Source organism: Alphaproteobacteria bacterium, from assembly GCA_041396705.1.
Taxonomy (GTDB): domain Bacteria; phylum Pseudomonadota; class Alphaproteobacteria; order CALKHQ01; family CALKHQ01; genus CALKHQ01.
Genome location: JAWKYB010000009.1, coordinates 57,672 through 112,672 on the forward strand (window position 1 = coordinate 57,672; position 55,001 = coordinate 112,672).

59 protein-coding genes (2 of these 59 cut by a window edge) are annotated in these 55,001 nt (G+C 69.8%); 23 read left to right on the forward strand and 36 right to left on the reverse strand.

Annotated features, from left to right (window positions below):
- A protein-coding gene (locus R3F55_13875; protein MEZ5668500.1) for a hypothetical protein crosses the window boundary here: on the reverse strand, positions 1–958 show its 5' portion. The gene continues 827 nt to the left of window position 1, outside the view; the window shows 958 of its 1,785 coding nt (coding positions 1–958); the start codon lies at positions 956–958; its stop codon lies beyond the left edge, outside the window.
- A gap of 226 nt (positions 959–1,184) precedes the next feature.
- Between R3F55_13875 and R3F55_13880 the strand changes: the two genes are divergently transcribed.
- Complete coding sequence (locus R3F55_13880) at positions 1,185–1,766, forward strand: PAS domain-containing protein (GenBank protein MEZ5668501.1); 582 nt, start codon at positions 1,185–1,187, stop codon at positions 1,764–1,766.
- A 67-nt stretch (positions 1,767–1,833) separates the two neighbouring features.
- Positions 1,834–2,145, forward strand: coding sequence for a hypothetical protein (locus tag R3F55_13885; protein ID MEZ5668502.1), 312 nt, complete (start codon positions 1,834–1,836; stop codon positions 2,143–2,145).
- Between the two features lie 16 nt (positions 2,146–2,161).
- Here R3F55_13885 and R3F55_13890 read toward each other — a convergent pair whose 3' ends face one another.
- Positions 2,162–2,656 carry an Hsp20/alpha crystallin family protein gene (locus R3F55_13890; protein MEZ5668503.1) on the reverse strand — a complete coding sequence of 165 codons (495 nt, stop codon included), beginning with the start codon at positions 2,654–2,656 and terminating at the stop codon, positions 2,162–2,164.
- Between the two features lie 163 nt (positions 2,657–2,819).
- On the opposite strand from R3F55_13890, the gene R3F55_13895 reads away from it, so the two are divergent.
- On the forward strand, positions 2,820–3,413 hold the full coding sequence (locus R3F55_13895; protein MEZ5668504.1) for a PAS domain-containing protein: 594 nt from the start codon (positions 2,820–2,822) through the stop codon (positions 3,411–3,413).
- Positions 3,414–3,448: 35 nt separating this feature from the next.
- On the opposite strand, the gene R3F55_13900 is transcribed toward R3F55_13895, so the two are convergent.
- Together R3F55_13900 and R3F55_13905 are read right to left on the reverse strand one after the other, a co-directional pair.
- Complete coding sequence (locus tag R3F55_13900) at positions 3,449–4,177, reverse strand: copper homeostasis protein CutC (protein MEZ5668505.1); 729 nt, start codon at positions 4,175–4,177, stop codon at positions 3,449–3,451.
- 66 nt (positions 4,178–4,243) lie between these two features.
- Positions 4,244–4,696, reverse strand: coding sequence for a YaiI/YqxD family protein (locus tag R3F55_13905; protein MEZ5668506.1), 453 nt, complete (start codon positions 4,694–4,696; stop codon positions 4,244–4,246).
- A 140-nt stretch (positions 4,697–4,836) separates the two neighbouring features.
- Here R3F55_13905 and R3F55_13910 point away from each other — a divergent pair, with 140 nt between their 5' ends.
- The 4 genes from R3F55_13910 (at position 4,837) to R3F55_13925 (ending at position 8,274) form a co-directional block, all read left to right on the forward strand.
- On the forward strand, positions 4,837–5,175 hold the full coding sequence (locus R3F55_13910) for a DUF1491 family protein (GenBank protein ID MEZ5668507.1): 339 nt from the start codon (positions 4,837–4,839) through the stop codon (positions 5,173–5,175).
- Positions 5,176–5,393: 218 nt separating this feature from the next.
- The gene (locus R3F55_13915; GenBank protein ID MEZ5668508.1) at positions 5,394–5,870 is read left to right on the forward strand and encodes an oxidoreductase; all 477 of its coding nucleotides are present in this window, start codon (positions 5,394–5,396) and stop codon (positions 5,868–5,870) included.
- 19 nt (positions 5,871–5,889) lie between these two features.
- A complete protein-coding gene (locus tag R3F55_13920) occupies positions 5,890–7,368 on the forward strand; it encodes a HAMP domain-containing sensor histidine kinase (protein ID MEZ5668509.1) in 1,479 nt (492 codons plus the stop codon).
- Positions 7,369–7,449: 81 nt separating this feature from the next.
- On the forward strand, positions 7,450–8,274 hold the full coding sequence (locus R3F55_13925) for a formate/nitrite transporter family protein (protein ID MEZ5668510.1): 825 nt from the start codon (positions 7,450–7,452) through the stop codon (positions 8,272–8,274).
- Here the strand turns inward: R3F55_13925 and R3F55_13930 are convergent.
- The 16 genes from R3F55_13930 to R3F55_14005 form a co-directional block, all read right to left on the reverse strand.
- A complete protein-coding gene (locus tag R3F55_13930) occupies positions 8,271–8,459 on the reverse strand; it encodes a hypothetical protein (protein ID MEZ5668511.1) in 189 nt (62 codons plus the stop codon). The genes R3F55_13925 and R3F55_13930 overlap by 4 nt on opposite strands.
- A gap of 242 nt (positions 8,460–8,701) precedes the next feature.
- The gene (locus R3F55_13935; protein ID MEZ5668512.1) at positions 8,702–8,911 is read right to left on the reverse strand and encodes a cold-shock protein; all 210 of its coding nucleotides are present in this window, start codon (positions 8,909–8,911) and stop codon (positions 8,702–8,704) included.
- A 242-nt stretch (positions 8,912–9,153) separates the two neighbouring features.
- Complete coding sequence (locus R3F55_13940) at positions 9,154–10,191, reverse strand: fatty acid desaturase (protein MEZ5668513.1); 1,038 nt, start codon at positions 10,189–10,191, stop codon at positions 9,154–9,156.
- Between the two features lie 109 nt (positions 10,192–10,300).
- The gene (locus tag R3F55_13945; GenBank protein ID MEZ5668514.1) at positions 10,301–10,555 is read right to left on the reverse strand and encodes a hypothetical protein; all 255 of its coding nucleotides are present in this window, start codon (positions 10,553–10,555) and stop codon (positions 10,301–10,303) included.
- A 114-nt stretch (positions 10,556–10,669) separates the two neighbouring features.
- Positions 10,670–10,879 (reverse strand): cold-shock protein, encoded by a 210-nt coding sequence (locus R3F55_13950; GenBank protein ID MEZ5668515.1) that lies wholly within the window; start codon positions 10,877–10,879, stop codon positions 10,670–10,672.
- Positions 10,880–11,118: 239 nt separating this feature from the next.
- On the reverse strand, positions 11,119–11,298 hold the full coding sequence (ccoS, locus tag R3F55_13955) for a cbb3-type cytochrome oxidase assembly protein CcoS (GenBank protein MEZ5668516.1): 180 nt from the start codon (positions 11,296–11,298) through the stop codon (positions 11,119–11,121).
- Positions 11,286–13,487: a heavy metal translocating P-type ATPase gene (locus R3F55_13960; GenBank protein ID MEZ5668517.1), complete on the reverse strand. Its 2,202-nt coding sequence runs from the start codon at positions 13,485–13,487 to the stop codon at positions 11,286–11,288. The genes ccoS and R3F55_13960 overlap by 13 nt, the downstream gene beginning before the upstream one ends.
- Positions 13,484–14,017, reverse strand: coding sequence for a FixH family protein (locus R3F55_13965; protein ID MEZ5668518.1), 534 nt, complete (start codon positions 14,015–14,017; stop codon positions 13,484–13,486). The genes R3F55_13960 and R3F55_13965 overlap by 4 nt, the downstream gene beginning before the upstream one ends.
- On the reverse strand, positions 13,998–15,464 hold the full coding sequence (gene ccoG, locus R3F55_13970; protein ID MEZ5668519.1) for a cytochrome c oxidase accessory protein CcoG: 1,467 nt from the start codon (positions 15,462–15,464) through the stop codon (positions 13,998–14,000). The genes R3F55_13965 and ccoG overlap by 20 nt, the downstream gene beginning before the upstream one ends.
- Positions 15,465–15,579: 115 nt before the next feature.
- Complete coding sequence (gene ccoP, locus R3F55_13975) at positions 15,580–16,452, reverse strand: cytochrome-c oxidase, cbb3-type subunit III (GenBank protein ID MEZ5668520.1); 873 nt, start codon at positions 16,450–16,452, stop codon at positions 15,580–15,582.
- Complete coding sequence (locus R3F55_13980) at positions 16,452–16,667, reverse strand: cbb3-type cytochrome c oxidase subunit 3 (GenBank protein ID MEZ5668521.1); 216 nt, start codon at positions 16,665–16,667, stop codon at positions 16,452–16,454. Before R3F55_13980 ends, ccoP begins: the two co-directional genes overlap by 1 nt.
- 28 nt (positions 16,668–16,695) lie before the next feature.
- The gene (ccoO, locus tag R3F55_13985) at positions 16,696–17,424 is read right to left on the reverse strand and encodes a cytochrome-c oxidase, cbb3-type subunit II (GenBank protein ID MEZ5668522.1); all 729 of its coding nucleotides are present in this window, start codon (positions 17,422–17,424) and stop codon (positions 16,696–16,698) included.
- A 5-nt stretch (positions 17,425–17,429) separates the two neighbouring features.
- Entirely contained in the window at positions 17,430–18,857 is a 1,428-nt protein-coding gene (gene ccoN / locus R3F55_13990) for a cytochrome-c oxidase, cbb3-type subunit I (GenBank protein ID MEZ5668523.1), read from the reverse strand.
- 297 nt (positions 18,858–19,154) lie between these two features.
- Positions 19,155–19,370, reverse strand: coding sequence for a hypothetical protein (locus R3F55_13995; GenBank protein MEZ5668524.1), 216 nt, complete (start codon positions 19,368–19,370; stop codon positions 19,155–19,157).
- Positions 19,367–20,161 (reverse strand): DUF2189 domain-containing protein, encoded by a 795-nt coding sequence (locus tag R3F55_14000; GenBank protein MEZ5668525.1) that lies wholly within the window; start codon positions 20,159–20,161, stop codon positions 19,367–19,369. Before R3F55_14000 ends, R3F55_13995 begins: the two co-directional genes overlap by 4 nt.
- Positions 20,162–20,306: 145 nt before the next feature.
- Positions 20,307–20,687 carry a hypothetical protein gene (locus R3F55_14005; GenBank protein ID MEZ5668526.1) on the reverse strand — a complete coding sequence of 127 codons (381 nt, stop codon included), beginning with the start codon at positions 20,685–20,687 and terminating at the stop codon, positions 20,307–20,309.
- A 232-nt stretch (positions 20,688–20,919) separates the two neighbouring features.
- Between R3F55_14005 and R3F55_14010 the strand changes: the two genes are divergently transcribed.
- The 10 genes from R3F55_14010 to R3F55_14055 all read left to right on the forward strand — a co-directional run bounded on the left by R3F55_14010 (position 20,920) and on the right by R3F55_14055 (position 29,762).
- Positions 20,920–21,318, forward strand: a complete 399-nt coding sequence (locus R3F55_14010) for a hypothetical protein (protein MEZ5668527.1) — start codon at positions 20,920–20,922, stop codon at positions 21,316–21,318.
- Between the two features lie 94 nt (positions 21,319–21,412).
- Entirely contained in the window at positions 21,413–21,991 is a 579-nt protein-coding gene (locus R3F55_14015) for an XRE family transcriptional regulator (protein ID MEZ5668528.1), read from the forward strand.
- A 135-nt stretch (positions 21,992–22,126) separates the two neighbouring features.
- Positions 22,127–23,065: a substrate-binding domain-containing protein gene (locus R3F55_14020; GenBank protein MEZ5668529.1), complete on the forward strand. Its 939-nt coding sequence runs from the start codon at positions 22,127–22,129 to the stop codon at positions 23,063–23,065.
- Positions 23,066–23,141: 76 nt separating this feature from the next.
- Positions 23,142–23,909, forward strand: a complete 768-nt coding sequence (locus tag R3F55_14025) for an ATP-binding cassette domain-containing protein (GenBank protein ID MEZ5668530.1) — start codon at positions 23,142–23,144, stop codon at positions 23,907–23,909.
- A complete protein-coding gene (locus R3F55_14030; GenBank protein ID MEZ5668531.1) occupies positions 23,906–24,889 on the forward strand; it encodes an ABC transporter permease in 984 nt (327 codons plus the stop codon). The genes R3F55_14025 and R3F55_14030 overlap by 4 nt, the downstream gene beginning before the upstream one ends.
- Entirely contained in the window at positions 24,886–25,968 is a 1,083-nt protein-coding gene (locus R3F55_14035) for a phosphotriesterase-related protein (GenBank protein MEZ5668532.1), read from the forward strand. The genes R3F55_14030 and R3F55_14035 overlap by 4 nt, the downstream gene beginning before the upstream one ends.
- A 15-nt stretch (positions 25,969–25,983) precedes the next feature.
- Entirely contained in the window at positions 25,984–26,748 is a 765-nt protein-coding gene (locus R3F55_14040) for a glutamine amidotransferase (protein MEZ5668533.1), read from the forward strand.
- 7 nt (positions 26,749–26,755) lie between these two features.
- A complete protein-coding gene (locus tag R3F55_14045) occupies positions 26,756–27,667 on the forward strand; it encodes a PfkB family carbohydrate kinase (GenBank protein MEZ5668534.1) in 912 nt (303 codons plus the stop codon).
- Positions 27,668–27,681: 14 nt separating this feature from the next.
- Positions 27,682–28,521, forward strand: coding sequence for a BtpA/SgcQ family protein (locus R3F55_14050; GenBank protein MEZ5668535.1), 840 nt, complete (start codon positions 27,682–27,684; stop codon positions 28,519–28,521).
- Positions 28,518–29,762: a M20 family metallo-hydrolase gene (locus R3F55_14055; protein MEZ5668536.1), complete on the forward strand. Its 1,245-nt coding sequence runs from the start codon at positions 28,518–28,520 to the stop codon at positions 29,760–29,762. Before R3F55_14050 ends, R3F55_14055 begins: the two co-directional genes overlap by 4 nt.
- A gap of 18 nt (positions 29,763–29,780) precedes the next feature.
- Here R3F55_14055 and R3F55_14060 read toward each other — a convergent pair whose 3' ends face one another.
- The 4 genes from R3F55_14060 to R3F55_14075 all read right to left on the reverse strand — a co-directional run bounded on the left by R3F55_14060 (position 29,781) and on the right by R3F55_14075 (position 34,617).
- Positions 29,781–30,821 carry an ABC transporter permease gene (locus R3F55_14060; GenBank protein MEZ5668537.1) on the reverse strand — a complete coding sequence of 347 codons (1,041 nt, stop codon included), beginning with the start codon at positions 30,819–30,821 and terminating at the stop codon, positions 29,781–29,783.
- Positions 30,822–30,831: 10 nt separating this feature from the next.
- Complete coding sequence (locus R3F55_14065; GenBank protein MEZ5668538.1) at positions 30,832–32,334, reverse strand: sugar ABC transporter ATP-binding protein; 1,503 nt, start codon at positions 32,332–32,334, stop codon at positions 30,832–30,834.
- A gap of 25 nt (positions 32,335–32,359) precedes the next feature.
- The gene (locus R3F55_14070) at positions 32,360–33,397 is read right to left on the reverse strand and encodes a sugar ABC transporter substrate-binding protein (GenBank protein ID MEZ5668539.1); all 1,038 of its coding nucleotides are present in this window, start codon (positions 33,395–33,397) and stop codon (positions 32,360–32,362) included.
- 260 nt (positions 33,398–33,657) lie between these two features.
- Positions 33,658–34,617, reverse strand: coding sequence for a TIGR03557 family F420-dependent LLM class oxidoreductase (locus R3F55_14075; GenBank protein MEZ5668540.1), 960 nt, complete (start codon positions 34,615–34,617; stop codon positions 33,658–33,660).
- A gap of 195 nt (positions 34,618–34,812) precedes the next feature.
- On the opposite strand from R3F55_14075, the gene R3F55_14080 reads away from it, so the two are divergent.
- The 5 genes from R3F55_14080 (at position 34,813) to R3F55_14100 (ending at position 40,352) form a co-directional block, all read left to right on the forward strand.
- Positions 34,813–35,751 carry a substrate-binding domain-containing protein gene (locus tag R3F55_14080; protein ID MEZ5668541.1) on the forward strand — a complete coding sequence of 313 codons (939 nt, stop codon included), beginning with the start codon at positions 34,813–34,815 and terminating at the stop codon, positions 35,749–35,751.
- 156 nt (positions 35,752–35,907) lie between these two features.
- Complete coding sequence (locus R3F55_14085) at positions 35,908–37,962, forward strand: protein-L-isoaspartate(D-aspartate) O-methyltransferase (GenBank protein ID MEZ5668542.1); 2,055 nt, start codon at positions 35,908–35,910, stop codon at positions 37,960–37,962.
- Positions 37,963–37,997: 35 nt separating this feature from the next.
- Positions 37,998–38,585, forward strand: a complete 588-nt coding sequence (gene raiA / locus R3F55_14090; GenBank protein MEZ5668543.1) for a ribosome-associated translation inhibitor RaiA — start codon at positions 37,998–38,000, stop codon at positions 38,583–38,585.
- A 94-nt stretch (positions 38,586–38,679) separates the two neighbouring features.
- Positions 38,680–40,104 (forward strand): DUF2254 domain-containing protein, encoded by a 1,425-nt coding sequence (locus R3F55_14095; GenBank protein MEZ5668544.1) that lies wholly within the window; start codon positions 38,680–38,682, stop codon positions 40,102–40,104.
- Between the two features lie 53 nt (positions 40,105–40,157).
- Entirely contained in the window at positions 40,158–40,352 is a 195-nt protein-coding gene (locus R3F55_14100; protein MEZ5668545.1) for a hypothetical protein, read from the forward strand.
- Positions 40,353–40,912: 560 nt separating this feature from the next.
- Here R3F55_14100 and R3F55_14105 read toward each other — a convergent pair.
- From R3F55_14105 to R3F55_14155, 11 genes are all read right to left on the reverse strand, one after another.
- Positions 40,913–42,481 carry a glycerol-3-phosphate dehydrogenase gene (locus R3F55_14105; GenBank protein MEZ5668546.1) on the reverse strand — a complete coding sequence of 523 codons (1,569 nt, stop codon included), beginning with the start codon at positions 42,479–42,481 and terminating at the stop codon, positions 40,913–40,915.
- A gap of 25 nt (positions 42,482–42,506) precedes the next feature.
- On the reverse strand, positions 42,507–43,547 hold the full coding sequence (locus R3F55_14110) for a 2-hydroxyacid dehydrogenase (GenBank protein ID MEZ5668547.1): 1,041 nt from the start codon (positions 43,545–43,547) through the stop codon (positions 42,507–42,509).
- Positions 43,547–45,106 (reverse strand): FGGY-family carbohydrate kinase, encoded by a 1,560-nt coding sequence (locus tag R3F55_14115; protein MEZ5668548.1) that lies wholly within the window; start codon positions 45,104–45,106, stop codon positions 43,547–43,549. The genes R3F55_14110 and R3F55_14115 overlap by 1 nt, the downstream gene beginning before the upstream one ends.
- On the reverse strand, positions 45,103–46,242 hold the full coding sequence (locus R3F55_14120; GenBank protein ID MEZ5668549.1) for an ABC transporter ATP-binding protein: 1,140 nt from the start codon (positions 46,240–46,242) through the stop codon (positions 45,103–45,105). Before R3F55_14120 ends, R3F55_14115 begins: the two co-directional genes overlap by 4 nt.
- Positions 46,239–47,318 (reverse strand): ABC transporter ATP-binding protein, encoded by a 1,080-nt coding sequence (locus tag R3F55_14125; protein ID MEZ5668550.1) that lies wholly within the window; start codon positions 47,316–47,318, stop codon positions 46,239–46,241. The genes R3F55_14120 and R3F55_14125 overlap by 4 nt, the downstream gene beginning before the upstream one ends.
- Positions 47,319–47,326: 8 nt before the next feature.
- Positions 47,327–48,184, reverse strand: coding sequence for a carbohydrate ABC transporter permease (locus tag R3F55_14130; GenBank protein ID MEZ5668551.1), 858 nt, complete (start codon positions 48,182–48,184; stop codon positions 47,327–47,329).
- A gap of 9 nt (positions 48,185–48,193) precedes the next feature.
- Complete coding sequence (locus R3F55_14135) at positions 48,194–49,120, reverse strand: sugar ABC transporter permease (protein MEZ5668552.1); 927 nt, start codon at positions 49,118–49,120, stop codon at positions 48,194–48,196.
- A gap of 100 nt (positions 49,121–49,220) precedes the next feature.
- Entirely contained in the window at positions 49,221–50,660 is a 1,440-nt protein-coding gene (locus R3F55_14140) for an extracellular solute-binding protein (GenBank protein ID MEZ5668553.1), read from the reverse strand.
- Between the two features lie 50 nt (positions 50,661–50,710).
- Positions 50,711–51,706 carry a sugar-binding transcriptional regulator gene (locus R3F55_14145; GenBank protein MEZ5668554.1) on the reverse strand — a complete coding sequence of 332 codons (996 nt, stop codon included), beginning with the start codon at positions 51,704–51,706 and terminating at the stop codon, positions 50,711–50,713.
- Between the two features lie 348 nt (positions 51,707–52,054).
- Entirely contained in the window at positions 52,055–52,264 is a 210-nt protein-coding gene (locus R3F55_14150; GenBank protein ID MEZ5668555.1) for a cold-shock protein, read from the reverse strand.
- A 123-nt stretch (positions 52,265–52,387) separates the two neighbouring features.
- On the reverse strand, positions 52,388–53,644 hold the full coding sequence (locus R3F55_14155; protein ID MEZ5668556.1) for a DEAD/DEAH box helicase: 1,257 nt from the start codon (positions 53,642–53,644) through the stop codon (positions 52,388–52,390).
- A gap of 415 nt (positions 53,645–54,059) precedes the next feature.
- Between R3F55_14155 and R3F55_14160 the strand changes: the two genes are divergently transcribed.
- Entirely contained in the window at positions 54,060–54,521 is a 462-nt protein-coding gene (locus R3F55_14160; GenBank protein ID MEZ5668557.1) for an RpiB/LacA/LacB family sugar-phosphate isomerase, read from the forward strand.
- A 30-nt stretch (positions 54,522–54,551) separates the two neighbouring features.
- On the opposite strand, the gene R3F55_14165 is transcribed toward R3F55_14160, so the two are convergent.
- Positions 54,552–55,001, reverse strand: partial view of a glycerol-3-phosphate dehydrogenase gene (locus tag R3F55_14165; protein MEZ5668558.1) — the final stretch only. The gene runs 597 nt beyond the window's last position; 450 of the gene's 1,047 nt are visible here — the last part of the coding sequence; its start codon lies beyond the right edge, outside the window; the stop codon is at positions 54,552–54,554.

Sequence of the window (55,001 nt, forward strand, 5' to 3'; positions counted from 1 at the left end):
CGCTGTTCAGGTTGCGATACGCCGCCGCGCCGCCCGAGATCGGCGTCAGCAGCGGCCGCAGCACCCAGACCACCGGTCCGGCGCCGCGCCGGGTGGAGACCTCGACCCAGTCCTTGTCTTCGTCGTGCGCTGTTCGCGTGGTGCCCATCAGCTCGGTGCCCGGCGGAATCGGGGTCAGCACGATGCCGTAGCGGAACGACGAGAAGGCGGGCACCGGGCCCGCGCCGGTCGAATAGAGCGGGCCGGGCAGGGCGGTCGGCCCCTCGGCCGTCGCGGCGTCCGGCGAGGCGGTCAGGCTCGCCAGAGCGGGGCTGTCCGCCGGCGCCGCCGTCGGCTCGGTAGCGTCGTCGTCGGCTGGCGTTGCGCCGGTCGCGGCGGGACCGGTCGGTGGCGCGGCGGCGCCATCCTCGGTCGGCGTCTCGGCCGGTGCTGCCGGTGCGGCGGCGGCCGTTGCAGCCGGGGCGGCAGGCAGGGCGGCGCAGATGGCCAGATACCGGGCGATGACCGCCTTGCTGCCCGCCAGCGGCAGGGTCGCGACCGTGCCGTCGGTGACGTTGACCTGCGCCTCGCTGGCGTCGCTCAGGATCTGCCACAGCACGTCGTCGCGCGGCAGGACGCCGGCGACGTGCAGGCCGAAGGCGTCCTCGACCACGGTGGCGGAACGCCTTTCCTGGTCGCGTCGCGTGGTGAACAGCACGTCGACCTGGTCGCCTTCCCGATGCTGGGCGAGATCGAGATAGAGCGCATATTCGCTCTGCGCCGGGTTTGATGCATGGCAGGCGACATCGAGCACGATGGTGTCGGTGGCAACGGTACCGAAGGCGAGGCGGCCGGAGGGCAGGCCGTCCGCGCCCTGGCCTTGCCAGGCGGCCCAGGCCGGCTCGGCCCGCGCCATGCCGGGCGCCGGGCCGGCGAGGCACCAGGACAGGAAGATCAGCCCGATCCGCAATCGCCGCACCGGCCGGTCCCTTCGCATCGCGTTCGCCCGGTACGGGCCGGGCCGGGCGAACCCTGCCGCGGACCGCGGCGAAACTCAACCCGTTGCGTCGGGTGCTGCCGCGCCGCCGGTGCTCGACACTGTGAATGGTCTTGCAATCCTGAAAGGTTTAGCGCTTCACTAAACGCAATTTATTGGGGATGCGCGCGGCCGACTGGTGCCGGAACGCGCGCACCGTTGCCGGGTCATGCACAACCACGCGACGCAACGGGGGGAACCGCTCGGCGCCGAGGGCGCGCTGGACGGTTTCGTGCGCGTCGCGGGCGGCCTGCGCTCGGACATGACCCGTGGCCTGCTCGATTTCTGGACCGCGCTGCGTGGGCGCTGCGGCGGCCTGCCGACGCGGGCGATGGTGGAGCCGGCGGCGATCGGTTCCCGGATCCTTCCGCACATCTTCCTGTGCGAGTATCTCGACGACGGCGGCGTGCTGATCCGGCTGCAGGGCAGCTATCTCGGCTCGCGCGCCTATCAGGCGCTGACCGGCCAGCGCATCGGCCCGAAGTCGTTTGGCGGGAACTCGTCCGCCATCCTGTCGATCTACAACGCCGTGCGCGCGCTGGAGCGGCCGATCGGCACGCACGAGCGCTCGATGCGGCCGGATTGCCCGGTGATCGTCGCCGAGGTGCTGCACACGCCGCTCGCCGCCGAGCCCGGCGGGCCGGCGCGCTTCGTGCTGGGTGCGCTGGACCGGATCGACGAGGCCGACCCGGCCAGTGCCGAGGGCGCGCTGTGGGGCCGGTTCGCTGTGAAGCTGGTCGACCCGCTCTGACCCGGTTTCGCGCCGCCGGCAAAGGCGGTACCGTGCGCCAGCCCCGCAACCGCTGCACGGTGTCGTCATGAAGCCGGTCGCCGACAAGGCCGAAGTCTCGCTGGAATTCCCCGACAAGACCTACATGGGCTCGTTCACGCGCCATTCGTCGTTCCAGGCCCAAGCCGACGCCGAGGGCGTCGCCGTCAAGCTGGTGCGCGCGGGCGGCGACGGCCACCGCGTGGTGGGCATCCACCTGCACTGGTACTTGTTCGCCGACATCCTCGACGAGGTCGCCGCTGCGATCGAGACCGGCCATCCGGTCGACGCGGGGCATCGCGCGCCGCTGCACGACGCCGCGGCGCGGCTCGCCCGCGCCACCCGCACCGGGCCGCGCTGAGGCGAGGCGGCGCCGCTCAGGGCCGCTCGATCCGGATCTTCTTGGCCTCCGGCGCGGTCGGCACGCGCTTCGGAATCGTGACGGTCAGGACGCCGTCCTTGTGCACCGCCTGGATCCGGTCCGTATCGGCGTCGTCGGGCAGCCGGAACGTGCGGCGGAAGCTGCCATAGACCCGTTCTGAGAAGTAGAAATCCTTGCCCTTCTCCTCGCGGCTGGCCTTCTTCTCGCCGCTGATGGTCAGTCTGCCGTCGCGGATCTCGGCGTGAATGTCGGCGTCGCTGACGCCCGGCAGTTCGATCGACACCTCATAGGCCTCCGGCGTCGCGGCCGCTTCCGAACTGGGTGCGAAGAACTCCGCGACGCGCTCGCCGAACTGTCGCACCGGCGCAAAGAACTGCGACCACCAGTCCGGTGTATTGCGGGAAAGCTCCGACTTTTCGACCATGGCAGGCACCCTTCTCCAACGCGGCCGCACCGCAAACGCGATGGATGCTGGCGCGGCGGCCTGCACGGTTCCGTGATCTGGATCAACGCTGCGTGTCTTGGGAACCGGGGCCTCCGCACGGCGTTCTGCGCCGCCCTTGCCCGCCGCATCTCTCACGGCAGGCGGGTGGAGTTGCGCGGCCTCAGGGTCGTCGCTAGTCTTCGAACTACATTTGTTGCGAGGGGAATCCATGGAGACGGGCGCGCCTTCCGACGCGGACCAGCGACAGCCTGCTTCCGACCCGCTCGCCGCGCTGGCCACGATCGCCGGCGGGCTGGTCTCCCAGGTCACGCGCGACATGCTCGCCTATTGGGGCAGCCTGTGCGAACGCAACGGGTGCCGGGTTCCGGCGCGCAGCCAGCTCGACCCCGGCGAAATACCGCCCCGGCTGCTTCCGCATCTGTTTCTCTGCGAATTCACCCCCGACGGCGGCGTGCTGATCCGCCTGCAGGGTGGCTACCTGTCGGAGAGCGCCGGCCAGGCGCTGACTTGGCGGCGGATCGACCGGCAGACATTCGGCGACAATGCGGCCGCCGTGCTGCAGGTCTATGCGGCCGTGCGCGACACCGGCCGCCCGATCGCCACCCACCAGCGCGTGCTGACTACCCTTGGCGTGCCGATCGTCTCGGAGGTGCTGCACCTGCCGTTCTGCCGGGGCGACCGGCCGGACGGCCCGGTCGGCTTCGTGCTCGGCGCGCTGGACCGGATCGACAATGCAGTCGCCGGCGGGCGCGATGCGCGCGCCGCGGAGTGGACGTCGATCGAGGTGCTGCGCTCGGTCTGACCGGCGCCGCCCGGCGCAGGGCCGCGCCCGCGGACTCAGCCTGCGGCGACGACCGCCTGCTTGAGCGCACGCACCGTGGCGGCATCGGTCAGCATGCGGCCCTCCGGCGCGACGAAGCCGAAATCCGCCTCCTTGCCCGACGGCGGCGGGCCGGCGACCGCGGCCGAGGCATGGACAGCGCGCGCCCCGGTGCGGCGAATCAGACTGGCGATGCTGTCGGGTGCCAGGCCGCCGCCCGGCATCACCACCAGCCGTCCGGCCGCACGGCCGACCAGATCGGCGACCAGGCCGGCGCCGTCGACCACCGAGACCTCCTGGCCGGAGGTCAGGATATGGTCGCAGCCCAGCGCGGCCGCCTGGTCCAGCGCGGCGTGCGGATCAGGGACCAGATCGAAGGCCCGATGCAGGGTCGCGCCCAGGGCGCCGCGCGCGGCGAGGAGTTCGGCCAGACAGGCCGTATCCAGGCTGCCGTCGGCCAGGCTGGCGCCGACCACGACTCCCTCCAGCCCGGCAACACGCGCCTCGGCGACGTCGGCCTGCATCTGGCTGACCTCCGCCGCTGTCCACCGGAAATTGCCGTCGCGCGGGCGGATCATCATCCGCACCGGGACCGGTGCCTGGCGTGCCAGCGCGATCAGGGAGGATGGCGGGGTCAGCCCGCCGACCGCCAGGGCGGCGCACAGCTCGATCCGATCCGCGCCGCCGGCGATGGCGGCGGCGAGCCCGTCGGCGCTGTCGACGCAGATTTCCAGAATTGCCGGCATCGTCCGCTGCGCTCCTTCGCTCGCCGTTGCGACCCGCGGTCGCGACTCCGCGGTGGCGGCACCAGCTTAGCGCCGGGCGTGGATCGCCGCATCGAGGGCGTTCAGGAAGCGGCTGCGGTCCTGCTTCGAGAAGGTGCGCCCGCCGGCCGCGATCGCGCCCATGTCGCGCAGGTCGGCGTTGAGGGCGCGCATGGCGATGGCGGAGCCGATATTTGCCGTCGTGAACGGCCGGCCGGTGGGCGCGACAACCCGGGCGCCGCGTTCCAGGCAGCGCTTCGCCAGCAGGATGTCGGCGGTGACCACGATATCGCCGGACTGGACGCGCGCGGCGATCCAGTCGTCAGCCGCGTCGAAGCCATCGCCGGCAACCACGTGATGCACCCTGGCGTGCGGAGTAGGCCTCGTGCCCTGGCCGCTGACCATGTAGACGAGGATGCCGCAGCGTTCCGCCACGCGCAGGATCTCGGCCTTGACCGGGCAGGCGTCGGCGTCGACGTAGAGCGCAGGCGGCTCAGCCATCGCCGATCCCGCCCGCAGGCGGCCGCTTGCATTCGCGCACGGCATTGCTCCTTGTTGTGCAGGGATGCGTTTGCCGTGCAGGCGTGCGCGGCGCAAGCGTCGCGACTGGAACCTGCGAAGAATCGAGACGAGGGCCAGGGTTGCACGACGATCGGTTGCCGACGGAACTGTGGGTGATGGCCCATGTGCGGCGATGCAACGCCGCCGGCGTACCGGCGATGGTGGTCCGGCGCGGCGATGCCGGCCGGGGCACCGTGATCCTGAAGATCAACCAGCTCGAGCACGGGTGCCGCATTCTGTCGCAGACGCGCGACCTGGACGGGACGATGGGCTGGCTCGCGGCGTTGAAGGGCGCGCTGGTGCCGGAGGCGGAGGCCGATGCCTATGTGGCGCGTGCCGTCGACCGTGACCCAGATCTCTGGGTGATCGAAGTCGAGCATCGCGAAGGCTGGCACCCGTTCGAAGGCAAGGTTTTTTGAGCGATCTGACGCGGGTGTGAAGAATCGGCACAAATTGCGTAAAATGCGATACAAATTTTTCCGTAATTGCAAATGAATATCGGTTGTTGATTTGGAGTGTGTGCGCTTAGAGTTGAGCTGTTAACTACATTGTCTTTACGGAATGCGAAAGTTGGCGAAATTTTTACACGCATATCTGCATCTGTTGCGCAGAGAGATAGCGTGAATTGGAGGCTTTCATGACGTTGTGCGCAAGGCTTGCCCTGTTCGGCGCAGTCCTGCTCGGCGTTTCCGCCGCGGCGCAGGCCGAGTCCGACCGCGGCCTGGAGGTCGTTGGCCTGGCCGGCGGCACGGTCAGCCTCGACCTGGATCAGATCGAGAGCATGGGCTCGACCCGGCTGGAAACCACGACGGTGTGGACCGATGGCCAGCAGAGCTTCGTCGGCGTGACCGGCGCCGACTTCGTCGCGGCGATCGGCGCCAGCGGCGAGGCGGTGCTGACCCATGCGATCAACGACTACGAGGTGGTGATTCCCTTCGCGGTGTTCGCGGCCGAGACCACGCTGATCGCCTATCGGCGCAACGGCGAGCCGATGTCGGTGCGCGACAAGGGACCGCTGTGGATCGTCTTCCCGTTCGACGCGGACGCGATGTTCCAGAGCGACACCTATCGCTCCTACGCCATCTGGAACCTGGACCGGGTCGAGTTCCGCTAGGACGCGAGGCACCGCGATCATGGCTCTGGACAAGCCCTGGCGCGCCTTGGCGACCGTGGTGCTGACGCTGCTCTACGGCGGCTTCCTCGCCGCGCCGCTGGTGCTGCTTGTCAAAGAGGCATCGCTGCATCGCGAGATCGATGCGTTTCTCGGCGTCGAGGACAGCTTCGTCCTGCACCGCGCCCAGATCGAGGCCGACCGGGCCACGATCCTGCTGCAGCAGACGCTCTACGGCGACCCCGCCGCCCACAGCGACCGGGTGCGGACGGCGTTCGATGTGCTGTACGGACGGCGGGAGGCGCTGATCAACGTCGGCCGGCGCACCGCGCTCGGTTCCCTGCCGGCATTCGACGGCGCGATTGCGTCGATGGCCGCGGTGATCGACCAGGCCGACCGGCTGCTGGAGGCGCACGACGGCGATGGCTTGCCGGCCGAGCCGGTCTCGGCCCTGCTCGACCGCATCGACGCCCTGCATGGCCACCTGGCAACGTTGTCCGGCCAGGCGGTTGCGGCCGGCGCGATGGCGCGCGACGAGATCCGCGCGCGCACGGCGTCGCTCAACGAGCAGGTCGACGCTTCCCTGCTCGCGCTGCTGCTGGCCAGCCCGATCTATGTCGGCGGCCTGGTGGCGACCAACCTGCGGCTGCGGCGGGCGGCCCGGCGGATGGCGGCGCTGGCAAGCGAACTGGGCAGCAAGAACGTCGAGCTGATCCGCGCGCGCGACGAGGCCGAGGCCGCCGGGCGCGCCAAGACCAACTTCCTGGCCAACATGAGCCACGAGCTGCGCACGCCGCTCAACGCCGTGATCGGCTTCGCCGACGTGATGGACCAGGAGATGTTCGGGCCGCTCGGCAACGACCGCTATCGCGAATATGCCGGCGATATCTGCGGCAGCGCGCGGCACCTGCTCGGCCTGATCGGCCGAATCCTGGATTTCGCCAAGATCGACGGCGGCCATTGGCAGCTCGAGGAACGGGCCGAGCGACCAGCCGAGATCGTCGACACCGCCTTGCGCATGGTGCGCCCGTTGGCAGAGGCACGGCGGCTGCGGCTGACGCGGACGGACGGCGTCGACGCGCTGTTCGTCCGGCTCGACGAGCGCGCCATCATGCAGGCGGTGGTCAACCTGCTGTCCAACGCGATCAAGTTCTCGCACGACGGCGGGCGTATCGACGTGACGCTGGCGCGGAACGGTCTGGGCGGGCTGGACATCCGCGTCGCCGACCACGGCATCGGCATGACCGAGGCGGACGTGGCGCGCGTCGTGCTGCCGTTCACCCAGGTCGGCGACAGCTTCGCCCGCGCCAAGGAAGGCATCGGACTGGGGTTGGCGATCACCCGCGCGCTGGTCGACCTGCACGGCGGCGAGCTGCTGATCGAGAGCGCGCCGGCGGTCGGCACCGCCGTGACGATCCGGCTGCCGGCCGAGCGCATCGAGACGGCGGAAACCCGGCGCGGCGCGGCGCGGCGCGACGGAGCGCGGCGCCAGCTTGCCTGAGCCGCCTGCTTCCATTCGCACTCTTGACCGCCCCGTCCTGGCGTTGCATCGCTGCCTCGCGCCTGCAGCGGGGGGAACGCGATGTCCGAGGAGTATCACCCGACCGGCCTTGCCGCCTACAAGCCGGCCGAGATCGCCCGGCTGATCGAGGCTGCCGGCATCGCCAAGGCCCAGCTCGGCCTGCTGCCGCTATCGATGCTTGGCATGCTGGCCGGCGCGTTCATCGGCTTCGGCGGCATGTTCTACCTGGTGGTGATGACCGGCGCCGGCGACCTGTTCGGGCCGGCGCGCCTGCTCGGCGGCATCGCCTTCTCGCTTGGCCTGATCCTGGTGGTGGTCGGCGGGGCGGAGCTGTTCACCGGCAATGCGCTGATCGTGATGGCGCGGATCGACGGCCTGATTTCGACCGCGGCGCTGCTGCGCAACTGGGCGGTGGTCTATCCGGCCAACCTGGTCGGCTCGTTGGGCTTCGTCGCGATGATCTGGGCCGCAGGTACGATGGATCTTTCGGCCGGGGCGGTGGGCCAGACCGCTGCGAGGATCACCGAGGCGAAGCTGGCCTTGTCGCCGCTTGCCGCCTTCGCCCGCGGCGTCCTGTGCAACGCGCTGGTGTGCCTGGCGATCTGGCTGACCTTCGCGGCGCAGAGCGCGCTGGGCAAGATCGTTTGCATCCTGTGGCCGATCACCGCCTTCGTCGCCCTGGGCTTCGAACACTCGGTGGCCAACATGGTGCTGCTGCCGCTCGGCCTGCTGGCCGGCGCGGCCGGCACGGTGGGCGATGCGGTGCTGAACCTGGTCTATGTGACGCTGGGCAACATCGTCGGCGGCGCCGGGGGCGTCGCTTTCACCTACTGGGCGATCTATCTCCGCGGTCGTCCGCATCCGCCCAAGGCAGGGCCGGCCTAACGGCCGCGCTTCGCTTTCGGCGCCTTTGCACCTGTTGCCTCGGTGGCGAGGCGCAGCGCACGTAGTTTGGCGATCTTGTCCCGGGCGGCCTGCTCGACCGACGCGCGGTCGTCGACCCCGGGGCTGTCCTGCCGTGTCATCCTGGCGAATTTCTCCTCGGCCTTCGACCGAGCGGCGCTCATCATGGCGCAATTTCCCTTGTTGTGTCGTGGGGGTGCCGACCCGCCGGCCGATGGCGTCGCGCCGTCCCGGCGCACGCAAGCGGCCCCGTCGCGGGCCCGATAGTCGGCTCAAGACCCGCCAACCGCGGGTTCCCGGCCATGCCGCGCCGGTCGAATTGAGCCGGGCGGAGCGTCCGGGCCGCTTGCGGCCCGGTGCATTGGGGGCGGCTGCCCCGCACACGGATGTGCGGGGCAGCGCCTTCAGCTCAGCTGAGAACCTGCAGATTCTCGGCTGCGGTCTTGCCGTTGCGGCCAGGCTGAAGCTCGTACGACACCTTCTGGCCTTCGCGCAGGGTGGTCAGACCCGAGCGCTCGACGGCCGAGATGTGGACGAACGCGTCCCTCCCGCCGTCGTCGGGCACGATGAAACCGTAGCCCTTGGTGGCGTCGAAGAACTTCACGGTACCTTTCGTCATGGGTAGTTCCTGTGACAGTTGCAAGATGGCGGGTCCGACCTGCGATAGCCGTTTCCGCCGGGGGTAACGCTCACAATGTCAGGGATGACTGGACGGGCCCGCGCACGGGGAGCCGGAGGCAACACGAGAACAACTGCGAAACGTACGCTCTTCAAATAGCCGTTCCGCCGGCAAAATCAAGAGGCTTCAAGCGTCCGCCGGCTGCGTGCCGCGCGCCGAAGTTGCGAGTGCCGGCGGCCTGATCAGGCGGCGCGCCCGGCCTCGGCGAAACTGACCATGCGACTGCGGTCTTCGTCCCACAGCGCATAGCGGGAATGGCCCAGGCCGCGCCGCAGACCCAGCCTCGGCGCGGTCTGCAGTTCCGGATTGGCTTCGTGGCAGGCACGCAGCCTGTAATTGGGCAGTTTCGGATTCAGATGGTGGATGTGGTGAAATCCAATATTGCCGGTAAACCAGCGCAGGACCGGCGGCAGGTCCAAGTGCGACGAGCCGTGCATTGCGGCATCCTCGTGCGTCCAGTTCGGCTGACGTCGCCAGATCGTCGCCTCGAAGCGATGCTGCACGGAGAATAGCCAGACGCCGATGATCGACGCGGCCACAATGATCGGCACCTGGACCAGCAGCACCTTGTCGAAGCCGACCAACAGTCCGAGAACGACCACGGCGGCGCCGACGATGGCGTCGGTCAGGTAGACTGAGCGGCGCTCGCGCCATCTTGCCTTCGGCGTGTCGAAGGGAAAGCGGTAGAGCAGCAGGAAGATAAGTGGCGGCAGCAGCACGTTCGCGACGATCGGATGTCGGCTGGCGCGATAGGCAAACCGCCGCCGGCGGCCGAAATTGCGGTACTCGCGCACGGTGATGCATGAGGAATAGATGTCGACGCCGGACTGGCGGCGGTCGAGGTTGTTCCAGATCCCGTGGTGGCCGGCGTGCTGCCGTCGCCACGACTGGAACGGCGTCATCGTCAGCAGGCCGCAGACGAAGCCGACGGCCAGGTTGGCAGAGCGTGATCTGAAGAACGACTCGTGGCCGCAGTCATGCTGAATGATGAAGATGCGGACGAGGAAGCCAGCGGCGAGCAAAGCAAGAGCCAGGATGAGCCAGAGGGGCGGCTCGGGCAACGCATACATGGCCGCGCAAACTGCCAGGTAGCCGCCAAGCGAGGTGACGATCTGGGCGATACTCTCGCTGTCGGTCGGCGTCTGGTATGGCGCGGTCAGGTCGCGAAGGCGCGGTCGTGGTCTTGCCGGCGCTGCCGGCGCGTTGCTGGTCGACGTCACGATCTGCCGTTCCGATTCGGGTCGGCACCTGGCACGACCTGGAGTTGAAGATTCTTCTTTTCGCGGCGCAGACGCGCGCTCTGCCGATGGGGCGGGCGCGGACAGTCGCTCAGCCCGGCTTGTCGCCGCTCTTCGGACGCACCTTCTTGCGTGGTGCCGGTGTCTTGCTTGCGGCCAGCTTGGCGGCCGACTCCTGCTCGGCGGCCTGCCTGTCGGCCGCTTCCTTGGCAAGCCTCAAGGCGCGCAGCCGCTCTGTCTTTTCCTGTGCCGCCTTTTCGAGCTTCTGGCGCTCCTTGCGTGCCTCAATGTCGCGCTTGCTGACCTGGAGGAACTTCTCTTCGGCCTTTGATCGTGCCGATTGCATCAGGCTGATCCCTTCCGATCGAGGCGCTGCAGACCTGCCGCACGCTGCGGGTCCGCGCGCGACGGCCGGCAGCGGAAATGGCCCGCGCCGCATCGCGGCACGGGCCGAACAAGATCAGTCGCGCAGGACGATGTTCTCGGCAGAAGTCTTGCCGTTGCGGCCGGTCTGGAGCTCGTAGCTGACCTTCTGGCCCTCATGCAGGCCACTCAGCCCGGCCCGCTCGACGGCGGAGATGTGCACGAAGGCATCCTTGCTGCCATCGTCGGGCTGGATGAAGCCAAAGCCCTTGATCGAATTGAAGAACTTCACGGTTCCGTCAGTCATTTTCGTATCCTCTGACATGTGAGAACAATGGCGGTGACACACCGCGTGCCAACCCACCGGGTGCAACGTTCACAATGTCTAGGATCACTTTCGTTTCCCGCAGCCGGGATTTTTAAGCAACGCAAGAACGACTGCAAAACGTACGCGACGATAGATGGCCTTTTTCGGCCGAATTGCAAGATGTATTTCTGACCACTTGTCGGAATACGCCGATTTCCGACGCCGCCGCGCGCCGTCCGCTAGGAGCGGTCGTGCCTGCCGTCGGCGGCATCGCCGTCGTCGTCGTCGTCGAACAGCACCCGCCATGCGGCGCCCTCCAGGTCGTCGAACTGACCGGACTTCATTGCCCACAGGAAGGCACCAAGGCCGACCAGGCCGAGGAACAGGGCGATCGGGATCAGGTAGATCAGCTGGTCCATGTCATGCGCCCGCGCGCCGCACCCAGCCGCAGTGCGTTGCCGACCACCAGCAGCGAGGACGATGACATGGCGACGGCGGCGACCAGCGGCGTCACCAGCCCGGCCATCGCGATCGGTACCGCGATGGCGTTGTAGGCGATGGCCAGCGTCAGGTTCTGCCGGACCAGCCGGCCCGCCGCATGTGCGGTTTCCAGCGCCGCCAGCACCGGTGCCAGCCGCGCGCCCTGGAACACCAGGTCGGCGGCGGTCTGGGTGACGGCGGTGCCGCTGGCCGGTGCCATCGAGACGTGGGCGGCGGCCAGCGCCGGCGCGTCGTTGAGCCCGTCCCCGACCATCAGCACCCGCCGGCCGTCCGCGCGCAGGGCCTCGAGGGCGGCGGCCTTGTCGGCCGGCCGCATGCCGGCCTGCCAGCGCACGATGCCGAGTTCGCCGGCAAGAGCGGCGACCGGACCGGGTCGGTCGCCCGACATCAGGGCGATGTCCTTGCCGGCCGCGAGAAGCCTGGCAACGGTCTCGGTTGCGTCGGCGCGCGGGGTGTCGGCGAAGGCGAAGCGGACCGGCGGCAGCCCCGGCCGGACCAGCCAGATCTCGGTGCTGTCCGACGGGGCGTCGGCAAGCCCGCACCATTCCCGGCTGCCGAGCCGGATCTCGCCATCCGGGCCGTTCCAGGCCAGCCCCAGGCCGGGCGTCTCGGCGACGCCGCGGTACGGCGCCGGCCGCTCGGCGGCCTCCCACAGCGCCCGGGCCAGCGGGTGACGGCTGGCGGCCGCGAGCCCGCCGGCGCAGGCAAGCGCGTCGCCGTCGCCCTGCTCGATCGCCATCAGCCGCGGCTCGCCGAGCGTGAGCGTGCCGGTCTTGTCGAATACCACGGTGTCGACCGCCGCCAACCGTTCCAGCGCGGTGCCGGACTTGACCAGCACGCCCAGCCGCATCAGCCGGCCGTTGGCGATCACCTGGACCGCCGGCACCGCAAGGCCGAGCGCACAGGGACAGGTCACGATCAACACGGCAACCGCGATCATCAGCGCGGACTGCCAGGCGATACCGGCCGCGAGCCACCATGCCAGGAAGGCGACGAGAGCCAGGGTATGGACCGCCGGCGCATAGTACCGGGCGACACGGTCGGCCAGCGCGACGAAGCGCGACTTGCGCTGCTCGGCGGCCTCGAGCAAGCGGACGATGTCGCCCAGCAGCGTGTCGGGGCCGACGGCGGTGACGCGCACGCGCAGCGCGCCGGTGCGGCTGACCATGCCGGCGAAGACCTGGATGCCGGGTCCGGCGGCGGTCGGCGTGCTCTCGCCGGTGATGGCGCTGGTGTCGACGTCGCTGCGCCCGTCGGTCACCACGCCGTCGACGCCGATGCGCTCGCCCGCCGCCACCAGCGCGGTCATGCCGGGCGCGATATCGTCGGCGCGCAGGCTGACCGGGCTGCCGTCCGGGCCCAGCACGGTGACGGCGCGCGCCTGCATCGCCAGCAGCATCTCCGCCGCCGACCGGGCACGCCGGCGCGCCCGCCGGTCGAGGAAGCGGCCGACCAGCAGGAAGAACAGCAGCGTCACGGCGCTGTCGAAATAGGCGTGCTCGCCGCCGACCGCTGTCTCGTACAGACTCATCGCCGACGCGAGCGCGACGGCGAGGGTGATCGGCACGTCCATGTTGGTCCGGCCGACCCGCAGCGCCTGCCAGGCCGAACGGTAGAACGGGCCGGCGGCATAGGCCACGGCGGGCAGCGCCACCAGCGCGGAGAACCAGTGCATCAGGCCCCGCGTCTCGGCCGACATGCCCTGGCTGTGTCCGGCCCAGATCGCGATCGAGAACAGCATCACGTTCCCGGCGGCGAAACCGGCGACGGCCAGCGCGCGCAAGAGCGTCCGCTCCTCCGCCTGCGCCCGGGTGTCCGCCAGCGCGCTGTCGAACGGCGCCACGGCATAGCCGAGGTCGCGCACCTTCTGTGCCAGCGCGTCGCCGCGGGCGACCGGACCGTGCCAGCGCAGCGCCAGCCGCTTGGTGGTCAGGTTCAGCCGGGCCAGCTCGACGTCCGGCTCGGCCTTCAGCGCCCGCTCGATCTTGGCGATGCAGCCGCCGCAATGCGCGCCGTCGACCAGCAGCTCCAGCCGGTGCTGCGCACCGTCGGAGCGGACGAACCCGGCGACGGGCTGCCAGCCCGCTTCGGCCTGGACCGTCGTCATCGGACAACGATCCCCTTTTCCAGGACATAGCGGCCCTGCGGGTGGTCGATCGCGATGCCGATCGCCCAGTTGCCCGGCATCGGGAAATCCAGGTCCGTCGCATAGACGCCGATGCCGACCGGATCGAGGGTCACCGTCCGGGTGAACCCTTCCTGCAGCGGACGGTCGATGGTCGCGGTGACCGTGGCGCCGGTCAGGGCGGTGCCGTCGGCCTCGCGAACCGCGACGGTCAAGCGCCCCTGCAACGGGTCGATCGCGGCATAGCGGTCGGTGACCTGCCAGCCCAGCGCCTCCTGCGCCGCCAGTTTCTCCAGCGTGTCGTTGTAGGCGAGGCCGCGGTCGTAGGCATTGTCGGTGGCGAGCCCGTTGAAGGTGTCGATCGAAAAGCCGAGCAGGGCGCCGTTGGCGGCCAGCACCACGCCGAAGAAGGCGACGATGGCCCAGGGAATCCACCGGCTGCGCCGCGGGTCGGCCGGCGGCGCGGGCGTGAAATGCCCCTCCGGGTGGGGACTAGGGTCCGCGGAAGACATCGTCGATGCTCGTCGTCTCGCCGGTCTCGCTCTCGGTCAGCACGAAGGTGACCGGCACGGTGTCGCCGTCGATGCTGTCGGGCGCGACGCTGACATAGACCTGAAACTCCGCGACCGAATCCGCCGGCGCGGTCAACGTGACCGGCGCGCTCATCACGCCGTCCATCCCGACCACCTGGAAGCGCGGGTCGGCCAGCCCGGTCACGGTCAGCGTATAGGTACGCGGCTCATGGGTCTTGTTCAGCACCTTGATCTCGTAGCCGTTGCGCACGCTGCCGTCGGACAGGGTCACGAACAGCGGCGCCCGGTCGTGCAGCACGGTCATGTCTTCGCTCGACCGGCCGGACAACCCGACGGCCATGATAGCCGCTACGATCGCCAGCACCACAACGTAAACGATGGTGCGCGGGCGGACCGGGCGCGGACGCGGGCCGGCGCAGCTCGGATCGGCATGCTTTGCCTGCATGCGCTTCTCGGTGTCGAAGGCGATCAGGCCGCGCGGGCGCTCCACCCGGTCCATGATCTCGTCGCAGGCATCGATGCACAGGCCGCAGCCGATGCACTCCAGCTGGATGCCGTCGCGGATGTCGATGCCCATCGGGCATGCCGCCACGCACTGCTTGCAGTCGATGCAGTCGCCGCGGCCGTCCCAGCTCTGGCCCTTCTTGTGCGGCCCGCGCGGTTCGCCGCGCCAGTCGCGATAGGTGACGACCAGGCTTTCCTCGTCCAGCAGCGCCGACTGGATGCGCGGCCACGGGCACATGTAGGTGCACACCTGCTCGCGCGCCCAGCCGGCGAGCAGATAGGTGGTGGCGGTGAACAGCCCGACGAAGAAATAGACGGTGAAGCTGGACTGGCCGGTGAAGAACTCGGCGACGAAAGTGGGCGCGTCCTGGAAGTACATCATCCAGGCGCCGCCGGTCAGCAGCGCGATCAGCAGCCAGATGCCGTGCTTGACCGCGCGCTTGACCAGCTTGGCGCCGCTCATCGGCGACTTGTCGAGTCGGATGCGGGCGCTGCGGTCGCCCTCGACCAAGCGCTCCACCCACATGAACAGGTCGGTCCACGCCGTCTGCGGGCAGGCATAGCCGCACCAGATCCGCCCGAACAGGCTGGTCGCCAGGAACAGCCCGACCGCCGCCAGGATCAGGATGCCGGTCAGGTAGTAGACCTCCTGCGGCCAGATCTCGATGAAGAAGTAGTACGCCCGCCGGTTGCCGAGATCGATCAGCACCGCCTGGTCCGGCACGCCCGGCCCGCGGTCCCAGCGCAGCCAGGGCGTCACGTAATAGACCGTCAGCAGCAGGATCAGCGCCGCCCACTTGATCTGGCGCCAGCGGCCCGATACGGCCTTCGGGAAGACCTTGACCCGGTCCGCATACAGCGGGGTCTTCTTCTGTTCGGCGCGCGACAGGATCTCGTCGTGCTTGTCCGTCGCCTCGGTCATGCTCGCTTCCAACGGCACGGCGCGGGTGCGAAACGCCGCACCCGCCGGTTCAGGTCAACTGGGAATGCCGCTCGCTTCGGGGAGCGGGCTTATTGGCCGCCGCCGCGGCTGGCTCTCACTGCCCGCCGCCGCTGTTGTGCACGTAGACGGTCAGCATCTTGATCGTGGCGTCGTCCAGGCGTCCCTGCCAGGTCGGCATCACGCCCAGGCGGGGATTGTCGATCTGGGCCATGATCGACGCACGATCGCTGCCGTACAGCCAGATCTGGTCGCGCAGCGACGGCGCACCGACCGACTGCATGCCGGCGCCGTCCGCCCCGTGGCAGGCGGCACACTGCTCCGCGAAGATGCCGGCGCCGCGTTCCGCCGCCGCGGTGTCGTGGGCTTGGCCGGACAGGCTGAGCACATAGTCGGCGACGTCGCCGATCTGGGCGCCGTCGAGCATGCCGAGCTGGCCGAATGCAGGCATCACCGACGTCCGCGTCTGCGCATCGGTGCCGCGGATGCCGACGCGGATGGTGTGCTCGATGTCCGCCATCGTGCCGCCCCACAGCCAGTCGTCGTCGACCAGGACGGGATAGCCGCCCTGCTGGCCGCCGCCGCCCAGCCCGTGGCACGGCGCGCAGTTGTCGGCGAAGGCGGTGCGGCCGCCCACCATGGCGAATTCGCGCAGCTGCGGGTCGGCGTTGATCTCGGTCGGCGTCGACGCGGCGATGGCGCTCAGATTTCCGGCCTGCCGTTCCGCCGCGCGGGCCAGGGTCTCGTCGAGGACGGACCGCTCCTGCCGGCCGAGCACGCCCTCGTAGTAGCCGCTGATGCCCGGTACCGACGGGTACAGCACGAACATCGCGATGGCGACCACGATGGTCACGTAGAACACGTAGACCCACCATTTCGGCAGCGGCGTGTCGTACTCGCGGATGCCGTCCCACTCATGGCCGGTCGTCTGCTTGGCGATCGCGGCGTCCTGTTCGGCTTTGGTCGACATCAGGCCTTGCCTCCGGCATGGGTGCCTGCGCCGCGGCGGCGGGTGCCCGCCGTCTCGCCGCGCTGGGGTTCGTCGTCGTCGAGGGGGATTCGCGAGGCGTGCTCGAACCGGGCCTTGTTGCTCGGCCACAGCGCCCACGCCACGATCCCGATGAACAGCAGTCCCAGCCACACCACCCACAGCGACCGGAACAGCTCGGCGATCTCCTGAATCATGCGGCCTCTTCGCCCCGTGTCCGGACCGTCACTGGATCAGGTCCTCAGTGGTGTAGTTGCTGAAGTCGACCATGCGGCCCAGCACCTGCAGATAGGCGACCAGCGCATCCATGGCGGTGATCCGGTTCGGGTCGCCGTCGAAGTCGCCGACCGCAGCGCGCGGATAGCGCGCCAACAGGCCGCTGGTGTCGGATTGCGGCGTGGCCTGTGCGACCACGTCGGCCACGGCCTGCGCCAGCATCTCCTCGTCGTAGGGCACGCCGACCGCGCTGAGCGCGGCGAGGTGGTCGGCGACGTCGGCGTAGTCCAGATCCTCGTCGAGCAGGAACGCATAGGGCGGCATGATCGACTGCGGCACCACGGCGCGCGGATCGGCCAGGTGCAGCACGTGCCAGTCGTTGGAATACTTGCCGCCGACGCGGGCGAGGTCCGGCCCCGTGCGCTTCGACCCCCACTGGAACGGGTGGTCGAACATGCTCTCCGCCGCCAGGCTGTAGTGGCCGTAGCGCTCGACCTCGTCGCGGAACGGCCGCACCATCTGGCTGTGGCAGTTGTAGCAGCCCTCGCGGACATAGATGTTCCGGCCGAGCTGCTCCAGCGGCGAGTATTGCCGCACGCCGTCGACCGGCTCGATGGTCGACTTGATGGTGTGCAGCGGCACGATCTCGACGATGCCGCCGATCGCCACCGTGATCAGCACCAGCACGATCAGCAGGATGACGTTCTTCTCGGCGCGTTGGTGAAGTCCCAAAGCCATCGCCCTTACTCCGCCGGCGCCAGACCCGCGGGCCGGACGAGGGCCGGGTGCCCGGCCTCCTCGCGCACGTCGCCGCGGATCGTACGGTAGATGTTGTAGACCATGACCAGGGCGCCGGTGAGGAACAGCAGCCCGCCCAGCGCGCGGATCAGGTAGAACGGGTGCATCGCGTCGACCGTCTCGACGAAGGCGTATTGCAGGAAGCCGAGGCTGTCGTACGACCGCCACATCAGGCCCTGCATGATGCCCGAGACCCACATCGCGGTGATGTAGAGCACGATGCCGATGGTCGCGATCCAGAAGTGCAGGCTGACCAGCTTCAGCGAATAGAGCTCGCGCCGGCCCCACAGCCGCGGCACCAGGTAGTAGATCGCGCCGAACGAGACGAAGGCGACCCAGCCGAGCGCGCCGGAATGCACGTGGCCGATGGTCCAGTCGGTGTAGTGGCTGAGCGCGTTGACCTGGCGCACCGACATCAGCGGGCCCTCGAAGGTGCTCATGCCGTAGAAGGCGACCGAGACCACCAGGATGCGCAGCACCGGATCGGTCCGGAGCTTGTCCCACGCGCCCGACAGCGTCATCAGGCCGTTGATCATCCCGCCCCAGGACGGCATCCACAGCATGATCGAGAAGGCGGCGCCCAGCGTCTGCGCCCAGTCGGGCAGGGCGGTGTAGTGCAGGTGATGCGGGCCGGCCCAGATGTACAGGAAGATCAGCGCCCAGAAGTGGATGATCGACAGCCGGTAGGAATAGATCGGCCGCTCTGCCCGCTTCGGCACGAAGTAGTACATGATGGCCAGGAAGCCGGCGGTGAGGAAGAAGCCGACCGCGTTGTGGCCGTACCACCACTGGGTCAGCGCGTCCTGCACGCCGGCGAACAGCGTGTAGCTCTTGGCGCCGAAGATGCTGACCGGCACCACCAGATTGTTGCCCAGGTGCAGCATGGCGATGGTGACGATGAAGGCCAGGTAGAACCAGTTGGCGACGTAGATGTGGGGCTCGCGGCGCTTCATGATCGTGCCGACGAACACGACCAGATAGACCACCCAGACGATCGTCAGCCACAGGTCCGCGTACCACTCCGGCTCGGCATATTCCTTGCCCTGGGTCACGCCCATGATGTAGCCGACCGCGGCCATCACGATGAAGATCTGGTAGCCCCAGAACAGGAACATGCCGGCCGCCCAGCCGCCGAACAGCCGGGCGCGGCAGGTGCGCTGCACCACGTAGAGCGAGGTGGCGAACAGGACGCTGCCGCCGAAGGCGAAGATGGCCGCCGAGGTGTGCAGCGGCCGCAGCCGGCCGAAGGTGGTGTACTCCAGATCCAGGTTCAGGATCGGAAAGGCGAGCTGGAGCGCGATGAACACGCCGGCGAGGAACGCGGCGACGCCCCAGAACACGGCCGCGATGGTGAACATCCGCACCGCGTCCATCTCGTAGACCGGGGCGGCGCTGTTCTCGGCGTGGGCGGGATCGCGCGGGGCTGCTGCGGCATCGGTCATTCAGCGGTTCCCATGCTGGCGTAGCGGCGGCGTACGCATGTATTCGCGACTGGGTTCGACTCGAAACTTCGGCCCCGAACAGAAAATCGGTAGCGCGTCGAAACAAACGGTGCCGACGCCACAGTCATCGCAGGCACCCTGGCGTCATGTCGGCTGTTGATAGCGCAGTTCTGCTGACCGATTTGGAGGGAAATTGTCGCACCGGCACGGCCGCGCCGGTCGGGCGGTTCAGTGCTGCGGCCGGTGCCGGCCGACGAAACGGGCGATCAGCACGAAGATCGAGACGGCGTTGATCAGGAAAAGGATCAGGCCGATGACGTAGATGCCGTCGTCATGCGCGCCGCTGGCCATGATCAGCCCGAACAGGCCGAGCACGCCCATCAGGAAGCCCAGGATCCACGGGCCGATGCCGGCGTTCTCGAGGCGCTGGGTATCGTCGCTCATTCGCTGTCGCTCCATTCGACGCTGTCTTTGTAGGCGGCCCAGGTGGCATGGCCGATCAGGGGCAGGGTGACGATCAGGCCGACGAATGCCGTGGCCAGGCCGACGCCGATGAACAGCACGATCAGCCAGGCCCACAGCGCCATGGTGCCCTTGTTGCGCCACGCCACCATCCAGCTGGTGGTGACCGCGGTGAACACCGTGGCCTCGGGCCGGTCGACCAGCAGCGGGATCGCGATCACGCTGAGACCGAACACGATCGCCGCGAACACCGCGCCGATGCCGCAGCCGACGATCAGGAACGGCAGCGATTCGATCGACACCACCATCTCCAGGAATCCGATCGGGTTGACCGGCGGCGGCTCGTCGCTGAAGAACATCATGAACAGCAGCGCGGCGAAACGCACCCAGGCGATGTTGACCAGCAGCAGCACCACGCCCATCAGGCCGATCTGCACCGGGTTGCGCCCGACCGCACGCAGCGCGGTGCCCAGCGTGGTGCTCTGTCCCAACAGTCGCCGACGGCTGACCTCGTAGAGGCCGGCAGCGGCGATCGGCCCGACCAGCAGGAAGCCGGCCATCAGCGGGAAGGTCAGGTAGTAGACCTCGCGGTCGAGCACGACCCAGGTCAGCGCCGCGCCGATCACGGCGAAGAACAGGCCATAGGCGAGGCCGACGCTCGGCGCGGCCCACAGGTCGCGCCAGCCCTGGGCCAGCCACGACCACGGCTTGTCCATGTCGATCTTGCGCAGCCGCGGGGTCGCGGCGGCAGGGGCGGTATCCACGGCGCTCATCGAGTCACGCGTCCTCTGTGCCGATGCGGATCAATGTTTCGGATGTTCGCGCGAATACTTGCCGGGCGCAACGGCATCGTCCGCGACGAAACGCCCGGGGGCGTGGCGCCCCCGGGAGCCCGGCCGGGCGGGCGCCGGTGGCGACTCAGAAGGACGAGATGCCGGGCAGGCTCAAGCCGTCGCGCGTATAGACCTGCCGCGTGAAGCATTCCTCGGTCAGGTCGACCACCAGCAGGCCGGGCTGACCCACCATGCGCACGTTGGCGTCGAAGCCCACTTCCTGAAGTTCGTTGCGGATCACCTGCTGCTGCGCCAGGTAGGAAATGCTCTCCACGCTGGCCGGCTGCACGCCCGCCGTCTGCAGCTGGCGGGACACCTCGCCGTCGCAGCGGTTGCCGGCGGAGAACGGGTAGCCGGCGGTCACCGCGGCGTTGTTGGCGGCGGTGCGGCCGGACAGGTCCGATTGGCAGGCCGCGAGCAGGGCGCCGGCGGCGGCGAGGGCGATGGCGGGTTTGCCGTGATGCATGACGTGTGACTCCCGTTCTTCGTTGCGCGCGGCCCGTCGCCGCACCCGATCGTCCGCCCTGTCCGGCGACAGCGGCGGACGCCGCCGCATCGTCGCGCGATATGGCGCAAGCGGCAAGTCCGTCGCCCGTCTCGGCCGCGCCGGGCGGAGTTGCACGGCCGGCGGCCGCGACAAATATCACTGCGCAGACAAGGCCGGCGTGTGCGCGGCCTGGGCCCGAAGGAGCGATGCGATGGGACGGCAGGATGGGGGAACGGGACGGCGCGGTGCCACCCGGGCGGTGATGCTGGCGGCCGGCGCGGTCGCGCTGGCCGGCTGCGTCGGCGGGCAGGGCCGGGCGACGGGCGAGCGGGCGGCCGCATTCCCGTTCGAAACGGCGCACGAATGCAACACCGCCGTCGCCGCCGCGCTGGACCGGGTCGGCGTCGGCCCCGACCGGATCGCCAAGCTGTGGTACGACGACCAGATCGGCCGCGACGTCGACGGCGACAGCCGCATCGTCGGCTACACCGTCTGGGCGCGGGTGGCGGAGGGGCCGGGCTATCTGATCGTCGATCTGACGCCGCAGTGCTTCGTGCGCCAGGTCTATACCCGCGGCGGTCTGGAGCTGCCGGGCCTGCCCGCCTTCTGAGTGCGCGGCCGCCGGCTGCGCTTGAAAGCCACTTGCACGGCCTTCAACTTTCCCGCATTGCTTGGCGGTCTCGAAGGGCCGTCGAACGGTGGCGATGGACAGCGAAAGGCAGATGATCGGCAAGATCGGCGGCCGGCTGCGGCTGGCGCGCCGGCTGCGCGGGCTGAAGATGAAGGCGCTTGCCGACATGGTCGGCTGCTCGGAAAGCCTGCTGTCGAAATACGAGAACGGCAAGGCCACGCCGTCGCTGCCGATGCTGCATCGGCTGGCGCACGAACTGGGCTTCAACATCGGCTGGATGTTCGACGAGGACGCCGCCGGCTCCGGCATCGTGTTCCGCGCCGGCGAGCGGCCGATCATCGCGCTCGACCCGCTGCGCCAGGGCGAAGGCATCTCGCTGGAACGGGTCGTGCCTTACGATCCCAGCCACCTCGTCCAATGCAACATCCACCATATCGCTGCCGGCGGGCGCAGCGACGCACCGATCAGCCACGACGGCGAGGAGGTCGGCTACGTCATCGACGGGCGGGTCGAGCTGGAGGTCGACGGCCAGGTCTACCGGCTCAGCGCCGGCGACGCGTTCGTGTTCCGCTCCACCCTGCCGCACGCCTATCGCAACCCCTGGGACGCGCCGGCAAGCATCTTCTGGGTCAACACGCCGCCCACCTTCTGAACGCGGCGCGGACCGCGGCCATGTGCATTCAAGTCACTTGACGAATAATCCCGTCCGCTTGAAGAATATGCCGCCGCGGGGCCGGGCGTGCCGACCTGCGGGTCGAGGGGGACCCAGTTGAGAGGGAGAGACGAGATGAAGTTCCGGACACTGGCCGCCGCCGCGCTGGCCGCGACCGCGCTGAGCGGCGGTCTGGCCGCCCAGGCGTCGGCCGAGACGATTGCGCTGGTGACGATCAACCAGCAGGCGCTGTTCTTCAACCAGATCAATGACGGCGCCACCAAGGCGGCCGAGGCGGCCGGCGTCGAGCTGGTCATCTTCAACGCCAACAACGAGCCGTCGGCCCAGAACGACGCGATGGAGACCTATATCAGCCAGGGAGTCGACGCGATCATCATCGTGGCGATCGACGTCAACGGCGTGAAGCCGGCGATCACCCAGGCCAAGGAGGCCGGCATCCCGGTCATCGCCATCGACGCGCAGATCCCCGAAGGCGACAACGACAGCTTCATCGGCGTCGACAACATGCAGGCCGGCCGCGATATCGGCCAGCACTTCGTCGACTACGTCGCCGCGAACATGGGCGGCTCGGCCACCGTCGGCATCGTCGGTGCGCTCAACTCGTTCATCCAGAACCAGCGGCTCGACGGATTCGTCGAGGTGGTCGAGGCCTCCGGCGCCGACATCACCTTCCTCGACACGGTCGACGGCCAGAACAAGCAGGACGTTGCGCTGACCGCCGCGGAGAACCTGATGACCGCCAACCCCGCGATGAACGCGATCTACGCGACCGGCGAGCCGGCGCTGATCGGGGCGATCGCGGCGGTGGAGAGCCAGGGCATGACCGACCAGGTCAAGGTCTTCGGCTGGGACCTGACCGCCCAGGCGGTGAAGGGCATCGACGAGGGCTGGGTGGCCGCCGTCGTGCAGCAGAGCCCCTATGGCGAGGGCGAAGCGGCGGTCGAGGCCGCGATGACCCTGATCGGCGGCGGCACGGTCGAGCCGATCGTGTTCATCCCGATCGACATCGTCACCAAGGACAACGTGGACCAGTTCCGCGGCATGTTCGAATAGCGCGCGGCCCCGGCCCGCGTCTTCCCGCCATCGCCGTGCCCGGCAAGGCCCGGGCACGGCGCTTCGTTCAGGCCCGATGAGCGACGACACCGTCCGCGTCCGCATGACCGGCATCAGCAAGCGCTATGGCGCGATCCAGTCGCTGGACCGGGTCGACCTGGAATTGCGCGCGGGCGAGGTGCTGGGCCTGGTCGGCGACAACGGCGCCGGCAAGTCGACGCTGAGCAAGGTGCTGTCCGGCGCGGTGATCCCCGACGCCGGCACCATCGAGATCGACGGCCGCCAGGTCCGCTTCGCCTCGCCCGCCGACGCCCGCCGCCAGCGGGTGGAGATGGTCTACCAGGACCTGTCGCTGTGCGACACCGTTGATGTCGCCGGCAACCTGTTCCTCGGCCGCGAGCCGCGCAACGCGCTCGGCCTGCTCGACAAGCGGCGCATGCACCAGGACGCCCGGCGCATGCTCGAGGGGCTCGGCATCTCGATCCCCGACACGCGGCTGCTGGTCGAGAACCTCAGCGGCGGCCAGCGGCAGAGCATCGCCATCGGCCGCGCTGCCTCGTTCGAGCCGGCGGTGCTGATCATGGACGAGCCGACGGCGGCCCTCGCGGTGGCCGAGGTCGAGGCTGTGCTCGACCTGATCCGTCGGGTCAGCGCCAAGGGCGTCAGCGTCATCCTGATCACCCACCGGCTGCAGGACCTGTTCCTGGTCTGCGACCGGCTGATGGTCATGTACGAGGGACGCAACGTCGCCGAGCGCCAGGTGGCGGAAACGAACATCGAGGAAGTGGTCAGCCTGATCGTCGGCCGCAAGTTCACCGCGCGCTCCGCGGGCATGGCGCGATGACCCTGCGCGACCGCCTGGCGGCCAACGGCGGCGTGGCGTCGATCGCCGGCTTCTTCCTGGTGGTCTGCGTGTATTTCGCCGTCGGCACCGACGGCTTCCTCAGCGAAAACAACCTGCTGAACATCCTGCGCCAGAGCGCGCCGCTGCTGATCGTCGCCGCGGCGATGACCTTCGTCATCACCACCGCCGGCATCGACCTGTCGGTCGGCTCGATCGTGGCGCTGATCGGCTCGATGACGGCGCTGCTGATGCAGTCCGGCGAGGAGGCGTGGTTCGAGCAGGGGCTGGACTGGCCGGTCGTCTTCGTAGGCATGCTGGCGCTGGGCGGCCTGCTCGGCGCGCTGCAGGGTTTCTTCATCGCCTACGAAGGCATACCGGCGTTCATCGTCACGCTCGCCGGGCTCAGCGTGTTCCGCGGTGTCGCGCTGCTGATGACCGGCGGCTACTCGGTGCCGGTCGACTCCGAGAGCGGTTTCGTCTTTCTCGGCCGCGGCTGGTTCCAGGGCGTGCCGATGCCGGCGTTGATCGCCATCGCGGTGCTCGCCGTCGCCGCGCTGGTGTTCAATCAGACCCGGTTCGGCCGCTATGTCACCGGGATCGGCGCCAATGCCGAGGCGGTGCGCCGGGCCGGCGTCGACATCCGCCGGGTCACGCTGGCCTGCTATGTTCTTGCCGGCATCGCCGCCGCGCTGGCCGGGCTGCTGCTGACCGCGCGGCTGGGCAGCGGCTCGTCCAACGCCGGGCTCGGCTTCGAGCTGGAGGTGATCGCCGCGGTCGTGCTGGGCTCGACCAGCCTGTTCGGCGGCCGCGGCACCATCGTCGGCACCATCCTGGGCGCGCTGACCGTCGCGGTGATCGGCAACGGGCTGATCCTGTCGCACCTGTCGCCGTTTCTCACCCCGATCGTCACCGGCGCCATCATCCTGATCGCGATCTGGCTCAACTTCCGGCTATTCTCGGGCCGAGGGAGGCGGCGATGACCATGGTGGACCCGGACGGCAAGGTCGGCGTCGGCTCCGGCCACGTGATGACCGTGCTCGGCCCGTTGCCGGTGGCGCGCATGGGCGTCACGCTTGTGCACGAACACATCCTGCTCGACGCGGCCACGTCGTGGCGCCGGCCCTGCTGCGCCGGCCACCTCGCGCTGGCCGAGCGCCCGGTTTCGGTCGAATTCCTCGGCGAGTTGCGGATGAATCCGTTTCTCAACCGCGACAACTGCGTGTTGTCCGACGTCGACGCCGCGATCGAGGAGCTGATGGCCTTTGCCGATCAGGGCGGCGCGACGGTGATCGATCCGACCAACCGCGGCATCGGCCGCGACGGTCCGACGCTGCAGCGGATCAGCCGGCGCACCGGGCTGAACATCGTGATGGGCGCCGGCTTCTACCTGGAGCGGTCGCACCCCGACTATTTCGCGGCGATGAGCGAGGACGACATCGCCGACCAGATCGTGGCCGACGTCGGCGCCGGCCCGGACCTGCCGGAGGTGCCGGCCGGCCTGATCGGCGAGATTGGCGTCAGCAAGGATTTCACCGCTGCCGAGGAGAAGTCGCTGCGCGGCGCCGCCCAGGCGGCCCGGCGCAGCGGCGTGCCGCTGTCGATCCACCTGCCGGGGTGGGAGCGGCTGGCCCACCGTGTCCTCGACGTGGTGGAGGCGGTCGGCGCCGACCTCGACCATACCATCCTCTGCCACATGAACCCGAGTTGCGCCGACCCGGCCTACCAGAAGAGCCTGGCCGACCGCGGCGCATGGCTGGAATACGACATGATCGGCATGGACTACTACTATGCCGACCAGGACGCCCAGTGCCCCAGCGACGAGGACAACGCCCGCGCCATCCGGGCGCTGATCGACGATGGCTATCTGCGCCGGCTGCTGATCTCGCAGGACGTGTTCCTGAAGATGATGCTCACCCGCCATGGCGGCTTCGGCTATGGCTACATCCTGCGCCACTTCGTGCCGCGGCTGCGGCGCCATGGCGTCGACCGGCAGGCGATCGACGCCCTGCTCACCGGCAACCCGCGCCGGGTGTTTTCCGCCGACCCCGACGCCGATTGAAAAGGGAGGACCGCGATGGCCGCGAAGAAGAAGATCCTGCTGGCCGGCGAGAGCTGGGTGACCACGGCGACCCACATCAAGGGTTTCGACCAGTTCCCGACCGTCACCTTCCACCGCGGCGCCGACGGCTTCCTCGACGCGCTGAAGAAGCTGCCGGTCGAGTTCACCTATATGCCCTGCCATGAGGCGCAGACCGACTTCCCGGCGACCGTGAAGGGGCTGAAGGCCTATGACGCGATCATCCTGTCGGACATCGGCGCCAACACCCTGCTGCTGCACCCCGACACCTGGATCCGCAGCCAGAAGACGCCGAACCGGCTGTTCGCGCTGGAGCGCTATGTGGCGCAGGGCGGCGGGCTGGCGATGATCGGCGGCTATCTCAGCTTCCAGGGCATCAACGGCGCCGCGCGCTTCCGCGGCACGCCGGTCGAGGCCGCGCTGCCGGTCACGATCCATCCCTTCGACGACCGCGTCGAGGCGCCGGAGGGCATGCGGCCGGAAGCGGTCGGCGACCATCCGATCCTCGCCGGCGTCAGTGGCGAATGGCCGGAGATCCTGGGCTTCAACGAGGTCGAGGCGAAACCGGACGCGACCGTGCTGGCGCAGGCCAGCGCCACCTATCGCAACCTGCCGATCATGGCGGTGCGCAGCCACGGCAAGGGCCGCTCGCTGGTCTGGACCAGCGACATCGGCCCGCACTGGCTGCCGGCAGACGTGCTGAAGTGGAAGCACTTCGCCCGGCTGTGGGGCCAGGCGCTGGGCTGGCTGTGCGGCGCCTGAGGGCCGCATGACGATCCACGTCGTCGGCAACGCCTGCGTCGACCTGTCGTTCTGGCTGGCCGGCGACGTGCCGGCCGGCGCCACCGTGCTGGCCCGGCGCTGGCGGCGCCGGCCCGGCGGCAAGGGCCTGAACCAGGCGACTGCCGCGGCGCGGGCCGGTGCGCGGGTGGTTCTGTGGGCCGCTGTCGGCGACGACGGCGAGGCGGAGGCGATCCAGGCACACCTGGTCGGCGAGGGCATCGGCCAGCAGGGCCTGGCCTACCGGCCCGGCCCCTCCGACATCTCGGCCATCTGGATCGGTCCGGACGGCGAGAACCGGATCGTCAGCGCGGCCGACCAGGCCTTTGCCTTCCGGCCGGCGGACGACCCGCAGTTCCGCGGCGCCATCGCCGCCGGCGACGTCGTGGCCGGTCAGGGCAACCTGGCGCCGGTGGCGACCGAGAACGCCTTTCGGCTGGCGCGGGCCAACGGCGCCCGCACGGCGCTGAATCCGTCGCCGGTGCGAGATGGCCGCCATCCAGACCTCGCGCTGGTCGACCTGGTCGTGCTGAACCGCGAGGAAGCGGCGGCGGCAAGCGGCCTCGGCGATCCGTTCGCCGCGCTGGCCTGGCTGCGCGGCCGCGCCGGCGGCAGCGTGGTGGTAACATTGGGCGCCGACGGGGCGGCGCTGGCCGAACCCGGTCAGCCGATCCGCCAGTGGCCGGCGCCCCGTGTCGCCGCGGTCGATACCAGCGGGGCCGGCGACGCCCTGTTCGGCACGCTGCTGGCGCTGTGGGCGGCGGGTCGCAGTCTGGGCGAGGCCCTGCCCGGCGCCATCGCGGTCGCGGCGCGGGCGGTGGAGCGGCCGGGTGCGCTCGATGGCCTGCCGCCGGCCGGCGAGGTGTTGCGGCTGATCGCCGGCGACGCCAGCGCGGCCTGAGGGGGGAGAACCGGGTGAACACGTCCTTGCCGGTGGGCGACCAGAGGGGCAACGCGGTCGTCGACCTGTTCGGCCGCCGCGGCGCGTTGATCGGGGTGGTTCATCTGCTCGCGCTGCCGGGGGCGCCGCGCCATGCCGGCGGCGGCATGGCGGCGATCCTGGAGCGGGCGACGCGCGACGCCGACGCCTACCTCGGCGGCGGGCTGGACGGGCTGATCGTGGAGAATCACGGCGACGGGCCGTTCGCCAAGCCCGACGACATCGGGCCGGAAACGGCGGCCTGCATGGCGGTGGTCACCGACCGGCTGGTGCAGGCGTTCGGCTGCCCGATCGGCATCAACGTGCTGGCCAACGCCGCGGTGCCGGCCCTGGCGACCGCGGTCGCCGGCGGCGCCCGCTTCGTGCGGGTGAACCAGTGGGCCAACGCCTATGTCGCCAACGAGGGGCTGATCGAGGGCGCCGCGGCACGGGCGATGCGCTATCGCCGCATGCTCGGCGCCGGCGACGTGCGCATCTTCGCCGACGCCCACGTCAAGCACGGCGCCCATGCCATCGTCGCCGACCGCCCGGTCGAGGAGCTGGTCCGCGACGTCGCCTTCTTCGACGCCGACGCGGTGATCGCCACCGGCCAGCGCACCGGCCACAGCGCCGACCTGGACTATGTCCGTACCATCGCGGCCGCCAGCCACCTGCCGACCCTGGTCGGCAGCGGGGCGACGCCGGACAACGTCGCCGCCTTGCTCGGTGTCGTCGACGGGGTCATCGTCGCCAGCGCGCTGAAGCGGGACGGGGTCTGGTGGAACCCGGTCGACCGCGAACGGGTGCGCGCCTTCGCGACGGCGGCCGGCCGATGACCGTGCTGCCGCAGCTCGACCAAAGCCGGCTGCTGCGCCGGCTCGCCGAGATCGCACGGTTCGGCGCCACCGGCGCCGGCGGACTCGACCGCCAGGCGCTCAGCGCCGACGAGGTGGCCGCCCGCAGCTATGTGCTGGAGGTTGCGCGCGAGCGCGGATTCGGCTGCGCCATCGATGCGATCGGCAACCTGTTCGTCCGCCGCGACGGCACCGATGTCCGGCTGCCGCCGCTGGCCGCCGGCAGCCACCTCGACAGCCAGCCGAAGGGCGGGCGCTTCGACGGGACGCTCGGCGTGATGGCGGCGCTGGAGGTGCTGGAGGCGCTGGCGGACGGCGACGTCGACCATCGCCACCCGATCGAAGCGGTGGTGTGGACCAACGAGGAAGGCAGCCGCTTCGCGCCGGGCACCATGGGTTCCAGCGTCTATGCCGGCGCCGCCGACCTTGCCGCCATGCTCGGTGCGACCGATGCGGCCGGCACGACCGTCGCAGCCGCGCTCGCCGAGGCGCAGGCGGCCCTCGGCCCGCTGCACCACCGGCAGCTCGGTCTGCCGTTCGCGGCCTATGTCGAGCTGCACATCGAGCAGGGGCCGGTGCTCGAATCGCTTGGCTATCCCGTCGGCGTGGTCGACGGCATCCAGGGCGCGCGCTGGCTGCAGGTCGACGTCGCAGGGCGGGCGGGCCATGCCGGCACCACGCCCGAGGCGCTGCGGCGCGATGCCGGCGACGCGGCGATCCGCGCGGCGGCGGCCGCGCGCGCAGCGGTCCATGCCGACGGCGACGCACGGGTGCGTTTCACCATCGGCCGCATCGCCTTCATGCCCGGCTCGATCAACACCATCCCGGCCGCCGCGCGATTCACCATCGACCTGCGCCACCCGGACGCCGCCGCGCTGGATGCGCTGGACGCCCGGCTGCAGGCGGCAATCCAAGCCGCAGCCGCGCCCTGTGGCGTGACCATCGACCGGCTGATGGACAACCCGCCGACACGGTTCGACAGCCGTGTGATCGCGGCCTGTGCCGACGCGGCAGAACGCTATGTCTCGCCGCCGTTCCAGCTGACGTCGGGCGCCTTCCACGATGCGCAGTTCGCGGCCCGGCTCGGTCCCGCGGGCATGATCTTCATCCCGTGCGCGGACGGCATCAGCCATGCCGAGGTCGAGGATATCGAACCCGATCACGCCGTGGCGGGCACACAGGTGCTGATGGACGCGCTGCTGGCGCTCGACCGGGCGCTGTAGCGGCGGCGGGGCTGGGCCTCAGCCCCGGGCCATCCTCAGCTTCTGTGCATAGACGTTGATGATCAGCGCCATCAGCAGGATCAGGCCGCGGATCAGCACCTTCAGGAAGCTGTCGATGTCGATGTGGTCCAGCCCGTTGTTGAGCACGCCGAGAACGAACAGGCCGACGATGGTATTCGGTATGCCGCCGCGGCCGCCGAACAGGCTGGTGCCGCCGACCACCACAGCGGCGATGGCGTCGAGCAGGTAGTCGTCGAACTCGTTCTGCTGGGCGCTGCCGAAATAGGCGACGCCGACCATCCCGCCCACGCCGGCGCACATCGCGCCGATGATCATCACCGAGGCCAGGATCAGCTTGACGTTGACGCCGGAATATTCCGCAGCCTCGCGGTTTCCGCCGACCATGTACACATAGCGGCCGAACCGGGTGTAGGTCAGCACCAGGTGGCCGACCAGCAGGAACAGTGCCGCCAGCACGACGATCCAGGGCAAGCTCTGCGAGCCGATCTGCAACAGGGTGCCGCTTCCCAGCTCCTTGATCACGTCCGGCACGGCATAGGCGATCTGCCCGCGCACCAGCATGGCGCTGATGCCGGCGCCGATCTGCATCATCGCCAGCGTCATGATGAACGACGGGATGCCGATCACGGTCAGGCCGATGGCGTTGATGATGCCGAGGCCCAGCGCCGCGCACAGCGCGATGATGATCGCGGCAAAGCCGGGCAGCGGCACGTTGGCGATGGCGACATAGGATTCCTGTGCGGTGAAGAACGCCAGCACGATGCCGACCGCGTTGGCCACGGCCGCAATCGACAGGTCGATCTCGGCGGTCAGGATGACGAAGGTCAGGCCGGTGGCGATGATGGCGGTGACCGAGATCTGCCGCAGCACGTTGAACAGATTGCTGACCGTCATGAACGATTCGCTCATCACCGCGAAGATGATGACGAGGAACAGCAGCGTGACGAACGGCGCGATGTTGGTCATGCGCCGGGCCAGCCACTGCTTGAATCCGGGCTTTGCCGCGCCGGGTCGCAACTCGGCTGATTGATCCGACATCGTGGGTTCCCTAAGCGGCGGCGAGAAGCCGGTCCTTGCTGACGGTGATGTTGGCGAATTCGTGGGTGATCAGGCCGCGGCGCATGACCAGGATGCGGTCGGCCAGCGACAGCACCGTCTCCGGTTCGGTCGAGACCACGATGACCGCGATGCCGCGCTCCTTCAGCCCCTTGACGATGTGCACCACGTCGTCCTTCGCGCCCACGTCCATGCCGCGGGTCGGCTCCGACAGGATCAGCACCCGCGGCAGGTGGGTCAGCCAGCGTGCCAGCGCCACCTTCTGCTGGTTGCCGCCGGACAGCGTGCGCAGCTCCGGCTCCACCGAACGCGGCCGCACCCGCAGCGTCTCGACCAGCGTCTGCGCCAGCCTGCGCTCGTGCGACGGCTTCAGCAGCACCTTGGAGATGCGGTCGAGGATGCTGATCGAGATGTTCTTGTAGACCGGTTCGGTGCCGAACAGCATCGAGCGGCGGCTCTCCGGCACCAACGCGACGCCGGCCTTCCAGGCGGACGCGGTGTTGCTCAGCCGCAGGCGCTTGCCGTCGATGGTCACGGTGCCGCGTTCCAGCGGCATCTTGCCGTTGAGGGCCTTGGCCAGCTCCAGCTGGCCGGAGCCCATGAATCCGTAGATGCCGAGCACCTCGCCTTCGTCGACACGGAACGACACGTCGCGGAACTCGCCGCGTCGGCCCAGGTTCTCCGCCACCAGGACGGTCTTGGCGCCGGTCGGGCTGGCCAGCGGGATCTCGCCGGTATAGGCCTCGCCCAGCTCCTCGTGGCCCTGGCCGATCATCTGCTCGATCAGCCAGGCCTTGTCGATCTCGGGCACGCGGCGCGTGTCGACGCGGCGCGCGTTGCGGAACACCGTCACCCGGTCGGAAATGGCGAGCACGTCCTCAAGGAAGTGCGAGATGAAGATGAAGCTGGTGCCTTCGGCCTTCAGGCGCCGCAGGATGTTGAACAGATGCTCCACTTCCGGCGGCGACAGCGCTGAAGTCGGCTCGTCCAGGATGATCATGCGCGCGCCGGAGAACAGCACGCGGCCGAGCTCGATCAGCTGCTGCTGGCCCAGCGGCAGCAGCCCGGTCTCGGTCTTCGGGTCGACATGGACGCCGAGCCGGTCCAGGTGCTCGGTCGCCCGCTTGGCCATGTCGCGCCAGGCGATGGTGCCCAGCTTGCCGACCGGCTGCACGCCGAGGAACACGTTCTCGGCGACGCTGAGATTCGGCGCGATGCTCAGTTCCTGATGCACCATGCCGATGCCGGCATCGAGCGCGTCGCGGGCGGAGCGGAAGTGAACCTTCCGCTCCTCCACGCGCATCTCGCCGTCATATTCGGTGTGCACGCCGGCGATGATCTTCATCATCGTCGACTTGCCCGCGCCGTTCTCGCCGACGAGACCGTGGATCTCGCCGGGCATGAGGGAGAAATCGACCCCCTCGAGCGCGACGACACCGCCAAAACGTTTGCCGATGCCGACGAGCTCGATCAGGGGCCGCTGTTCGGTGGCCATACCTAGCTGACGGGTTGAAGGTTCCTCAGATCAGGAAGTGCTTCTGCATCCACAGCATGCCTTCGGCGTTGGCCTTGGTCACCACCGGGCCGTCGGTCACGATGTTCTTCGGGATGCCGTCGCCGGTCGCCTCGCCGGTCAGCTTGGCCGCCACGCCGGCCATCAGCGCACCGCCATGGATACGGCACGACGGGTTGCGGACGGTGGCGTACATGCGCCCGTCCAGCACCGCCTCGATCGCCGGCGGCATCGCGTCGACGCCGCCGATCAGGATGTCGGTGCGGCCGGCGCGCTGCATGGCGTTGGCCGCGGCCAGCGCCATGTCGTCGTTGTGGAAGAACGCGGCGCTGATGTCCGGGTACTTGGTCAGCAGCGAATCCCAGATACGGACCGCGTTGGTGACGTCCCAGTCGGCCGGCTGCTCGTCCAGCACCTCGATGCCCGGGAACTTGTCGACGACCGAGTGGAAGCCGCGGGCGCGGCCCTGGGCGCCGGTGTGGCCGAGCGCGCCCTGGGTCATCACTACCTTGCCCTCGCCGCCGATCGCGTCGACCAGGGCCTGGGTCACCGCCGCACCCATAAAGTCGTTATCGGGCGCCAGGAAGCTGTGCACGTTGATCTCGTCCAGCGGCGCGATCAGCGTGTCCATGTCGATCACCGGGATGCCGGCTTCGATCATCCGGTTGACCGGGTCGGTCAGCGTGCCGATGCCGAACGCCTGGATGGCGACGAAGTCCCACTCCTGCGACGCCATGTTGTCGATCGCGGCACGCTGCTTCGTCGACGACAGCTCGCCGTCGAACCAGGTGACCTCGACGTTGAACAGCTTGCCCCAGTATTCGGCGGCCTGCTTGCCCTGTGCGCACCACGTCGCCTGCAGGCCGGCGTTGGAGAACGCCGCGCGCAGCGGTGTCTCGGACCGGCCCATTTCCTGCGCCATGGCCTTGGCCAGGAACGGGTCGAAGCCCATGCCGACGGCGGCGATGCCGGCGGCGGTCGCCGCGGTGGCGGCGCCGGAGAACAGTTCGCGCCGGGTCATCGGCTCTTTGATACGATCTTTCATCTCGCGATTTCCTCCCAAGGTGGCGATTATCGTTGAGGGCGCCACGTTATGCGGCCGGATCGCCGCAGGTCAATCGGTTCCAGCCGGATTTGTATGACCAATTGTCGACAGCCGGCGCATCCGGACGGCTTGCCGCTGCCGACCGACTCTGCCAGCTACCGCCCACACCGCCAACATAGCCGAAACGCCGCCGTCCAACAGCCTGCGGCATTGTCGCGGCGACGCCCGCACGCCGCACGTCCGCCGTGCGGCCGGGCCGCTCAGCGGTTGCGCAGCGCCGGCCCCAGCTCGCGTTCGAAGAAGCGTATGAAGCCCTCCTGGTCGGGGCCGATCTGGATCAGGATGATGTGGTCGTGCCCCGCCGCGACGAACCGGTCGATCTGGGCCAGGTGCCGCTCCAGCGACGGGCCGCAACTGATCGCCTGGGCGACCGCCTCCGGCGGCACGAACCTGCTGGCGGCGTCGAAGCCGGCGGGGTCGGGCAGCTCGACCACGACCGGCCAGCCGGTCTGCGACCAGCGGAACAGACGATGCGCGGTGGCGATCGCATCGGCCTCGCGCTCGGCATAGCACATCGCCACCTCGGCATAGCGCGGGCCGCTGCCGCCGGTCGATGCGAACGCCTCGATCAGCTCGGCCCGCGGCTCCACGGTGATCAGGCCGTCGCCCTTGCGCCCGGCCAGCCGTGCCGCCTGCGGACCGCCCGCCGCCATCACCACCGGCGGTTTCTTCGCCGGCCGGTCGTAGAGCCGGGCCTGGTCGATCGAGAAATAGACGCCGCGGTAGTTGGTCAGCTCGCCGGACAGCAGACCCTGGATGATGTCGGCCGCCTCCGACAGCCGCTCGTGCCGTTCGCCGATGCCGGGCCAGCCTTCGCCGACCACGTGCTCGTTCAGCCGCTCGCCGGAGCCGATGGCCAGGGTGAAGCGGTCGTCGCTCAGCAGGCCCATGGTGGCCGTGCCCTGGGCGATGATGGCCGGGTGGTAGCGCATGATCGGGCAGGTGACCGCGGTCATCAGCCCGAGCCGGGAGGTCGCCTGGGCCAGCGCGCCCAGCACGGTCCAGGCCAGCGGCGAATGGCCCTGCTCCTCCAGCCACGGGAAGAAGTGGTCGGACAGGGCGGCGAAATCGAAGCCGGCATCCTCCGCCCGCTGGGTATTGCGGACCAGGTCCTTCGGTCCGTGCTCCTCCGACATCAACTTGTAGCCAAGTTTCAGCATGGCGGTCCTGTCTCGATTCGGGGTCGGGCGGGTTCGGCACACCATTCTGGCCGAAGCCGGCGCCGCTGTCTCGCTCCGCGCGGTGGCGTGCCGGGCGGCTGTTCACGTGGCGGTGATCGCAGGCTAGTGTTGCTCGGTTCGGCAGGAGGCCGATTCGCGATCGCCGCCGTCGCGGCACTGATGAGGGGGGACGCCATGAAGGCTCGCAGACGGCGCCTGCCGCCGCCACTGCTTGCCGCAATGCTGTGCGTCGCGGCCGGCCAGGCCTGGGCCGATGCCGTCGCCCTGATCAACGTGAACCAGCTGTCGCCCCGCTACCGGCAGATCAACGCCGGCGCCATCGCCGCCGCCCGCGCCGCCGGGGTCGAACTCGTCATCTTCAATGCCAACGATGTCGCGGCGGCGCAGGAACGCGCGATCGAGACCTATGTGATCAACGGGGTCGATGCCATCGGCGTGGTGCCGATCGAGCCGGGTCTGCTGGTCGACGACATCGCCTGGGCGCGCGAGCAGGGCGTGCCCGTGATCGCGATCGACACGCCGATCCCCGACAGCGTCGCCGCCGCCTATGTCGGCGCCGACAACGGCCAGGCCGCGCGCGACCTGGTCGCCCAGATGCTCGGCACGGCGACGCGGGGCGCATCGCCGCCGGCCACGGTCGCGGTGTTCGGCAGCGACGCCGGCGGTATCGGCGAACGTCGCCGGGCGGGCCTGTCGGTCGCCCTGGCGACCGCGGCGGGCGGCGTCGAGATGCTGGTCGACAGCGGTCCGGTCGACGGGCTGGAAACCGCACGGGCGCGGATCGAGGCACTGATCGAGGCGCATGGCGAGATCGGCGCGATCTGCGCCACCGACCCGCTGGCCCTGGCCGGTGCGATCGCAGCGGTGGTCGACCTCGGCGTGGTCGGCGACGTCGCGGTCTACGGCTGGGGGCTCAGCGCCTCGGTGGTGCAGGCGATCGATTCCGGCGTCGTTGCCGCGGTGGTGCTCGACGACGGCTACCGGGCCGGCGCCGCCACGGTCGAGACCGCAGTCAAGCTGATCGACGGCGTGCCGGCGACCGCGGTGGTCGAGGTCCGGTCCACGATCGTCAACGCCGGCAACGTCGACGCCTATCGCCGGCTGTTCGACTGACCGGTTGACGCGCATCAAGGCGAAGCCGGCGGCCGCGCCCCATATGAAGTGAAAGCGATGCGCGGCGGCCGGCCCGTGGCTGCGGGCGGGTTCGGGCGGCCGCCGTACCGCGCCGCCCTGGCCGCGGCCCGTCGGAGGATGGCGATGGAATCCGACATGACCCAACTGCGCGAGCGGATGGTGGCGCAACAGATCGCCGGGCGCGGCATCACCGATGCGCGCGTGCTGGCGGCGATGCGGGCGGTGCCGCGCGAGGCCTTCGTGCCCGATGCGCTGCGCGAATTTGCCTACGAAGACAGTCCGCTGCCGATCGAGGCCGACCAGACCATCTCGCAGCCCCTGATCGTGGCCCAGATGATCGAGCTGGCGGCGCTCGGGCCGGAGTCCGTCGTGCTCGAGGTCGGCGCCGGTTCGGGATACGCCGCGGCGGTGATGGGCCGGATCGCCAAGCGGGTCCACGCCATCGAATGGCACGACATCCTGGCCCGCACCGCGGCCGAGCGGATGGCGGCGCTGGGCTACGACAATGTCGAGATCGTGCAGGGCGACGGCACCCTGGGCTGGCCGGAGAAGGCGCCGTTCGACGCCATCCTGGTCGCCGCCGGCGGGCCTGCGGTGCCCGACACCCTGCGCCGGCAGCTGAAGATCGGCGGGCGGCTGATCATTCCTGTCGCCTCCGACGGGTACCAGATCCTGACCCTGGTCCGCCGGACGGGACCGGACACCTTCGCCGAGGAAAACCATGGCGCGGTGATGTTCGTGCCGCTGGTCGGCGAGCATGGCTGGCGCAACGGCGGGCCGAAGACGCGCACGCGCGACCCGGCGACCCGTTCGACCCGGCGCGACGCGATGCCGGTGCGGTCCGCCGCCACGCTGCTGCACGCCCGGCGCAAGGCGCCGGCGATCGTGACCGGTGCGGCGCTGTCCCGGCTGATCGGCGACTGTGCCGAGACGTTCGGCGGCTTCGACGAACTCGCGCGTCTGGTCGACCGCTATGCCGATCGGCGCGTGGTGCTGCTGGGCGAGGCGACCCACGGCACCGCGGAGTTCTATCGGGCGCGGGCCTGGATGACCGAGCGGCTGGTCGCGCTGCACGGCTTCAACGTGGTGGCGGTGGAGGCCGACTGGCCGGATGCCGCGGCTTACGACGCCTATGTCCGCGGCCGGCCGGTGCCCGACCTGACCGAGCCGCCGTTCCACCGCTTCCCGCGCTGGATGTGGCGCAACGGCCAGGTCCGCGACCTGCTGGAACGGCTGCGGGCCGCCAACGCGAACATCGCCGATCCCGAGCGCCAGGCCGGGTTCTACGGGCTCGACATCTACAGCCTCGGCACCTCGATCGACGCGGTGCTGGCCTATCTCGACAAGGTCGATCCGCGGGCGGCGCACGTTGCGCGCGAACGCTATGCCTGCCTCACGCCGTGGCGCGCCGACCCGGCCACCTACGGCCGGATGGCGCTTTCCGGCCGGTTCGAGGGCTGCGAGGAGGCGGTGGCGAAGATCCTGATGGACCTGCTGGAGCGCCGCCTCGACTACTTGCGCCGCGACGGCGAGGCCTTCTTCGGCGCCGAGCAGAACGCCCGCATCGTCGCCCGCGCCGAGGCCTATTACCGTGCCATGTACTATGGCGCGGCGCAGTCCTGGAATCTGCGCGACACGCACATGTTTGACACCCTGGCCGGCGTGTTGGCCCATCGCGGACCCGACGCCAAGGCGGTGGTCTGGGCGCACAACAGCCATATCGGCGATGCGGCCGCGACCGACATGGGCCGGGTGCGCGGCGAGCACAACATCGGGCAGCTGTGCCGGCGGCGATACGGCGCGGCCGCCGCGCTGATCGGCTTCGGCACCGACCGCGGCACGGTGGCGGCGGCATCGAACTGGGACAGCCCGATGGAGATCATGCAGGTGCGCCCGGCGCGCAGCGACAGCTGGGAAGGCCATTGCCGGGGCACCGAGATCCCGGCCTTCCTGCTCGATCTCGGCATCGAGGGCCGCGCGGGGCGCAAGCCGGAACTGGCCCAGCCACTGCTGCAGCGGGCCATCGGTGTGGTCTACCGGCCGGAAAGCGAACTGATGTCGCACTATTTCGAGGCCGAGCTGGCCAGGCAGTTCGATGCCTGGGTGTGGTTCGACGAGACGCGGGCGGTGGATGCGACCCCGGCCGCCCACGCAGACAGGCCGCGCGACACCTTTCCCTTCGGCCTCTAGGCGCCATCGCGGGTCAACAACAGGAGAGCAGCGCAATGCAGACACCGCTCGAAATCGCGTTCAGCAACATGGATCACTCCGACGCGGTCGAGGCGCGGGTGCGCGAGCGGGTGGAGCGGCTGGAACGGTTCCATCCCGGCATTACCAGCTGTCACGTGGTCGTGCAGGCGCCGCACAAGCATCACCGCAAGGGCAAGCACTATCATGTGCGGATCGAAGCGCGGGTGCCGGGCAGCGAGCTGGTGGTCAGCGGCAAGCCGGGCGACATGAACGCGCATGAGGACGTCTATGTCGCGATCCGCGACGCCTTCGACGCGATCGAGCGGCAGCTGAAGAAGTCGCGCGCCCAGCGCGGCGGCGAGGTGAAGGCGCATGCCGCCCCGCTGCAGGGCGTGGTCGAGGCGCTGTACCCGGACCAGGATCACGGCGAGATCGCCACCAACGACGGCCGGCTGATCTACTTCCACCGCAACAGCGTGCTCAACGGCGGCTTCGACCAGCTCGGCAAGGGCGACACGGTCGAACTGACGGTGCGGCACGACGAGAGCGACAAGGGACCGCAGGCCAGCACGGTGCGCCCGATCGGCAGCCTGCGCTTCGTCGACGAACCGTCGAAGCGGTGACCCGCCGGCCGGGCGAGGCCGCGAACGCTGCAACCTCCCGGGGATTTCTGCGTTAGGCTGCAGGCAGGGCGGACCGACCCTGTGCCTGGTTGCCATGCCGCCGGAACGGAGGATTGCACTGCGTGCCAAGCTGATCGCCGTCTGGCAGGCGCTGCGCGCCAGCTACTGGTTCATCCCGTCGCTGATGGCGGCGGCCGCCATCGTGCTGTCCGTCGCGATGGTGACGGTGGACGATCTGCTGGGCGACCTGTGGGTGTTCGAGCTCGACTGGATGCACGTCAACGAGCCGGAGGGCGCGCGGCTGCTGCTGTCGACCATCGCCGGCTCGATGATCGGCGTGGCGGGCGTTACCTTCTCGATCACCATCGCCGCGGTCGCCTTCGCCTCGGGCCAGTTCGGACCGCGCATCCTGGCCAGCTTCATGCGCGACCGGATCAACCAGGTCACGCTGGGCACCTTCGTCGCCACCTTCCTTTACTGTGTGCTGGTGCTGCGGACGATCGACAGCAGTGCCGGCTCGGCCGGCGTCCCGCACCTGGCCGCTCTGGTCGGCGTCGGCTTCGCGGTCGCCAGCATCGGGGTGCTGATCCAGTTCATCCACCACATCGCCGATTCGCTCAATTCGGCAAGCGCGATGTCGGCGATCGGCAGCGACCTGCGCGGCGCCATCGAGACGCTCTACCCGGAACGAATCGGCGAGGCCGGCGACGAGGCGGCGCCATCGGCGCTGGACGGGCGCGACGCCAAGCCGGACGGGCTGCCGATTGCGTTCGCCCGCCATGCGGTTCCGATACCCGCACTCGGGCAGGGCTATGTGCAGGCCCTGAGCGCGGCCGACCTGATGGCGACCGCGGTCGCCCGTGACGTGGTCATCCGCGTCGTGCGACGGCCCGGCGATTTCGCTGCCGACGGCCGGCCGATCGCCTATGCGTGGCCGCCCGACAGGGTCGACGCGGACGCCGTGCGTGCGGTGCAAGGCTGTTTCGCGCTCGGCCGCCGCCGCACCCCGCACCAGGACGTGCGCCTGCTGGTCGACCAGCTGGTCGACATGGCGGGACGGGCGCTGTCGCCCGGCATCAACGACCCGCAGACCGCGATCGGCTGCCTGCAGTGGCTCGGCGTCGGACTGTCCGAGATGGCGCGGCGGCGGGCGCCGCGTGCGCAGCGCACCGACGAGGCCGGGACGGTGCGGGTGGTGTCCTACCCGCTGACCTTCGCCGACTTTGCCGAAGCCACGCTCGGCCGCCTCCGGCCCTATTTCGAACGCGACCGCAACGCCGCGCTGGCGATGCTGGGCGCGGTCGCCGACGTGATGCTGGACGCCGGGCGCCGCGACGACCGTCTGGTCCTGGTCGGCCATGCCGAGCGCCTGGTCGAGGGTGGGCGCGTCCACGGCCTGTCGGCCGCCGACATCGGCTGGCTTGAGCAGCGGCTGACGGACATCAAGGCGCTGATCGAGCGAGAGCCGGGGCCGCCACGGCTGGCCGATCTCGCCGACTGGATGCAGGGCCACGGCTGAGCGGACTCAGCCGTCCCAGGCGAACCGGTCGAGCAGCAGATGGGCGTTGCGCGGTGGCGCTGCATGGCGGCGGCAAGCGCGACGTCGTCGTCGCCGGCATGGATGCCGGCCAGCACCAGCGCGGCGTCGAAGCCGGCGTGCTTGGCGCCGGCGATGTCGTGCTCGACGCTGTCGCCGATGCCGACGGTGCGCGACGCCGGCGGCAGGATGCGCCGCGTGCTGCGGCGCCGGCCAGCGCGACGCGGTAGATTTCCGGGTGGGGCTTGCCGATCCAGGTGACCGGCCCGCCCATCTCCGCGTGCCAGCTCGGCGATGCGTCCGGCGCCGCCGCTGCCCTCCGGCAGGACCCATGATCCGGTCGGGGTTGGTGCACAGGCACGGCACACGCCGCCGCGCCGCGCCGCGCAGGCGTTCCGATAGCGGTCCAGCGGCACCACGTCGCCGTCGCTGCCGGTCAGCAGGACGAGGTCGGCCGCAGCGGCGTCCTCGACGAAATCCAGGTCGAGGCCCTCGACGGCGGCGTTCGCCACGCCGGTTGACCAGCAGGCAACGCCGGCGGCCGTCGTGGTGCCGCGGCACGTCGCCGTCTGCGATGCGGCGACGCCCTGACGAAGTCGGCTGGACGATGATCTACATCTGGCGCGGCGACATCAGGCTAGCGACCGCGATCGCGGACGAGCAACTCGACGTCCACGGCACCGCCGCGGCCCGTCGGGCTTTGTCGCGTTGGTTCGGTATTTGCGCGCTGGCCGAAGTCCGGTCCCAGCGCGTGCAGCCAGGGCCGCCTGAGCGGCTTGCACGGCCAGGCTCAGGCGTCGGCACGTAGTCCTGCGGTCGTCAATGGTGCGGTGCCGGTGCCGCCGGCCAGGTACTCGTCCAGCCGCGCCCTGGTTTCGGCATCGACGTGCAGGCCCAGCTTCGAGCGGCGCCACAGGATGTCGTCGGCCGTCTGCGCCCATTCCTGCTCGACCAGGTGGCGCACCTCGACTTCGTAGAGCCCGCCGCCGAAGTCACGCCCCAAATCGCGCAGCGAGGTCTTGCCGACTAGCAGCAAGTTCAGCCGCGTGCCGTAGGCGCGGAACAGCCGCCGCGCCAGCGCCTTCGGCAGCCACGGGTAGTCGCCGCAGATCAGGGCGAGGTGCGCCTCGAACTCGGTTGCCGCGAAGTCGCCGCCCGGCAGCGGCGCGTTCGCCGTCCAGGGCTGTGCGGTGCGCCCCATCGCCGGCAGCAGCTTCTGCAGCGCATGCTCGGCCAGCCGCCGGTAGGTCGTGATCTTGCCGCCGAACACCGAAAGCAGCGGTGCGCGATCGTCGCCGCCGTCGAGCTCGAGCACATAGTCGCGGGTGACTGCCGACGGGTTGTCGGCGCCGTCGTCATAGAGCGGGCGCACGCCCGAATAGGTCCAGACCACGTCGTCGGGCCGGATCTGCCGCTGGAAGTGATGGTTCACCACGGCGCACAGATAGTCGACTTCCGCCGGGTCGATGGCCACGTTCGCCGGATCGCCCTCATAGGCCACATCGGTGGTGCCGATCAGCGAGAAATCGTCCTCATAGGGAATCGCGAACACGATGCGCCGGTCGGCATTCTGCAGGATATAGGCGTGCGACCCCTCGTAGAGGCGGGGCACGACGATGTGGCTGCCCTTTATCAGGCGCACGCTGGAGCGGGTGTTCAGGCCGGCGCGCTGATTCAGCACCTCGGCGACCCACGGGCCGGCGGCATTCACCAGCGCGCGCGCATGCACCGCAACGGACGGGCCACCGCCGGCCGGTGCGAGGCGACACAGCCAGACGCCATCGTCGCGGCGGGCGGATTCCAGCGTGGTGCGCGTCCTGATCGTCGCGCCGCGGTTGGCCGCGTCGCGCGCGTTGAGGGCGACCAGCCGCGAATCCTGCACCCAGCAGTCCGAATATTCGAATGCGCGCCGGAACGAAGACTTCAACGCATGGCCGGCGGGGTGACGGCGCAGGTCCAGGCTCTTCGAACCGGGCAACAGCTTGCGGCCGCCGAGGTGGTCGTAGAGGAACAGGCCGAGCCGGACCAGCCAGGCCGGCCGGTCTTCGGGATTGTGCGGCAGAACGAAGCGCATCGGCCAGATGATGTGCGGCGCGGCTTCCAGCAGCACCTCGCGCTCGATCAGCGCCTCGCGCACCAGCCGGAATTCGTAGTACTCCAGATAGCGCAGCCCGCCGTGCACCAGCTTGCCCGAGCGCGAGCTGGTGCCCTCGGCGAGGTCGCCCTTCTCGCACAGCACCACGCTGAGCCCGCGGCCGGCCGCGTCGCGGGCAATGCCGGCGCCGTTGATGCCGCCGCCGATCACCAGCAGGTCGACCGGTCCGTCCTCCGGCCTGGCTATGACAGTGGCGGCGGTCATCGCATGCGCGGGCTCTGCGGATCGCTCAGCACGGGTTCAGCGGCGGTTCCCCGGCGATATGGCGGCGCACCTCTTCCGCCGTCCGCTCCGCCGCATAGGTCACGGTGCGGACCGACGCGCCGGCGATATGCGGCGTCAGCGTCACGTTCGGCAGCTTCAGCAGGGGCCAGTCCACCGGCGGGGGTTCGATGGCGAAGGTCTCCAGCATCGCCGCGCCGAGCCGGCCTTCGGTCAGCGCCGCGTACAGTGCGTCGTAGTCGACCAGCGGGCCGCGGGCGGTGTTGACGAACAGCGCACCCGGCTTCATCGCTGCAAAGGCGGCGCGGTCGATGAATCCGGCGGTTTCCGGCGTCACCCGCGCGTGCAGTGTGACCACGTCAGAGCGGGCCAGCAGCGTTTCCCGGTCGACCAGTTCCACCCCGGCGGCCGCGTCCTCCGCGCTGAGCTGGACATAGGGGTCGTTGACCAGGATGCGGCAGCCGAACGCGCGCAGCAGGCGGACCACGCGGGTGCCGACATGGCCGTAGCCGATGACGCCGACCGTCATCTCGTTGAGCTCGCGGCCGGTAAGGTCGGCACGGTACAGGTCGCCGCGCCATTCGCCCCGGCGCAGCGATTCGTGGCCGGCGCGGATCAGGCGGGTCTCCGCGAGAATCGCGCCGATGGTGAACTCGGCGACCGCGCTGGCGTTGCGGCCGGGCACGTTGACGACCTTGATGCCCAGCGTCCGCGCGGCCGCCATGTCGATATTGACCGGGCCGCCGCGCGATACCGCCACAAGCTTCAGGCCCGGCAGCCGGCGCATCATCGCGCCGGACAGTGGCGACAGGTGCGTCACGAAGATCTCGGCCGCGGCGACGAAGTCGACCACCTGGTCCGGATCGCCCATGTATTCCTTCAGGCCATCCAGGCCCGGTTTGGCATAGCCGTGCTCCAGCGGCTCATCCGGCCACGGCAGTTCGTGGGTTCGGGTCGCCACGGCGTCGCCGCAGGCCTCGCCGATGGCGTCGGCGAAGGCCTGCGCCAGCATGAACCGGTCGCCGATGATGGCGATCTCACGCGGCATCAGGCCGGCCTCCGCGCCGATGCCAGCGCCCGCCACACCGGCGTCAATGCACGGTGCGACTGGACGTAGATCGGGTAGAGCCGGTCGTAGACGGCGGCAAGCTCCGGGTCGGGGCGGTCGAGCCCGCCCAGATGCGGCGCGATCCATGCGGCGACGCACTCGTCCATCGACGGATAGGCGCCGATGCCGACCGCCGCGATCATCGCGGCACCGGCGGCGCCGGCCTCCTCGCGCCCGCCGCTGCGCACCGGCGCGTTCAGCGCGGCGGCGAGGATGCGGCGCAGGGCCGCGCTGCGGGCGGCGCCGCCGGAAACGCGGATCTCCTCGGGCTGTGCCCCCATCGCGGCATAGCAGTCGCGCGAGGCCATCGCCAGGCCGTCGAACACCGCGCGCATCAGGTCGGCGAAGCCGTGGCCGCTGTTCAGCCCGATCAGGCCGGCGCGGGCGTTGGCATCGATGAACGGCCCGCGCTCGCCCGCATCGGAGATGTAGGGCTGATAGACGATCTCGCCGGACCGAGCGGCAAGGACGAGGTCGTCGAGACCGGCGAGCAGCCCGGCGCGGTCGCGGCTGACGCCGGCGCGGCCGAGAATGTCGATGGCGAGGTCGAGCAGCCAGTCGATGTTCAGCGTCGCGGCCATGTTCGATTGCATCTGCGCGTAGGTGCCGGGCACCGGGAAGCAGGTGGTGTAGCCGGAATTGTCGTCGTTGAGCGGCACCGCGTCGGCGCCGTGCTGCAGCACCATGTGCATGCCGGTCGAGCCGATCACCGTGGTGCCGACCTGGCGGCCGGGCTCGTACAGACCGCCGCCGAGCGCGGTGCAGATCACGTCGATATAGCCGAGCGCAACCGGCGTGCCGGCCGCCAGCCCGACCGCGGCGGCGGCGCTCTCGCTCAGCGCGTGATGGGTCCGGGTGCCGTCGACGATCTCCGGCAGCAGCCGGCGGTGGGCGGACAGGCCCAGCAGGTCGACCACCTCGTCGCTATAGGCGCGGGCGCGGAAGTCGCCGAACGTGAACACTCCCTCGGTCGGGTCGGTCGCGCGCCGGCCGGTCAGCTTGAAGTACAGCCAGTCCTTGCAGTGGAAACCGGTCGCGGCGCGCTGCGGCAGCGCCGGCATTGCCCGGGTCATGTAGGCGAGCTGGGCACCTTGCTGGCAGGCGGTGATGCCGGTACCGGTCAGCAGATAGCGGCGGCGGTCGTCGGGCCCGGCGCGATAGGCGTCGACGAAGGCGGCCGCGCGCGAATCCAGCCAGAGCCAGCCGGGGGCGACCGGCTCGCCGGCGGCGTCGATCAGCCAGGTGCCGTCGCCCTGGCCGGTGACGGCGAGCACCAGGATGCGTCCGGCGAGGCCCGGCAGCTTCTCGCCCAGGTCGCGCAGCACGGCCGCGGTGGTGGCCCAGGTCTGCGCCATGTCCTGCTGGCAGCCGCCGTCGGCCAGCCGCTCATAAACGTTGGGCCGCGCGGCCATTGCCAGCTGCGCGCCGGCGACGTCGAAGGCGACCGCCTTGATCACCGAGGTGCCGGCATCGACGCCGACAATGAGGTCCCGGCTCACGCCAGCGCCTCGCCGTGCATCAGCACCGCACCGCTCTCGCGGTCGAACAGGTGGATGTCGCGGGCCGAGACCGCGCAGGCGATGGCGTCGCCCATCGCGGCCGGCACGCGGCCGTAGCTGACCGCGACCGTGGTGCGCCCGGCTAGGTCGAGCACCAGGTGGGTCTGGTCGCCCAGCCACTGGTTGGAGACCACGGTCGCCGGAATGTCGCCGCCGGCGCCGGCATGCAGGCTGTGCGGGCGGATGCCCAGGTGCACCCGTCGGCCGGGCCGCAGCACCGTGGCGGCGGCTTCGGTGTCCGACGGGGCCAGCGTCACCGCGAAGCCCGCCGCGTTGCCGGCGCCGTCGACGCGCACCGCGGGCGTCCCGTTCTCGGCCGCGACGGTGCCTTCGAAGATGTTCATCGGCGGCTCGCCGATGAAGGTGGCGACGAACAGGTTGGCCGGCCGGTCCTTCAGCTCCGACGGGCTCGCCATCTGCTGCAGCTCGCCGCCCTCCATCACCGCGATGCGGTCGGCCAGCGCATTGGCCTCGGTCTGGTCGTGGGTGACGAACATCGCCGTCATCCGGTTCTCGATCAGGAAACTCTTGATCCGGCCGCGCAGCACTGCACGCAGCTGCGGCTCCAGCTGCGACATCGGTTCGTCCAGCAGGTGCAGGCCGGCGCTGCGGACCAGCGCCCGGGCGAGGCCGGCGCGCTGCTGCTGGCCGCCGGAGATCGACGAGGGATAGCGCTTCAGGATCGGCCCGATCTCCAGCAGGTCGGCGATCTCCGCCACCTTGCGGTCGATCTCGTCGCGCGGCAGCCGCGCCGCCTTCAGCGCGAAGGCGATGTTCTCGCGCACCGTCAGCGGCGGGTAGAGCGAATAGCCCTCGAACGCCATCGCCACGTTGCGCCGGGCCGGCGCCAGGCCGTCGATGCGGTTGCCGCCGAGCGAGATGGTGCCGTTGGTGACGCTCTCGAAACCGGCGATCATGCGCAGGGTCGAGGTCTTGCCGCAGCCGGACGAGCCGAGCAGGGCGACGATCTCGCCCTCGTCGATGTGCATGTCGAGCGCGCGCACGGCATGCACCGCCGGCTTGCGCCGCGGCGTGTAGATCTTGTCGACCTGCTCCAGGCTCAGCGCGACGGTCATGCCGCGACCTCCAGCCGCGCGCCGGTGGCGCGGTCGAACAGGTGCATCGCCGCCGTGTCGAACCGCGCGAAGGCGGGCCCGTGGCTGCGCGCGCCGGTGCCACGCGCCTCCGGCGCCGAGGCGAAGAACTCCTCGCCGCCGTTGCCGTTCAGCAGCATCACGTCGCGCTCGTTCAGCGGCGTGACCGTGACCAGGTCGACCGGCACCGCATCGGGCACCGGCGCCATCGACACCGCGATGTCCTCCGGCCTGAGCCCGACCGTGACCTCGCGGCCGACGAAGGCGGCGAAGCGCGGGTCGAGCGCGAAGCGGCCGCCGAGCAGGCCGATCGCCGGCCCGGGCTCGATCGCCGACGGGATCGCGCAGATGGTCGGGTCGCCGAACAGCCGGGCGACGTCCAGCGACGCCGGGCGCAGGTAGATGTCCTCCGGCGAGGCCACCTGCACGAAGCGGCCGTCGATCAGCACGGCGATGCGGCTGCCCAGCGCCATCGCCTCCTTGTAGTCCTGGGTGACGTACAGCGCGGTCGACCGGAACTCGGCCAGCAGGCGCGGCAGCTCCAACCGCATCTCGTAGCGCAGCTTGGCGTCGACGTTGCGCAGCGGGTCGTCGAGCAGCAGGATTCGCGGCGCCGGCGCCAGCGCACGCGCCAGGGCCGTGCGCTGCTTCTGGCCGTTGGACAGCTCGCGCGGCGCATGGTCGAGCACGTGGTCGATCTTCAGCAGGCGGGCGACCGACTGCACGCCGGCCGTGACCTTGTCGGCCGCGCTGCGCCGCGCCTTCAGCGGGCTGGCGATGTTCTCGAACGCCGACATGTGCGGGAACAGGGCGAAGTTCTGGAACGCCATGCCGATGCCGCGGGCCTCCGGCGCCGCGTCGACCATGTCGCGGCCGTCGATCAGCACCGCGCCCTCGTTGGGGTCCTCGACCCCGGCGATCACGCGCAGCAGCACGGTCTTGCCCGATCCGGACGGACCGAAGATCACCACCGTCTCGCCGTCGTCGACGGCGAGGTCGATGCCGCGCAGCACGGTCTCGCTGCGGAAGCGCTTGGTGATGCCGGACAGCTGCAGCACGGCGCGCCTCAGCCCTTGACCGCGCCGAGGGACAGGCCCTCGACCAGATAGCGCTGGGCGAACAGCGCCAGCAGCAGGATCGGCGCGATCGAGATCACGATCGCGGCCGCGATCTGGCCGTACTGGATCCCGGAGGCGGTGACGAAGGCCAGCGCGCCCACCGTCACCGGCTGCTTGTCGGCCGACGCCAGCACCAGCGCGAACACGAAGTTGTTCCAGGCGAAGATGAAGGCCAGCAGGCCGGCCGCGGCGATGCCCGGCGTGGCCAGCGGGATCGCGATCTTGCGGAAGGTCTGCCACCAGCTATGGCCGGCGATGCGGTAGGCGTGCTCGATGTCGGGGCTGATGTCCTCGAAATAGCCGCGCACGATCCACAGGATCAGCGGCAGGCAGATCAGCTGGTAGACCCAGACCAGCCCGAAATAGGTGTCGGCCAGTCCGATCTGCTCGAAATAGAGGGTCAGCGGCAGCAGCACCAGCAGCGGCGGGGCGAAGCGGAACGACAGCAGGGTGAAGGCGATGTCCTCGCCCAGACGGAAGCGGAAGCGGGCGAAGGCATAGGCTGCCGGCACCCCCAGCGCCAGCGCCAGCAGCACCGAGGCGGCCGAGATGATGACGCTGTTGAGCAGGTTTTCCATGAAGGCGATGTCGAGCGAGCCCGCCGCCGTCTCCAGCCGGCCGGTGATCAGCGCGGTGTAGTTGTCCAGCGTCGGCTCGAACACCACGCTGGGCGGGATGCGCAGGATGTCCTCGTTGGTCTGGAAGCTCATCAGCAGGATCCAGACGATCGGGAACATGAAGAACAGCAGCACTAGGGCCAGCAGCACCCGGCGCACGATCCGTTCGGTCAGGCTCTGCTGTTCCATGGCTCCGTCCTAGCGCAGCCCGTGCGCGCGCTCGCGCAGCTTGAGCCAGTTCTTGATGAACAGGTTCGACAGCGCGAAGGTGATCGCCCACAGCACGATCAGCAGGGCGGCCGACTTGCCGACGTCGGTGCGCTGGAAGAAGTTCAGGTAGGATTCGACCTGGAACACCATCAGCTGGTCGCCGGGGCCGCCCTGGGTCATGGCGTAGATGATGTCGAACTGCTGCATCGAGTCCAGCAGCCGGAACAGCGACGCCGTCAGGATGTAGGGCATCAGCATCGGCAGCGTGATGCGGAAGAACACGAAGCTGGCCGGCACGCCGTCGAGCGCGGCGGCCTCGAACGGCTGCTTCGGCAGCGAGCGCAGCCCGGCCAGCAGCAGGATCATGATGAACGGGGTGTAGACCCAGATGTCGACCAGCACCACCGTCAGCAGCGCCGTCGACGGGTCCGACGCCCACTTGAAGTCGGTGAAGCCGAGCTGGCTCATGAACCAGCTGAGGATGCCGAAATTCGGGTTGGTCATCAGTTTCCACATCAGCGCGGCCAGCGCCGGCGCGGTCATCAGCGGCATCAGCAGCAGGATGGAAACGATGTTGTTGAACCGGGTCGGCCGGCGCAGCAGCAGCGCGATGCCCAGGCCCAGCAGCAGCTCCAGCACCACGGTCAGGCCGGCATAGACCAGGCTGACCTTCAGCGTGTTCCAGAACGCGCCGTCGGACAGGAAGCGCCAGTAGTTGTCGCCCCAGTTCATGCTGCGGTTCTGCGGCAGGTTCAGCCGATAGCGCTGCAGCGAGTAGTAGATCGCGGTGACGAACGGAATCAGGATGCCGATGCACACCAGCAGCGCCGGCAGGCTGAGCAGATAGGGCAGCAGCTTGCGCCGGAGCCGCATCCTGCGTTGCGGCAGGGGCGGCGCGGCCGTGACGTCAGTCATCGCGGGTCCCGCGTGCCGTTCGGTGGTTCACGGAATGCATACACAAGAAACGGACGGTGCCGCCACGCCGGGGCGCGGGCGGCACCGTCGCGCGTCGTGCCTATTGCAGGCCGGCGTCGTAGAGCTGGTTGTTGATGCTCTCGGCCAGTTCGTCGAGGCCCTCGTCGACCGGCACCTCGTTGGCCACCATCTTCTGCAGTGTGGCGGCCCATTCGGTGGTCAGGTCGAAGAACAGCGGCTGCGGCGTGAAGTAGATCTGCGCCTGCGGCGCCGACACGTCGTGCTGGTGCAGGTAGCCCGGATAGGACGTGTCGATGCGGTTGCGGAACATCTCGTCGTCCCAGACCGACTGGCGGACCGGGTTGACGAAGTCCATCTCGCGCGCGCCGAACAGGTCGTGCTCGACGCTGGACGCCCACTGCATGAAGGTCCAGGCCGCGTCCTTCTTCTCGCTGAAGTTGGACATCGACAGCGACCAGATCCACACGTTCGGCGTCGGCGCCTCGGCGGCCGGATTGGCGGCGAACGGCGCATAGGCGATGTTGCCGGCCTCGGCATTGTCGCCGCCGTTCATGAAGTAGCCCAGGATGTCGGCGTCGAAGATCATCGCCGACGCGCCGGCGCCGAGGTCGGTGCCGACCTGGTACCAGGTGTAGGTCGACCAGTCGCGCGGACCGGAGTCCTGGATCATCTTCACCCACTGGGCGTGGACGGCCTTCGATTCCGCGGTGTTCATCGCGGCCGACCGCACGCCGTCGTTCACGGTCAGGTCGCGCTGGCCGAAGTTCGAATAGCCGGACAGGAAGCCGGGGTGGATGGTCGCCCAGGAGCGCGAGCCGCGCACGCCGATGCCGTAGGGCCCGCCCAGGTCGGCGGTCAGCTTGGCCGCGGTCTCGATCAGCTCGTCCATGTTCTTCGGCGCCTCGACCCCGACGCGCTCGAACATGGTGCGGTTGTAGGACAGGTTGTTCAGCTCATAGCCCCACGGAATGCACCACTGCTTGGCGTCGGCCGAGCCGAGCGCGCCGCCCGGCTCGCCGTTCCACGCGGTCGATGCGCGCAGGCCCGGCAGCACGTCGTCCCAGTTGTAGCCCGGCGCGGTCTTGGCCGGGTCCATGATCCACTCGTTGAGGTCGGTGATCCAGCCGGCCGGGCCGTAGGTCCAGGTCATGTAGGCGCCGGTCATGAAGGCGTCGTATTCCGACGAGCTCGACGACAGCGCCGCGGTCACCTTGTCGAAATACACGTCCTCCGGAAAGATGTCGTACTGGACGTCCATCCCGGTCATCGCCTTGAACGTGTCGATGTTGGCGATCATGGCGTCGGCATAGGGGTGCTTGTTCAGCAGCAGCTTCACGGTGGTGCCGCTGTGGGCCTGCCAGTCGAAATCGGCGGCCAGCGCGTCGGACGCCGCGCGCCCCAGCAGCAGGTTGGCCGTGCCCAGGCCGATGCCCAGCTGGGCCGACCGGTTGAGCAACTCGCGCCGGCTCAACTTGCGCCGGACGAACTGCCTGAAGAGGTCCTGTTCCTTCTCGTACATCTCGTCTCCTCCACTTGTGTTTGTGCGGGGCCTTGCGGCGGCCCTCTTGCTTAGTGCCGGCCGTCTTGCGGCGAACCGGGCGTCGGTGAAACAAGGGCAGCGGCGGTCCTTTCGTCGGTGATCAGACCCCCGAGCAGGCCGCTCGACAGGATCGAGCGGATCGCGGGCACCTTGGCGGTGCCGCCGGCGATCGCGACCAGGCGCCGGCCGCTGATCTGTTCCGGCGGAACCGACAGGGTGCGGTCGCTGAGGTGGCTGCGCACCGGCGCGCCCGCGGCGTCGTAGAAATGGCCGAGCAGCTCGCCGCAGCCGCCGGCAGCCTTCACGTCGTCCATCTCTGCCCGCTCGATGGTGCGGGTCGAGATCAGCGAGGCCTCGGGTTCGACGGTGCCGATGCCGACCAGCATCAGGCCGGCCCGGCTTGCCAGGTCGAACACCTCGCTGATGCCGCGCTGGGCCATCAGCACCCGGCGGTCCTCGACGCTGTTGGCGACGAAGGGCACCGGCATCACATAGGCCTCGGCGCCGGTGCGCTCGGCCAGGCGATGGATCACGTCATAGGGATTGGCCGCGAACTTGCGGGTCAGACCGCCGAGCAGCGAGACGAAGCTGGTGCCGCCGGCCGGCATGCGCGGCAGGTGCTCGACCGCGGCGGCCAGCGTGCGGCCGTGGCCGACGCCGATCACCGCATATTCCTCGCGCTGCAGCGCCAGCCGCAGGAATTCCGCCCCGGCCATGCCCAGCGCGCGCAGCGGCAGCGGCTCGTCGTCCAGCGTCGGCACCACCTGGCAGCTTTCCAGGCGATAGCGCGCGCACAGCGCCTCCTCCAGCTGGATGCACTCGGCGATCTCGCCGTCGACATAGACCCGGATCAGGCCTTCCTTGCTGGCACGGGAGATCAGCCGGTGCGCCTTGAGGCTGGAGATGCCGAGCCGCTGGGCGACCTCGGCCTGGGTCATCCCGCCGGCGAAATGCAGCCATGCCGCCCGGGTGGCGATGCTCGCCGTCCCGTCGTCCCACATGGCCGCGTTGCTGCGCTGCGCCATCGCTCCCCATCGCGGCGGCCGGCGCGCCGCCGGTCTCGCCATATATTTTTTTCATTCGCTGATATTTCTTTCGCCCCTGCCGCGATCTGTCAAGACCGGCGAGACGCGCGCCGGAATGCGCACGCGTGCGACGGGCCGGCGGTCCGCCGAACCGAAGGCAAAGCCGGTGCGGCGTGGCGGCGCGGAGCGGGTGGCGAAAGTGGGGATGGTTGCCGGCAAAGCCGGCCGATGGCCTGCCGCGGCGTCGGGGTCGGGCCAGGCGGCGGGCCGCAGCGACGCTGCGGCGCGAGGCAAGGGCAGAGACCGGCATCCCGGGTGCGCCGGGATGCCGGAAATCGGCTCAGGCGATCAGATCGCCCGCAGGTTGCCGGCGGAAACGCGGCCCTTCTTCGGGTCGTGCTCCAGCTCGTAGCTGAGCTTCTGGCCCTCGTTCGGGGCGCTGAGACCGGAGCGCTCGACGGCGCTGATGTGGACGAACACGTCCTTGCCGCCGTCGTCGGGCTGGATGAACCCGTAGCCCTTCATCGTGTTGAACCATTTCACTGTACCGGTCGGCATCTCGATCGCTCCTCTAAGCTGGTGGCCGGTTTCGGGGGTGTGGGGTAGAGCAACGGACTGCCTTGATCGGCCTCCCGGACCCCCGCTTGCGCGGGGCGTTGCCAGCCCGGGTCTGCCCGCCTGTCAGGCTGCTGCCTGAAATCCCTTGCGCTGACCGACCCGCGAACGCCGCTTGCGCGGCCCTCCGTGGGTTACGGTTGGTTTGTCCTGGCCGGTCTGGCCGCCCGCGCGCGGACGGCCTTTGCCGGTCCGCGGCGTGTTAGCGCAGGATTGTGTCGGCGGTGTGCCGCCGGCGACGGTCATCGTCAGTCCGGTGCGGCGCTCGATTTCCCGCAGCGCCGCGTGCTCGGCGGCGTCGCAGAAGGTGATGGCGGTGCCGCTGGCGCCCGCCCGGGCCGTGCGGCCGATGCGGTGGACATAGCTGTCCACCTCCACCGGCAGGTCGAAGTTGATCACGTGCGAGACGTCGGCGACATCGATGCCGCGGGCGGCGATGTCGGTGGCGACCAGCACCCGCGCGCTGCCGTCGCGGAAACGGGCCAGCGAGCCCTGGCGGGCCGACTGGCTCTTGTTGCCGTGGATCGCCTCCGCCCGCGTGCCACCCTGGACCAGGTGCTTCGCGACGCGGTTGGCGCCGTGCTTGGTACGGGTGAACACGATGGCGCGCGCGATGTCGGGATCGCCCAGCAGCCGGTTGAGCAGGCCGCGCTTGTCGGCATTGGCCACGAAATAGACCTGCTGGGCGATCGCGGCCGGCGCGACGTCGGTTTTCGACACCGCGACATGCACCGGGTCGCGCAGCAGCGCCTGGGCCAGCCGCGTCACCTCCGCCGGCATGGTGGCGGAGAACATCAGCGTCTGGCGGTCGTCGGGCAGCGCCAGGGCGATCTTGCGGATGTCGCGGGCGAAGCCGAGGTCGAGCATGCGGTCGGCCTCGTCGAGGACGAAGCAGGCGACCGAGCCGAGCCGCAGCTCGTCGGTCGACATCAGGTCGACCACGCGGCCGGGCGTTCCGACCACGATGTCGACGCCGCCGGCGAGCCGGCTCGCCTGCGGCCGCCGGGCGACGCCGCCCAGGATCGGGCAGATGCGCAGGCGCAGGTGGCGTGCGAAGCCGCGCAGGCTTTCCTCGATCTGCAGCGCCAGCTCGCGGGTCGGCGCCAGGATCAGCGCGCGGGCCGACCGCGGCGCGGGGCGCCGGCTTTCGGCGGCGAGCCGGTGGAGCAGCGGCAGGCCGAAGGCGGCCGTCTTGCCGGTGCCGGTCTGCGCGACGCCGACCACGTCGAGGCCGTCGAGAACTACGGGAATTGCGTCCTGTTGGATGGGCGTGGGGTGGGTCAGGTTCAGCGCGCTCAATGCGCGCAGCACGGGCTCGGCCAAGCCGAGATCCCGGAACGAACGATCTTTCAAGCTGGAAGTGTCCTTATGCGCCGGCGGAGCCCCACGGGGTGGGGTCGGCAAAACGGCGCGGGTTATCGCCTACCATACGCGATGGTGATGAGGCGGAAGGGTCAACACGATATGTCATGGGGTGTGCTCGGGGGCGGCAGCTTCATAACTCCAAACGCTGCCGATCGCGTATTCGCGAGACAATGTTGCATACTTGTCCCACATAAGTCACGCCCGGTCAAGGTTCCTGGCGCCGGCGGCTCGGCGGGCGCCAACGGGCGCCTTTCGCCGGGGTGCCGGATCGGAGTAGCATGCCGCCTGCCAAGGCCGAAGCGACCCGTCGCGACATCGGCGCCACCAGGCGCTTTCCGGCCGTCCCGGGCAGGCCCAATCGAACGAGGACAGCATGAAGAGGATCATCGTCGGTGCCGACCATCTCGGCCTGCAGCTGAAGGACGCGCTGGTCGCCCATCTGCGCCAGCAGGGTTGGACCGTCGAGGACATCGGCGTGCACAGCGAGGATCCGGTCGACTATCCCGACATCGCGCTGACGCTGGCCACCCGCATCGCGTCCGGCGAGTTCGGCCGCGGCGTCCTGGTCTGCGGCACCGGTGCCGGCATGGCCATCACCGCCAACAAGGTTCCGGGAGTCCGCGCGGTCGCCGTCAACGACCCCTATACAGCCGAGCGCGCGATCGCTTCGAACAATGCGCAGGTGATCTGCTTCGGCCAGCGGGTCACCGGCGAGTATCCGGCGATCATGTATCTCGACATCTGGCTCGCCAACGAGTTCCAGGCCGAGCGGTCCGGCAAGAAGGTCGCCAAGATCGACGCGGTCGAGGACCGCTTCCGTCCCGCAGCCGAATAGCGCCGACCGCCGGCCGTGCCCGGCCGCCTGTCAGATCAGGTGGTCGGGCTCGTAGGTGAACGGCGCATCGTCGAGGATCGAGGCGAGCAGCGCGACGGTCATCGGCAGCTGGGCTGCGTCGAGGCGCCCGGCACGGATCGCGGCGGCGAGGCCGGGCGCCAGGGCGCGGCCGGTGTCCACGCCCTCCACCGTCTCGCCGGCCATCGGGCCGGCGCAGGCCTGGGCGATGGTCATGCCCCGGCCGAGGTGGCGGCCGAGCCGGCTGTTGCGGCCGCCGCCGACGGTGACGTGCAGGTCGCCCATGCCGGCGAGGCCGGTGGCGGTGGCATCGCGGCCGCCGAGCCAGCCGACGATCCGGCGCAGCTCCTGCTGCGCCTGGGTGAAGCCGAACGAGGCGGCGTTCAGCGACCAGGGATTCTCGCCGGCGCCGTGGCGCGCCGCGATGGCGCTGACCGCGATCGCCATGAAGTTCTTCATCGG

What these genes read in the sequence shown, in the direction of transcription:
- R3F55_13880 (MEZ5668501.1), top strand. Translation starts at nt 1,185, where the DNA reads ATGCACAACCACGCGACGCAACGGGGGGAACCGCTCGGCGCCGAGGGC.
- R3F55_13885 (MEZ5668502.1), top strand. Translation starts at nt 1,834, where the DNA reads ATGAAGCCGGTCGCCGACAAGGCCGAAGTCTCGCTGGAATTCCCCGAC.
- R3F55_13895 (MEZ5668504.1), top strand. Translation starts at nt 2,820, where the DNA reads ATGGAGACGGGCGCGCCTTCCGACGCGGACCAGCGACAGCCTGCTTCC.
- R3F55_13900 (MEZ5668505.1), bottom strand. Translation starts at nt 4,177, where the DNA reads ATGCCGGCAATTCTGGAAATCTGCGTCGACAGCGCCGACGGGCTCGCC.
- R3F55_13905 (MEZ5668506.1), bottom strand. Translation starts at nt 4,696, where the DNA reads ATGGCTGAGCCGCCTGCGCTCTACGTCGACGCCGACGCCTGCCCGGTC.
- R3F55_13915 (MEZ5668508.1), top strand. Translation starts at nt 5,394, where the DNA reads ATGACGTTGTGCGCAAGGCTTGCCCTGTTCGGCGCAGTCCTGCTCGGC.
- R3F55_13920 (MEZ5668509.1), top strand. Translation starts at nt 5,890, where the DNA reads ATGGCTCTGGACAAGCCCTGGCGCGCCTTGGCGACCGTGGTGCTGACG.
- R3F55_13925 (MEZ5668510.1), top strand. Translation starts at nt 7,450, where the DNA reads ATGTCCGAGGAGTATCACCCGACCGGCCTTGCCGCCTACAAGCCGGCC.
- R3F55_13930 (MEZ5668511.1), bottom strand. Translation starts at nt 8,459, where the DNA reads ATGATGAGCGCCGCTCGGTCGAAGGCCGAGGAGAAATTCGCCAGGATG.
- R3F55_13935 (MEZ5668512.1), bottom strand. Translation starts at nt 8,911, where the DNA reads ATGACGAAAGGTACCGTGAAGTTCTTCGACGCCACCAAGGGCTACGGT.
- R3F55_13945 (MEZ5668514.1), bottom strand. Translation starts at nt 10,555, where the DNA reads ATGCAATCGGCACGATCAAAGGCCGAAGAGAAGTTCCTCCAGGTCAGC.
- R3F55_13950 (MEZ5668515.1), bottom strand. Translation starts at nt 10,879, where the DNA reads ATGACTGACGGAACCGTGAAGTTCTTCAATTCGATCAAGGGCTTTGGC.
- ccoS (MEZ5668516.1), bottom strand. Translation starts at nt 11,298, where the DNA reads ATGGACCAGCTGATCTACCTGATCCCGATCGCCCTGTTCCTCGGCCTG.
- R3F55_13960 (MEZ5668517.1), bottom strand. Translation starts at nt 13,487, where the DNA reads ATGACGACGGTCCAGGCCGAAGCGGGCTGGCAGCCCGTCGCCGGGTTC.
- R3F55_13965 (MEZ5668518.1), bottom strand. Translation starts at nt 14,017, where the DNA reads ATGTCTTCCGCGGACCCTAGTCCCCACCCGGAGGGGCATTTCACGCCC.
- ccoG (MEZ5668519.1), bottom strand. Translation starts at nt 15,464, where the DNA reads ATGACCGAGGCGACGGACAAGCACGACGAGATCCTGTCGCGCGCCGAA.
- ccoP (MEZ5668520.1), bottom strand. Translation starts at nt 16,452, where the DNA reads ATGTCGACCAAAGCCGAACAGGACGCCGCGATCGCCAAGCAGACGACC.
- R3F55_13980 (MEZ5668521.1), bottom strand. Translation starts at nt 16,667, where the DNA reads ATGATTCAGGAGATCGCCGAGCTGTTCCGGTCGCTGTGGGTGGTGTGG.
- ccoO (MEZ5668522.1), bottom strand. Translation starts at nt 17,424, where the DNA reads ATGGCTTTGGGACTTCACCAACGCGCCGAGAAGAACGTCATCCTGCTG.
- ccoN (MEZ5668523.1), bottom strand. Translation starts at nt 18,857, where the DNA reads ATGGACGCGGTGCGGATGTTCACCATCGCGGCCGTGTTCTGGGGCGTC.
- R3F55_13995 (MEZ5668524.1), bottom strand. Translation starts at nt 19,370, where the DNA reads ATGAGCGACGATACCCAGCGCCTCGAGAACGCCGGCATCGGCCCGTGG.
- R3F55_14000 (MEZ5668525.1), bottom strand. Translation starts at nt 20,161, where the DNA reads ATGAGCGCCGTGGATACCGCCCCTGCCGCCGCGACCCCGCGGCTGCGC.
- R3F55_14005 (MEZ5668526.1), bottom strand. Translation starts at nt 20,687, where the DNA reads ATGCATCACGGCAAACCCGCCATCGCCCTCGCCGCCGCCGGCGCCCTG.
- R3F55_14010 (MEZ5668527.1), top strand. Translation starts at nt 20,920, where the DNA reads ATGGGACGGCAGGATGGGGGAACGGGACGGCGCGGTGCCACCCGGGCG.
- R3F55_14015 (MEZ5668528.1), top strand. Translation starts at nt 21,413, where the DNA reads ATGGACAGCGAAAGGCAGATGATCGGCAAGATCGGCGGCCGGCTGCGG.
- R3F55_14020 (MEZ5668529.1), top strand. Translation starts at nt 22,127, where the DNA reads ATGAAGTTCCGGACACTGGCCGCCGCCGCGCTGGCCGCGACCGCGCTG.
- R3F55_14025 (MEZ5668530.1), top strand. Translation starts at nt 23,142, where the DNA reads ATGAGCGACGACACCGTCCGCGTCCGCATGACCGGCATCAGCAAGCGC.
- R3F55_14030 (MEZ5668531.1), top strand. Translation starts at nt 23,906, where the DNA reads ATGACCCTGCGCGACCGCCTGGCGGCCAACGGCGGCGTGGCGTCGATC.
- R3F55_14035 (MEZ5668532.1), top strand. Translation starts at nt 24,886, where the DNA reads ATGACCATGGTGGACCCGGACGGCAAGGTCGGCGTCGGCTCCGGCCAC.
- R3F55_14040 (MEZ5668533.1), top strand. Translation starts at nt 25,984, where the DNA reads ATGGCCGCGAAGAAGAAGATCCTGCTGGCCGGCGAGAGCTGGGTGACC.
- R3F55_14045 (MEZ5668534.1), top strand. Translation starts at nt 26,756, where the DNA reads ATGACGATCCACGTCGTCGGCAACGCCTGCGTCGACCTGTCGTTCTGG.
- R3F55_14055 (MEZ5668536.1), top strand. Translation starts at nt 28,518, where the DNA reads ATGACCGTGCTGCCGCAGCTCGACCAAAGCCGGCTGCTGCGCCGGCTC.
- R3F55_14060 (MEZ5668537.1), bottom strand. Translation starts at nt 30,821, where the DNA reads ATGTCGGATCAATCAGCCGAGTTGCGACCCGGCGCGGCAAAGCCCGGA.
- R3F55_14065 (MEZ5668538.1), bottom strand. Translation starts at nt 32,334, where the DNA reads ATGGCCACCGAACAGCGGCCCCTGATCGAGCTCGTCGGCATCGGCAAA.
- R3F55_14070 (MEZ5668539.1), bottom strand. Translation starts at nt 33,397, where the DNA reads ATGAAAGATCGTATCAAAGAGCCGATGACCCGGCGCGAACTGTTCTCC.
- R3F55_14075 (MEZ5668540.1), bottom strand. Translation starts at nt 34,617, where the DNA reads ATGCTGAAACTTGGCTACAAGTTGATGTCGGAGGAGCACGGACCGAAG.
- R3F55_14080 (MEZ5668541.1), top strand. Translation starts at nt 34,813, where the DNA reads ATGAAGGCTCGCAGACGGCGCCTGCCGCCGCCACTGCTTGCCGCAATG.
- R3F55_14085 (MEZ5668542.1), top strand. Translation starts at nt 35,908, where the DNA reads ATGACCCAACTGCGCGAGCGGATGGTGGCGCAACAGATCGCCGGGCGC.
- raiA (MEZ5668543.1), top strand. Translation starts at nt 37,998, where the DNA reads ATGCAGACACCGCTCGAAATCGCGTTCAGCAACATGGATCACTCCGAC.
- R3F55_14095 (MEZ5668544.1), top strand. Translation starts at nt 38,680, where the DNA reads ATGCCGCCGGAACGGAGGATTGCACTGCGTGCCAAGCTGATCGCCGTC.
- R3F55_14105 (MEZ5668546.1), bottom strand. Translation starts at nt 42,481, where the DNA reads ATGACCGCCGCCACTGTCATAGCCAGGCCGGAGGACGGACCGGTCGAC.
- R3F55_14110 (MEZ5668547.1), bottom strand. Translation starts at nt 43,547, where the DNA reads ATGCCGCGTGAGATCGCCATCATCGGCGACCGGTTCATGCTGGCGCAG.
- R3F55_14120 (MEZ5668549.1), bottom strand. Translation starts at nt 46,242, where the DNA reads ATGACCGTCGCGCTGAGCCTGGAGCAGGTCGACAAGATCTACACGCCG.
- R3F55_14130 (MEZ5668551.1), bottom strand. Translation starts at nt 48,184, where the DNA reads ATGGAACAGCAGAGCCTGACCGAACGGATCGTGCGCCGGGTGCTGCTG.
- R3F55_14135 (MEZ5668552.1), bottom strand. Translation starts at nt 49,120, where the DNA reads ATGACTGACGTCACGGCCGCGCCGCCCCTGCCGCAACGCAGGATGCGG.
- R3F55_14140 (MEZ5668553.1), bottom strand. Translation starts at nt 50,660, where the DNA reads ATGTACGAGAAGGAACAGGACCTCTTCAGGCAGTTCGTCCGGCGCAAG.
- R3F55_14145 (MEZ5668554.1), bottom strand. Translation starts at nt 51,706, where the DNA reads ATGGCGCAGCGCAGCAACGCGGCCATGTGGGACGACGGGACGGCGAGC.
- R3F55_14150 (MEZ5668555.1), bottom strand. Translation starts at nt 52,264, where the DNA reads ATGCCGACCGGTACAGTGAAATGGTTCAACACGATGAAGGGCTACGGG.
- R3F55_14160 (MEZ5668557.1), top strand. Translation starts at nt 54,060, where the DNA reads ATGAAGAGGATCATCGTCGGTGCCGACCATCTCGGCCTGCAGCTGAAG.